The organism is Rhodococcus pseudokoreensis (genome assembly GCF_017068395.1).
Classification (GTDB): Bacteria; Actinomycetota; Actinomycetes; order Mycobacteriales; family Mycobacteriaceae; genus Rhodococcus_F; species Rhodococcus_F pseudokoreensis.
Genome location: NZ_CP070619.1, coordinates 4698234 through 4755492, shown reverse-complemented (window position 1 = coordinate 4755492; position 57259 = coordinate 4698234). Strand labels below are relative to the sequence as shown.

Annotated in this window: 49 protein-coding genes (2 of these 49 only partly in view); 19 read left to right on the top strand and 30 right to left on the bottom strand. The window is 66.4% G+C overall.

Features of this window, described 5'->3' with window-relative positions; all coding sequences use genetic code 11:
- Nucleotides 1-1845, top strand: the 3' portion of a protein-coding gene (locus JWS13_RS26855; RefSeq protein ID WP_206008372.1) for a helix-turn-helix domain-containing protein. It extends 27 nt beyond the left edge of the window; only the last 1845 of its 1872 coding nucleotides appear in the window; its start codon lies off the left edge, out of view; the stop codon is at nucleotides 1843-1845.
- A gap of 6 nt (nucleotides 1846-1851) precedes the next feature.
- Here JWS13_RS26855 and JWS13_RS26850 read toward each other — a convergent pair whose 3' ends face one another.
- Nucleotides 1852-2436, bottom strand: a complete 585-nt coding sequence (locus JWS13_RS26850) for a TetR/AcrR family transcriptional regulator (protein ID WP_206008371.1) — start codon at nucleotides 2434-2436, stop codon at nucleotides 1852-1854.
- Nucleotides 2437-2537: 101 nt separating this feature from the next.
- On the opposite strand from JWS13_RS26850, the gene JWS13_RS26845 reads away from it, so the two are divergent.
- Together JWS13_RS26845 and JWS13_RS26840 are read left to right on the top strand one after the other, a co-directional pair.
- Entirely contained in the window at nucleotides 2538-3680 is a 1143-nt protein-coding gene (locus JWS13_RS26845) for an acyl-CoA dehydrogenase family protein (RefSeq protein ID WP_206006959.1), read from the top strand.
- Between the two features lie 29 nt (nucleotides 3681-3709).
- Nucleotides 3710-4891, top strand: coding sequence for an acetyl-CoA C-acetyltransferase (locus JWS13_RS26840; RefSeq protein ID WP_206008370.1), 1182 nt, complete (start codon nucleotides 3710-3712; stop codon nucleotides 4889-4891).
- Between the two features lie 19 nt (nucleotides 4892-4910).
- Here the strand turns inward: JWS13_RS26840 and JWS13_RS26835 are convergent, their stop codons facing one another.
- Nucleotides 4911-6140 carry a PucR family transcriptional regulator gene (locus JWS13_RS26835; protein ID WP_206008369.1) on the bottom strand — a complete coding sequence of 410 codons (1230 nt, stop codon included), beginning with the start codon at nucleotides 6138-6140 and terminating at the stop codon, nucleotides 4911-4913.
- Nucleotides 6141-6365: 225 nt separating this feature from the next.
- Between JWS13_RS26835 and JWS13_RS26830 the strand changes: the two genes are divergently transcribed.
- Nucleotides 6366-7958: an AMP-binding protein gene (locus tag JWS13_RS26830; protein ID WP_206008368.1), complete on the top strand. Its 1593-nt coding sequence runs from the start codon at nucleotides 6366-6368 to the stop codon at nucleotides 7956-7958.
- Between the two features lie 172 nt (nucleotides 7959-8130).
- Here the strand turns inward: JWS13_RS26830 and JWS13_RS26825 are convergent, their stop codons facing one another.
- Nucleotides 8131-8766, bottom strand: a complete 636-nt coding sequence (locus JWS13_RS26825) for a TetR/AcrR family transcriptional regulator C-terminal domain-containing protein (protein WP_206008367.1) — start codon at nucleotides 8764-8766, stop codon at nucleotides 8131-8133.
- 79 nt (nucleotides 8767-8845) lie between these two features.
- Here JWS13_RS26825 and JWS13_RS26820 point away from each other — a divergent pair, with 79 nt between their 5' ends.
- The gene (locus JWS13_RS26820) at nucleotides 8846-9049 is read left to right on the top strand and encodes a DUF7489 domain-containing protein (protein WP_206008366.1); all 204 of its coding nucleotides are present in this window, start codon (nucleotides 8846-8848) and stop codon (nucleotides 9047-9049) included.
- A 138-nt stretch (nucleotides 9050-9187) separates the two neighbouring features.
- Here the strand turns inward: JWS13_RS26820 and JWS13_RS26815 are convergent, their stop codons facing one another.
- The 5 genes from JWS13_RS26815 to JWS13_RS26795 are packed head-to-tail and all read right to left on the bottom strand — an operon-like array spanning nucleotide 9188 to nucleotide 14889.
- Nucleotides 9188-10372: an acyl-CoA dehydrogenase family protein gene (locus JWS13_RS26815; protein WP_206008365.1), complete on the bottom strand. Its 1185-nt coding sequence runs from the start codon at nucleotides 10370-10372 to the stop codon at nucleotides 9188-9190.
- Nucleotides 10369-11202, bottom strand: a complete 834-nt coding sequence (gene phaZ, locus JWS13_RS26810; protein WP_206008364.1) for a poly(3-hydroxyalkanoate) depolymerase — start codon at nucleotides 11200-11202, stop codon at nucleotides 10369-10371. Before phaZ ends, JWS13_RS26815 begins: the two co-directional genes overlap by 4 nt.
- Nucleotides 11199-11651 carry a MaoC family dehydratase gene (locus JWS13_RS26805; protein WP_206008363.1) on the bottom strand — a complete coding sequence of 151 codons (453 nt, stop codon included), beginning with the start codon at nucleotides 11649-11651 and terminating at the stop codon, nucleotides 11199-11201. Before JWS13_RS26805 ends, phaZ begins: the two co-directional genes overlap by 4 nt.
- Before the next feature lie 20 nt (nucleotides 11652-11671).
- A complete protein-coding gene (locus JWS13_RS26800) occupies nucleotides 11672-13375 on the bottom strand; it encodes a PHA/PHB synthase family protein (RefSeq protein WP_206008362.1) in 1704 nt (567 codons plus the stop codon).
- A gap of 2 nt (nucleotides 13376-13377) precedes the next feature.
- Complete coding sequence (locus JWS13_RS26795) at nucleotides 13378-14889, bottom strand: long-chain-fatty-acid--CoA ligase (RefSeq protein ID WP_206008361.1); 1512 nt, start codon at nucleotides 14887-14889, stop codon at nucleotides 13378-13380.
- A gap of 145 nt (nucleotides 14890-15034) precedes the next feature.
- Here JWS13_RS26795 and JWS13_RS26790 point away from each other — a divergent pair, with 145 nt between their 5' ends.
- Nucleotides 15035-16216: a PucR family transcriptional regulator gene (locus JWS13_RS26790; protein WP_206008360.1), complete on the top strand. Its 1182-nt coding sequence runs from the start codon at nucleotides 15035-15037 to the stop codon at nucleotides 16214-16216.
- Between the two features lie 104 nt (nucleotides 16217-16320).
- Here the strand turns inward: JWS13_RS26790 and JWS13_RS26785 are convergent, their stop codons facing one another.
- The 6 genes from JWS13_RS26785 to JWS13_RS26760 all read right to left on the bottom strand — a co-directional run bounded on the left by JWS13_RS26785 (nucleotide 16321) and on the right by JWS13_RS26760 (nucleotide 23634).
- Nucleotides 16321-17097: an SDR family NAD(P)-dependent oxidoreductase gene (locus tag JWS13_RS26785; RefSeq protein WP_206008359.1), complete on the bottom strand. Its 777-nt coding sequence runs from the start codon at nucleotides 17095-17097 to the stop codon at nucleotides 16321-16323.
- A 111-nt stretch (nucleotides 17098-17208) separates the two neighbouring features.
- Entirely contained in the window at nucleotides 17209-18786 is a 1578-nt protein-coding gene (locus tag JWS13_RS26780; protein ID WP_206008358.1) for an APC family permease, read from the bottom strand.
- Nucleotides 18787-18832: 46 nt separating this feature from the next.
- Nucleotides 18833-20143, bottom strand: a complete 1311-nt coding sequence (locus JWS13_RS26775; RefSeq protein WP_206008357.1) for an MFS transporter — start codon at nucleotides 20141-20143, stop codon at nucleotides 18833-18835.
- Between the two features lie 119 nt (nucleotides 20144-20262).
- Nucleotides 20263-21015, bottom strand: a complete 753-nt coding sequence (locus JWS13_RS26770; protein WP_206008356.1) for an SDR family oxidoreductase — start codon at nucleotides 21013-21015, stop codon at nucleotides 20263-20265.
- Entirely contained in the window at nucleotides 21008-22684 is a 1677-nt protein-coding gene (locus tag JWS13_RS26765) for an NADH:flavin oxidoreductase (RefSeq protein ID WP_206008355.1), read from the bottom strand. The genes JWS13_RS26770 and JWS13_RS26765 overlap by 8 nt, the downstream gene beginning before the upstream one ends.
- Before the next feature lie 5 nt (nucleotides 22685-22689).
- Nucleotides 22690-23634 carry a dihydrodipicolinate synthase family protein gene (locus JWS13_RS26760; protein WP_259375275.1) on the bottom strand — a complete coding sequence of 315 codons (945 nt, stop codon included), beginning with the start codon at nucleotides 23632-23634 and terminating at the stop codon, nucleotides 22690-22692.
- 599 nt (nucleotides 23635-24233) lie between these two features.
- Between JWS13_RS26760 and JWS13_RS26755 the strand changes: the two genes are divergently transcribed.
- The 9 genes from JWS13_RS26755 (at nucleotide 24234) to JWS13_RS26715 (ending at nucleotide 34735) form a co-directional block, all read left to right on the top strand.
- Nucleotides 24234-25712, top strand: coding sequence for an aldehyde dehydrogenase family protein (locus JWS13_RS26755; RefSeq protein ID WP_206008353.1), 1479 nt, complete (start codon nucleotides 24234-24236; stop codon nucleotides 25710-25712).
- Between the two features lie 167 nt (nucleotides 25713-25879).
- Nucleotides 25880-27211, top strand: a complete 1332-nt coding sequence (locus JWS13_RS26750) for a flavin monoamine oxidase family protein (protein ID WP_206008352.1) — start codon at nucleotides 25880-25882, stop codon at nucleotides 27209-27211.
- A 197-nt stretch (nucleotides 27212-27408) separates the two neighbouring features.
- Nucleotides 27409-28944 carry an APC family permease gene (locus tag JWS13_RS26745; protein ID WP_206008351.1) on the top strand — a complete coding sequence of 512 codons (1536 nt, stop codon included), beginning with the start codon at nucleotides 27409-27411 and terminating at the stop codon, nucleotides 28942-28944.
- A 181-nt stretch (nucleotides 28945-29125) separates the two neighbouring features.
- Nucleotides 29126-30040 carry a LysR family transcriptional regulator gene (locus tag JWS13_RS26740; RefSeq protein ID WP_206008350.1) on the top strand — a complete coding sequence of 305 codons (915 nt, stop codon included), beginning with the start codon at nucleotides 29126-29128 and terminating at the stop codon, nucleotides 30038-30040.
- A gap of 181 nt (nucleotides 30041-30221) precedes the next feature.
- Nucleotides 30222-31370 carry a PucR family transcriptional regulator gene (locus tag JWS13_RS26735; protein ID WP_206008349.1) on the top strand — a complete coding sequence of 383 codons (1149 nt, stop codon included), beginning with the start codon at nucleotides 30222-30224 and terminating at the stop codon, nucleotides 31368-31370.
- Nucleotides 31367-32122, top strand: a complete 756-nt coding sequence (locus JWS13_RS26730; protein ID WP_206008348.1) for a VOC family protein — start codon at nucleotides 31367-31369, stop codon at nucleotides 32120-32122. Before JWS13_RS26735 ends, JWS13_RS26730 begins: the two co-directional genes overlap by 4 nt.
- 118 nt (nucleotides 32123-32240) lie before the next feature.
- On the top strand, nucleotides 32241-33443 hold the full coding sequence (locus JWS13_RS26725) for an aromatic ring-hydroxylating oxygenase subunit alpha (RefSeq protein WP_206008347.1): 1203 nt from the start codon (nucleotides 32241-32243) through the stop codon (nucleotides 33441-33443).
- The gene (locus JWS13_RS26720) at nucleotides 33433-34377 is read left to right on the top strand and encodes a PDR/VanB family oxidoreductase (RefSeq protein ID WP_206008346.1); all 945 of its coding nucleotides are present in this window, start codon (nucleotides 33433-33435) and stop codon (nucleotides 34375-34377) included. Before JWS13_RS26725 ends, JWS13_RS26720 begins: the two co-directional genes overlap by 11 nt.
- A gap of 76 nt (nucleotides 34378-34453) precedes the next feature.
- Nucleotides 34454-34735, top strand: a complete 282-nt coding sequence (locus JWS13_RS26715) for a DUF3263 domain-containing protein (protein WP_241032315.1) — start codon at nucleotides 34454-34456, stop codon at nucleotides 34733-34735.
- Nucleotides 34736-35684: 949 nt separating this feature from the next.
- Here the strand turns inward: JWS13_RS26715 and JWS13_RS26710 are convergent.
- The 9 genes from JWS13_RS26710 to JWS13_RS26670 form a co-directional block, all read right to left on the bottom strand.
- Nucleotides 35685-37040 carry a flavin monoamine oxidase family protein gene (locus tag JWS13_RS26710; RefSeq protein WP_206008345.1) on the bottom strand — a complete coding sequence of 452 codons (1356 nt, stop codon included), beginning with the start codon at nucleotides 37038-37040 and terminating at the stop codon, nucleotides 35685-35687.
- Nucleotides 37041-37099: 59 nt separating this feature from the next.
- Nucleotides 37100-37795 carry a transporter gene (locus JWS13_RS26705; RefSeq protein WP_206008344.1) on the bottom strand — a complete coding sequence of 232 codons (696 nt, stop codon included), beginning with the start codon at nucleotides 37793-37795 and terminating at the stop codon, nucleotides 37100-37102.
- A 48-nt stretch (nucleotides 37796-37843) separates the two neighbouring features.
- Nucleotides 37844-39142 carry an NAD(P)/FAD-dependent oxidoreductase gene (locus JWS13_RS26700; RefSeq protein ID WP_206008343.1) on the bottom strand — a complete coding sequence of 433 codons (1299 nt, stop codon included), beginning with the start codon at nucleotides 39140-39142 and terminating at the stop codon, nucleotides 37844-37846.
- Nucleotides 39143-39147: 5 nt separating this feature from the next.
- On the bottom strand, nucleotides 39148-39522 hold the full coding sequence (locus JWS13_RS26695; RefSeq protein WP_206008342.1) for a hotdog fold domain-containing protein: 375 nt from the start codon (nucleotides 39520-39522) through the stop codon (nucleotides 39148-39150).
- On the bottom strand, nucleotides 39519-41183 hold the full coding sequence (locus tag JWS13_RS26690; RefSeq protein ID WP_206008341.1) for a flavin-containing monooxygenase: 1665 nt from the start codon (nucleotides 41181-41183) through the stop codon (nucleotides 39519-39521). Before JWS13_RS26690 ends, JWS13_RS26695 begins: the two co-directional genes overlap by 4 nt.
- A gap of 107 nt (nucleotides 41184-41290) precedes the next feature.
- Nucleotides 41291-42748, bottom strand: coding sequence for an aldehyde dehydrogenase family protein (locus tag JWS13_RS26685; RefSeq protein WP_206008340.1), 1458 nt, complete (start codon nucleotides 42746-42748; stop codon nucleotides 41291-41293).
- Nucleotides 42749-42792: 44 nt separating this feature from the next.
- Nucleotides 42793-43890: a Zn-dependent alcohol dehydrogenase gene (locus JWS13_RS26680; RefSeq protein WP_206008339.1), complete on the bottom strand. Its 1098-nt coding sequence runs from the start codon at nucleotides 43888-43890 to the stop codon at nucleotides 42793-42795.
- Nucleotides 43891-43901: 11 nt separating this feature from the next.
- Nucleotides 43902-44681 (bottom strand): enoyl-CoA hydratase/isomerase family protein, encoded by a 780-nt coding sequence (locus tag JWS13_RS26675; protein WP_206008338.1) that lies wholly within the window; start codon nucleotides 44679-44681, stop codon nucleotides 43902-43904.
- Complete coding sequence (locus tag JWS13_RS26670) at nucleotides 44678-46315, bottom strand: class I adenylate-forming enzyme family protein (protein WP_241032314.1); 1638 nt, start codon at nucleotides 46313-46315, stop codon at nucleotides 44678-44680. The genes JWS13_RS26675 and JWS13_RS26670 overlap by 4 nt, the downstream gene beginning before the upstream one ends.
- 308 nt (nucleotides 46316-46623) lie before the next feature.
- Between JWS13_RS26670 and JWS13_RS26665 the strand changes: the two genes are divergently transcribed.
- On the top strand, nucleotides 46624-47304 hold the full coding sequence (locus tag JWS13_RS26665; protein WP_206008336.1) for a TetR/AcrR family transcriptional regulator: 681 nt from the start codon (nucleotides 46624-46626) through the stop codon (nucleotides 47302-47304).
- Between the two features lie 11 nt (nucleotides 47305-47315).
- On the opposite strand, the gene JWS13_RS26660 is transcribed toward JWS13_RS26665, so the two are convergent.
- Both JWS13_RS26660 and JWS13_RS26655 read right to left on the bottom strand, forming a co-directional pair.
- The gene (locus tag JWS13_RS26660) at nucleotides 47316-48785 is read right to left on the bottom strand and encodes an MFS transporter (protein ID WP_206008335.1); all 1470 of its coding nucleotides are present in this window, start codon (nucleotides 48783-48785) and stop codon (nucleotides 47316-47318) included.
- A gap of 17 nt (nucleotides 48786-48802) precedes the next feature.
- Nucleotides 48803-49702 carry a phytanoyl-CoA dioxygenase family protein gene (locus JWS13_RS26655; RefSeq protein ID WP_206008334.1) on the bottom strand — a complete coding sequence of 300 codons (900 nt, stop codon included), beginning with the start codon at nucleotides 49700-49702 and terminating at the stop codon, nucleotides 48803-48805.
- 245 nt (nucleotides 49703-49947) lie between these two features.
- On the opposite strand from JWS13_RS26655, the gene JWS13_RS26650 reads away from it, so the two are divergent.
- The gene (locus JWS13_RS26650) at nucleotides 49948-50628 is read left to right on the top strand and encodes a TetR/AcrR family transcriptional regulator (RefSeq protein WP_206008333.1); all 681 of its coding nucleotides are present in this window, start codon (nucleotides 49948-49950) and stop codon (nucleotides 50626-50628) included.
- 67 nt (nucleotides 50629-50695) lie between these two features.
- Here the strand turns inward: JWS13_RS26650 and JWS13_RS26645 are convergent, their stop codons facing one another.
- From JWS13_RS26645 to JWS13_RS26635, 3 genes are read right to left on the bottom strand one after another with little or no spacing between them, the layout of a single operon-like run.
- Nucleotides 50696-51469, bottom strand: coding sequence for a gamma-glutamyl-gamma-aminobutyrate hydrolase family protein (locus tag JWS13_RS26645; RefSeq protein ID WP_206008332.1), 774 nt, complete (start codon nucleotides 51467-51469; stop codon nucleotides 50696-50698).
- A complete protein-coding gene (locus JWS13_RS26640) occupies nucleotides 51466-52821 on the bottom strand; it encodes a glutamine synthetase family protein (protein WP_206008331.1) in 1356 nt (451 codons plus the stop codon). Before JWS13_RS26640 ends, JWS13_RS26645 begins: the two co-directional genes overlap by 4 nt.
- Nucleotides 52814-53479, bottom strand: a complete 666-nt coding sequence (locus JWS13_RS26635; protein WP_206008330.1) for a hypothetical protein — start codon at nucleotides 53477-53479, stop codon at nucleotides 52814-52816. The genes JWS13_RS26640 and JWS13_RS26635 overlap by 8 nt, the downstream gene beginning before the upstream one ends.
- Nucleotides 53480-53635: 156 nt before the next feature.
- Here JWS13_RS26635 and JWS13_RS26630 point away from each other — a divergent pair, with 156 nt between their 5' ends.
- Nucleotides 53636-54628 (top strand): alpha/beta hydrolase, encoded by a 993-nt coding sequence (locus tag JWS13_RS26630; RefSeq protein ID WP_206008329.1) that lies wholly within the window; start codon nucleotides 53636-53638, stop codon nucleotides 54626-54628.
- On the opposite strand, the gene JWS13_RS26625 is transcribed toward JWS13_RS26630, so the two are convergent.
- Together JWS13_RS26625 and JWS13_RS26620 are read right to left on the bottom strand one after the other, a co-directional pair.
- Complete coding sequence (locus JWS13_RS26625) at nucleotides 54594-55562, bottom strand: pseudouridine synthase (protein ID WP_206011734.1); 969 nt, start codon at nucleotides 55560-55562, stop codon at nucleotides 54594-54596. The genes JWS13_RS26630 and JWS13_RS26625 overlap by 35 nt on opposite strands.
- 50 nt (nucleotides 55563-55612) lie before the next feature.
- A complete protein-coding gene (locus tag JWS13_RS26620; protein WP_206008328.1) occupies nucleotides 55613-55882 on the bottom strand; it encodes a GlsB/YeaQ/YmgE family stress response membrane protein in 270 nt (89 codons plus the stop codon).
- A 101-nt stretch (nucleotides 55883-55983) separates the two neighbouring features.
- Here JWS13_RS26620 and JWS13_RS26615 point away from each other — a divergent pair, with 101 nt between their 5' ends.
- Nucleotides 55984-57259: the 5' portion of a GNAT family N-acetyltransferase gene (locus JWS13_RS26615; RefSeq protein ID WP_206008327.1), read on the top strand. Its footprint extends 491 nt past the window's final position; the window shows 1276 of its 1767 coding nt (coding positions 1-1276); the start codon lies at nucleotides 55984-55986; the stop codon falls past the right edge of the window.

Genomic DNA, 57259 nt, shown 5'->3' with positions numbered 1-57259 from the left:
CGCGGCTGGATGGAACTGCTGCTCGACGACGCACCCCTCGACGAACTCGAGACCCTCCGACGCACGCTGATCGACGACTCCGACCCGTCCGACCGGGCGACGGTCGAACGCGAAGCCAACGCCGCGCTGCGACTGCGCGCACAGCTCGACCAGCGCCGACAGCGCAGCAGGGAACTGGCGGCGCTCAACGACATCGCCGTCCGGCTGACGACGGTCCGCGACGACCGGGCACTGCTGCAGGAGGTCGTCGACCAGGCGCGGCAACTGCTCGGGGTGGATCTCGCCTACATGGGATCGGTCTACGACGAGGAATTCGTCATCGAGGTCACCAGCGGGGCGCTGACCCCGAATCTCGTCGGCATCCGGCTGTCACTGGACGAAGGACTCGTGGGCCTGATCGTCCGCCGGTCCGCGCCGGAGTGGACCCCCGACTATCAGAGCGAACCGGCGTTCCGGCACATCACGGGAGCCGACAGCGCGGCGCGGTCGGAGAACATGCGCGGCCTGCTCGGGGTCCCCCTCCGCGTCGCCGACCGCGTCATCGGTGCGTTGTTCGCGTGCAAGCGGCAGGAGCGGGCGTTCACCGAATCCGAGATCGCGCTGTTGTCGGCGCTGGCGGCACATGCGGCGATCGCGATCGAGAACGTGCGCTCGCTGGAACGCGACCGAGACACCGTCGCCCGGCTCGAAGCCGTGAACGCCGAATTATCGCAGCGCACCAACGAACTCGAACAGATTCTGCAGTGGGACCGGACGCTGACCCAGGTGGTGCTGCTCGGCGCGGGAGTGCAGCGCCTGGTGCAGGAGGTGGCGCAACTCTCCCGGCAACCGGCATATTTCGTGCTGGACGAATCCGCCCTGCCCGCGGAACTGTTGCCGCACACGGACGAGGTGGCGGCCGCGGTCCGCGAATTGCGCGCAGGCGGGAAGGACCACGTCGCACGACGCGGGGTGCTGGCGCAACGCGTCGCCGCGGCCGGGGAGATGCTCGGAGCTCTGCTGACTCTGGGCGCGGAGCAGCCGACCACGCGCCTGCTACTCGAACGGGCCGCACCGGCGATCGCCCTGTCGCTCGCCGAGGAACGCGCGGCCGGTGAGGCGACGCGTCGCGCGCGGGACGCGTTTCTCGTCGACCTGCTGACGCATCCGGCCGCCACCGAGCAGGACGAGCGCAGGCAACTGCGGCTGGCCGGGCTGAACCCCGGCACGACGTACTGCATCGCAGTGGCGACCGCCGCCGGGCGGGAGACGTCCATCCGCACCGCCCTCGAGGCCCTGCCGCTCCCGTCGGGAACCGTTGCGGCGGAACATGGCTCCCGGGCACTCGCCGTCGTCCCCGCCAAGGACTCCGCGTCCGTCCAGGCGGTGTTCACCTCCGGACCACTCGATGCGACCATCGGTATCGCCGAACCCGCGCGCGGCGCGAAGGCGCTCGCGCACGCCTACGTCGAAGCGCAGCAGACCGTCGACGTGCTCGACACCCTCGGACGCGCGGGGGACGTCTCCTCCGCGCGCGGTCTGGGCATCTACCGGATCCTGCTGAGCCACATGGCGCGTGAGCACCTCGACGAACTGACCGAGGCCCAGCTGGGACCGCTGATGACGGAGCAGTCCAAACGCGGAGTGCCGCTGCTGGAAACGCTGTCGGAGTATCTGGCGCACGGGCGTCACCACTCGGCGACGGCGTCGAGCCTCGGCGTGCACGTCAACACCCTGTACCAGCGCCTCGATGCGATCGATCGCCTCCTCGGCCCGGACTGGCGGGACCCCGACAAGGCTCTCGACCTGCAGGTGCTGATGCGGTTGCGGAGAACGGCGTACCTACTCGGCGCGCGAACTCGGTGACCCGGCTCAGGCGCTGATGCCGCCCGTGAGGATGGCGGCGAGTTCGGCGTAGGCGTGCGCGTCGTCGAGGCCGGTGCTGTCGCGGACCCCACGTTGCTGGATGCGGACCATCATGGTGGCGGCGAGGTCGGCGGCGAACGCGGCGTGCACGTCGCGGAAGTCGCCGGCGGCGACGCCCTCGGTGATCAACTCCTGAACGCGGCCGGCCGCGAATTGCGTGTTCCGTTCGTACACCTCCCGTGCCGGGGGGAAGGCGTCGAGGTCGGCCATGAACTGGTCGGACGCGGCCGCGAGGGCGTTGCCGACGGCCGACAGGTACGCGGTGATCCGCTCGCGGGCCCCGCCGATCTGTTCGATGCGCGACTCGACGTCCTCGGTCGCGCGGCGGAAGAAGTGCACCGTGGCGGCCCGGACCAGCTGCTCCTTGCTGCCGGCGAGGGTGTACAGCGTCGACTTCGAGCAGCGCAGCCGGTTCGCGATCTCGTCGAGCGTCAGGTGCGCGAACCCCTCGACCAGGAAGAGGTCGACGAGGGCGTCGAAGAGCTGGGTGCGCCGTCGGGTGGCGAAACCGGGTCGGGTGGGCTGCTCCATGACAGAAATAGTACTGGGAGGTGCCTTGCAGTACTATTTGGTAATCAGTACTCTGGGCCGTAATCCAGTACTGCTTTCCGTAGCCTTCTCGAGGAGACACCGTGGCCGTCGATCGTTTGCTGCCTACTGACGAAGCCCGTGACCTGATCCAGCTCACGCGCGACGTCGCCGACAAGGTCCTGACGCCGATCGTCGACGAGCACGAGAAGTCGGAGACCTACCCCGAAGGCGTGTTCGCCACCCTCGGCGAGGCCGGACTGCTGAGCCTGCCGTACCCCGAGGAGTGGGGCGGCGGCGCGCAGCCGTACGAGGTGTACCTGCAGGTGCTCGAGGAGATCGCCGCGCGCTGGGCCGCCGTCGCGGTGGCGGTCAGCGTCCACAGCCTCGCCTGCCACCCGCTGATGACATTCGGCACCGACGAGCAGAAGCAGCAGTGGCTCCCGGACATGCTCGGCGGCAACACCGTCGGCGCCTACAGCCTGTCCGAGCCGCAGGCCGGATCCGACGCCGCCGCCCTGGCCTGCAAGGCCGCCGCGACCGACGGCGGGTATGTCGTCAACGGCGCGAAGGCCTGGATCACGCACGGCGGCATCGCCGATTTCTACAACCTCTTCGCCCGCACCGGTGAGGGCTCGAAGGGGATCTCCTGCTTCCTGGTCCCGAAGGACACCGAGGGGCTGACGTTCGGCAAGCCCGAGGAGAAGATGGGCCTGCACGCCGTGCCGACCACGTCCGCGCACTACGACGACGCCTTCGTGCCCGTGGAACGGCGCATCGGCGCGGAGGGGCAGGGTCTGCAGATCGCGTTCAGCGCACTGGATTCCGGCCGGCTGGGCATCGCCGCCGTCGCCGTCGGCCTCGCGCAGGCGGCCCTCGACGAGGCCGTGGCCTACGCCCAGGAGCGGACCGCGTTCGGCAAGAAGATCATCGACCACCAGGGCCTCGGGTTCCTGCTCGCCGACATGGCCGCCGCCGTCGACTCGGCGCGTGCCACGTACATCGACGCCGCCCGCCGCCGCGACGCCGGTCTGCCGTACTCCCGCAACGCGTCCGTCGCCAAGCTCGTCGCCACCGACGCCGCCATGAAGGTCACCACCGACGCCGTGCAGGTCCTCGGCGGCTACGGCTACACCCGCGACTTCCGCGTCGAGCGGTACATGCGCGAGGCGAAGATCACCCAGATCTTCGAGGGCACCAACCAGATTCAGCGTCTGGTCATCAGCCGCACCCTCGCCGCGAACTGACGAACCCACCCCGAAAGGCCTTTCCGCACATGACCACCTCCGTGATCGTCGCCGGCGCCCGCACTCCGATCGGCCGGCTGCAGGGCTCACTCGCCGGATTCTCCGGCGCCGACCTCGGCGCCATCGCCATCGAGGGGGCGCTCGGCAAGGCCGGTGTCGCCCCGGACCGGGTCGAGTACGTCATCATGGGCCAGGTCCTCACCGCCGGTGCCGGGCAGATGCCCGCTCGTCAGGCGGCCGCGAAGGCCGGCATCCCGATGAGCACGCCGTCGCTCAACATCAACAAGGTGTGCCTGTCGGGGGTCGAATCGATCATCCTCGCCGACCAGTTCATCCGGTCCGGCGCGTTCGACGTGATCGTCGCCGGCGGCATGGAGTCGATGAGCCAGGCACCGCACCTGCTGCCCGGTTCACGCGGCGGGTTCAAATACGGCGACGTCACCCTCGTCGACCACATGGCCCTCGACGGATTGCACGACGCATTCACCGACCAGCCGATGGGACTGCTCACCGAGGCGGGCAACGACCGGGACGTCATCGCCCGCGAGGACCAGGACGCGTTCGCCGCCCGCTCGCACCAACTCGCCGCGAAGGCGTGGGACAGCGGGGTCTTCGACGACGAGGTCGTCCCCGTCGAGATCCCCGCACACAGGGGTGAGAGCACCTGGCTGCGCCGCGACGAAGGCATCCGGCCCGACACCACCGCCGAAACCCTGGCACGCCTGCGGGGTGCGTTCCGCGACGGCGGCACGGTGACCGCGGGCAACGCGTCGACCATCAACGACGGCGCCTGCGCCGTGGTGGTGATGAGCAAGGAGCGCGCCGAGGCGGAAGGTCTGACCTGGCTGGCCGAGATCGGCGAGCACGGGATGGTCGCCGGGCCGGATTCGGGACTGCAGCTCCAGCCGTCCGGGGCGATCGCGAAAGCCTGTGAGGCCGCCGGCATCTCACCGACCGCGTTGGATCTGATCGAGATCAACGAGGCGTTCGCCGCGGTCGGGATCGCGTCCACCCGCGAACTCGGCGTCGACCCCGAAACAGTCAACGTCAACGGCGGCGCCATCGCACTCGGGCACCCCATCGGAATGTCCGGCGCCCGGATCACCCTGCACCTCGCCCTCGAACTGCAGCGCCGCGGCGGCGGCACCGGCGCGGTCGCCCTCTGCGGCGGAGGCGGACAGGGCGACGCCCTGATCCTGCGCGTCCCCTGACCCTGCGCGGCCACACGACTCAGCGCGGCTCGGTCGACGCGATCCGCACCGCGAGAAGGAGATTGACGACGTCCTCCACCCGCCGAAGGTCCTTGCCGGTACGCTCGGCGATCCGACCCAGCCGGTAGTACATCGTGTTCACGTGAATCTGTAGCGCCGAGGCGGCCTCCTTGGCGTTCATGTCGTGGGCGACATACGCCGTCAGCGTCTCGATGTAGATCGAGCCCGCCGACAGGTCTTCGGCGATGAAGGCACGCAGCTGGGGCTCGACGAGTCGGCGCGCGGTCGGGTCCGCGCGCCGCACCAGATAGTCCAGCGGCGAGAGATCGTCGAAGATCTGGACCTCGCGCCGGCCTGCCAGGTGGTCGCAGGCGACCTGGGCCTCCAGCAACGCTTCGGCCGTCTGGTCGAACCCGAGGTGCGCCGAGCTGATACCGATCGACGCCGTGGTCCGGGTCGTCCCGAGGTCGGTAACTGCACGAGCGACCTTCTGCGACAGGGTGCCGGGGCTGAATCGTTCGACCGGGACGAGTCCGACGAGTTCCTGCCGCCACGGCACCAACATCCCCGACAGATGCCGGGAGAGCACCCTGCGTGCGTCGAGGATCGGATCCGCGTCGTCCGCCTCCGAGCTCGCCCGGCAGACGATGACGACGAACCCGGCGCCGTCCTCGAGACCGGACCGGCGCATCGCCTCCAGCCGGACCGGTACGGCGGGCACGTTTCCCGCGAGCAGATCCTCGAGACAGTCGAGTGCGATGCGTTCCTGGTCGGCCACGAGATATTGCTGCGCCTGCAGGTAGGTGGTCGCGGCGGCGGAGCAGCCCGCCTCGATCGTGCGCATCAGGTGCTCGACGAGACTCAGCGCAGTTTCCTGCTGGCCCTCCGTTGATCGGACGAAGTCGAGAACGTACGACCAGAGGACGATCTGCCCGATGCGGAACGCGTGAAGGAAGTCGATCAGGGAGATGCCGTGCGCAACGCGCTCCGAGGCATGCCCGGAGGTGAACGCGAAATCGTCGAGGCGCGGATTCCGCTGTTCGATGACGCTGGTCGTGAACACCCCGAAGACGCCGATGACGTGGGCGACTACATCGTCGTACAGTCCGGTGGCGCGGTAGGACGGCAGTTCCGCCCAGATCGCGTCGGTGGCGGCTCGCGCGATCTCCGGATGGTGGTCGTGCACCCACTTCGCGAGATCGATCGCCGCGTCGTCGAACGGCCGCGTCGCGCCGTGTGCTGTGGTCATCCCATCGACCTCCGATACTGTCCACACGCTGTGGCCAGGCTACAGCCCAGATTCGGACCTTTGACACATTCCCGCCCAGGAGACTGTGGGCCGACCACAAACATCTTCGGTGCCGCGCCACGATGAAGTGATGGCTGTCACGGCCTATGGTTGCCCGGACGACCCACGAGGCTCGCCGCCATTCGCGCGTGGGAGCCCGCCGCAATCTTCGAGGGAGTGACCCACGTGAGCTTCAAGAGCCCGTTTCCGGACGTCGAGATCCCGAACCTCAGTGTCTACGATTTCCTGTTCGGTCAGGTCGACCCGGCGGATCGGGAGCGGCCCGCGTTGATCGACGGCGCCTCCGGTACGGTCACCACCTACCAAACCCTGGTGACGCAGATCGGCGGGGTCGCCGGGGCGCTGGCGGCCCGCGGTCTCGCGGTCGGTGAGGTGGTGGCCCTGCACTCACCGAACGTGCCCGCGTTCGCCGCGGTGTTCCACGGCATCCTGCGCGCCGGCGGTGTCGCCACCACGATCAACGCCCTCTACACCGCCGAGGACATCGCCAAACAGCTCACCGACTCGCACGCGAAGTTCCTGTTCACCGTCTCCCCCCTGCTGCCCCAGGCCCGGGCCGCCGCCGCCACGGTCGGGATCCCGGACGAGAACGTGATCGTCCTCGACGGCGCCGACGGGCACCCGTCGCTGCGGGATCTGCTCACCGAGGCCCACCCGGCCCCGGAGGTGTCGTTCGACCCGGCCACCCACCTCGCGGTGCTGCCGTATTCGTCGGGGACCACCGGCCGCCCCAAGGGGGTGATGCTCACCCACCGCAACCTGGTCGCCAACGTCTGTCAGATCAACCCGCGGATGGGCATCGGCGCCGACGACAAACTCCTCGCCGTGTTGCCGTTCTTCCACATCTACGGGATGACGGTGCTGCTCAACGCCGCCCTCTACAACCGGGCCGCGCTGGTGACGATGCCGAAGTTCGACCTCGTCGAATTCCTGCGCATCGTCTCCGGACAGAAATGCACGTACGTGTTCATCGCCCCGCCGGTCGCGGTCGCGTTGGCCAAGCACCCGCTGGTCGACGACTACGACCTGTCGAGTGTGCATTCGATCTTCTCCGGCGCCGCCCCGCTGGATCAGGAACTGGGGAAGGCCGTCGCGACCCGGCTCGGGTGCCGGGTCCGGCAGGGCTACGGGATGTCGGAGATGAGCCCGGTCTCGCACGCGATCCCGTTCGACCGCGACGACATCGCCCTCGACTCGGTCGGCCCGACCATCGCGAACATGGAATGCAAACTCGTCGACCCCGCCACCGGCGAAGAGGTCGACTACCCCACCGAGGGGGTCAGCGCTCCGGGCGAGTTGTGGTGTGCGGGGCCGAACATCATGGCCGGATACCTCGGCAACGAGCAGGCCACCGCGGAAACCCTGGACGCGGACGGGTTCCTGCACACCGGGGACATCGCGACCGTCGACGCCGACGGGGTCGTCACGATCGTGGATCGGATGAAGGAGTTGATCAAGTACAAGGGCTATCAGGTGCCGCCCGCCGAACTGGAGGCGCTGCTGCTCACCCACCCGCAGATCGCCGACGCCGCCGTCATCGGTGTCCTCGACGACGAGGGTGAGGAGGTGCCGAAGGCGTTCGTCGTCGCCCAGCCCGGCGCCGACCTGGATGAGGCCGCGGTGATCGCGTTCGTCGCCGACCGGGTGTCCCCGCACAAGAAGGTCCGCAAGGTCGAGTTCATCGACCTCGTCCCCAAGTCCGCCGCAGGCAAAATCCTCCGCAAAGACCTCCGCACGCGGGAAACAGCGGGAAAGTAGACAGTCATCTGTAGCCAACGACGTTGAGTGCAGGTGCCGCCCAACCAGCAGCTCGGGCAGCACCTGCACCCCACCCCTCGCGTGATCGACTCGTGTGCCTGAGACGTCCGCGGCGTCATGTGACCACCATGACGGCGTAGACGCTACCAGAAAACAGGCCGAATGGTTTGTTTCATTCTTGCGGGGCAAACCGAGCACGTGGGCCGAGTCCACGCAGGAGGGCCGCGAGGCCGGTCTCGAACTCGTGGTCTTGACCCAGTGCGACGACTTGCCGTGCGATGTCGATGAGATGAGACGCCGCCGCGTCGGTCCGATCAGTGGCGATGACGATCTCACCCCCGTCGCGCGCCGTCTGCTGTTCGATCGCCGAGCCGATGGTGTACCGCGACACGGCAATCAGAGCCAGCGCGGCGTCCGTACCACTGAAGCCCGCATCCTCCAGAAGGGTTATCTGCTCGATCGCGTTGTCGAGGCTCGGACTTCGCGAGCCCGTCGACGCGATCAGTCGGGCGCCGTCGCGAACGCCGAGCATGGCACGGCGCAGACTCCGCGCGTTCCGGGCCACGAACTCGTCCCAGCGCTCACCGTCGACGGGAATTCGGTCGGTGTGCCAACGGCACAGGATCTCCTCCGCAACGGCGTCGAGCAACTCGGCTTTGCCGCCGAAGTAGTGGTAGAGGCCAGGCTGACGAACGCCGAGGCGAGTCGCGATCGCTCGGAGTGAGACGCTGTCGAGTCCGCGCTCCTGCATCAACTCGATCGCAGCCGACACGATCGAATCCCGGTCCGTGCGTCGCGGGTACGGCATGGACCTCAACGTATACCTTGAACAGCAAGATTATCAACGATAACCTTGGGAGTGGGTTCCACCGAGCGAAGGGAACAGCATGAAACGAGAAGGCATCTGGAGCGGCACCGTCGTGAAGAAGTCACGCGGGTTGCTGGACGGCTCCAACCTCTACCGAAGGGTCACCGTCCGCACCGACGACGACCGGACCGCGAAAGTCAGGGTCACCCGGACGCTGTGGAACGAACTCGCCGTCGGCGACCGCGTCGTGAAGGACGCGGGCCAGGAGCCTCACCGCGCTTGACTCGCGACGAAGACCCGTAACCTCACAGACTCGACGGCGTCTCCGACTTCCGACATCGCAGGCCCGCACCGGCCCGTCAGATGGATGCAAAGGTGCTTGCTCTGCACAGATGAGGGGCCGGTGTCGCGGGTGCGGGCGTCATACGAAGGCGCTCTGTCCGGTCAACGACCGTCCGACGATCAGGGTGTTCATTTCCCTGGTTCCCTCGTACGAGTAGATCGCTTCCGCATCGGCGACGAATCGGCCTACGTTGTGTTCCAAAAGTATTCCGTTGCCGCCCATCAGCTCCCGCGCCCAGCCGACGGTTTCACGCATGCGGACCGTACAAAATGCCTTGGCGAGCGATGAGTGTCGGTCTTCGGCGCGCCCCTGATCCTGCAACTGGGACAGCCGTGCACACAGGGCCAAGGACGAGGTGATGTTTCCGAGCATCCGCACCAGCAGGTCCTGCACGAGCTGGAAGCCGCCGATCGCCCGGCCGAACTGTTCACGGGCGCAGGCATATCTCAGCGCGTTCTCGTATGCGCCGCGCGCACATCCGACCGCCATCCAGGCCACGCCCGCGCGTGTCAGACGTAGCACCTCGGCGGTGTCCTTGAACGTGTTCGCGCCTTGTAGCCGGTTGTGCTCCGGAACCCGCACGTTGTCGAGCGTGATGAGCGCGTTCTGCACGATCCGCAGGGCGATCTTGTGCTCCTGCTTGTCCGCCGTGAATCCGGGCGAGGAATTCTCGACGACAAATCCCTTCACCTGGCCGTCGGCGACGTCCTTGGCCCAGATGACTGTGAGGTCGCCGAACGTCGCGTTGCCGATCCATTTCTTCTGCCCGTTCAGTACCCAGGTGTCGCCGTCGCGTTCGGCAGTCGTGGTGAGGCCGCCCGACGCACCGGAGCCGACGTCGGGTTCGGTCAGCCCGAAGGATCCGATCTGCTCGTACCGTGCCATCGAGGGGAGGAAGCGTTCGCGTTGTTCGTCCGAACCGCACAGGTAGATCGATCCCATCGCCAGGCCGCCGTGTACGCCGTTGAAGGTGGCTATCGAGGAATCCGTGCGAGCCAGCTCCATCGCAATCATCCCGTCGAGCAGATAGCTCCGTCCGGCACAGCCATTACCCTGGTAGGGCACGCCGGCGATGCCGAGTTTCCGGAGTCCGGGCACGATCTCGAACGGGAAGGTCCCGGCATTCCAATGTGTGTTGACGATCGGGTCGACCTCGGTGGTCATGAAATCGCGCACGGAGTGCAGCATTGCGCGCTCGGAGTCGGAGAGCATCTGTTCGAATGCATAGAAATCCGAGGTGTCGATGTTCGGACTGGGGCTCATGGGCTTACTCCTGGGTCGTGAAGGAAGGTTGTGATCACCGGCGCGAGTTCGGTGGCATTGGTGACCAGGTCGATGTGTCCGCCGGAGTGCAGATGGATGGTTGAATGTGGCAACAGCTGATTCATGATGCGGGCGTTGACGACGGGCACGATCGGGTCGTCGGTGCCCGCGACGAGGAGGGTCTGCTGCCTGATCGCGGGCAGCAGGGGCAGGCTCGTCCACACCGCTCCGGCGAGCAGTTGATGAAAGTAGCCGATCTTCGATCCGGCGTGCAGCTGCTGGAGGAAGAGCCCGGCGACGTCGTCGCCCTGCCGGCGCGCGGTGCCGCCGTACAGGTCGCCGGCGATCGAGGCCGCGTAGGCCGGGTCGCGGAATCTGCGCGGTGTCAGCATCTTGGCCAGCACCCGCGGGTTGCCGGGAACCATCACTGCGCCGGTGCCGGTCGCGGCCAAGATCAGTCGCCGGCACCGGCGCGGATTCTGGACGGCGAACTGCTGTGCCAGCGCCCCACCCCAGGACAACCCGAGCACGTCGACGACGCCGAGGTCGAGGTTGGTCAGCACCCGCCCCAGCGCCCAGGCCAGATAGGGAAACCCGTAGGGGGCAACGGACGCGGGGGATCCGCCGGTGCCTGGGACGTCGAACCGAACGACGGTGATCTCTGGATCCAGCTGTGCCACCAGCGGATCGAGCACCTCGTAGCTGGCCCCGATGCCGTTGCACAAAACCAGCGGCACACGTCGGGTGCCGGCGGATCCGGGCCGGATGCTGACGCGGATCCGCTGACCGGCGGTCGCGACGAATCTCTCGGCCTCGATGGCCGCGTTCATCGGTACAGCACCACGACATCGGCGATGCAGGCCGGGCGTTCGGTGCCGTCGACCTCGTAGGTCAGTCCGAACACCGCCTCGACGCCGGCGGGCTTGTGCTGGGCCGATGTGACGGTCACCGTTGCCCGAAGTTTGGCACCGACCGGCACCGGCGAGGGGAACCGTACCCTGTTGAGTCCGTAGTTCAGCGCGGCCTGCACGTTGTCGATGGTCAGGACATCGGCCAGCACTCGCGGGGCCAACGCGAGCGTCAGGTAGCCGTGCGCGATCGTCCCGTTGAACGGCCCCCGGGCGGCGCGCTCGGGGTCGGTGTGGATCCACTGGTGGTCGCCGGTCGCGTCGGCGAAAAGGTTCACCTGGTCCTGGCCGAGTTCGTACCACGCGGTGGTTCCGAGGGTCTGTCCGGTCAGGTCGAGCAAGTCCGCCGGGTTGGCGATATGTGTGGTCATCGGTCTTCTCTCGGGTGGTGTCAGTTCTGGTGCACGTAGGTGCCGGGCGCTGGGGCGAGGGGTGCATAGCCCGGCCCGCCGAGGGCGTGCGGGGCGTCGACTTCGGGGCCGCTGCGGTCGGCCAGCCAGCTGATGTAATCCGGCCACCACGAGTCGGTGGCCTGTTCGGCCGTCTGCACCCAGTCTTCGGCCGTGTCCTGATCGACTTGGCCGATCCGGAACGAGGCCCTGGGGTTGCCCGGCGGGTTGACCAGTGCCGCGATGTGGCCGCTCGACGAGAGGACGAACCGATTGTCCTTGCTCCCGAGCAGCCGGGCACTGCGGTAGCAGGCCTGCCAGGGTGAGATGTGATCGGCGACACCGCCGATGACGTACGAGTCCGCGGTGACCTTCGACAGGTCGACCGGGGTTCCCAGCATGCTCACCGCCCCGGGAGTGGTCAGCGCGTTGCGTAATCCCATCAGCACCAGGTCGCGGTGCAGCGCGGCCGCCATCCGGGTGGTGTCGGCATTCCAGAACAGCACGTCGAAGGCTGCAGGCGAGCGGCCCTGCACGTAGTTGTTCACCCAGTACCGCCACACCAGGTCGGTCGGCCGCAGCCACGCGAACACCTCGGCCATCGCCCGGCCGTCGAGGTATCCCTTGGACCTCGATGCTCGGATAGCGGCCTGCGCTGCGCGCTCACTCATTGCGGCCGAGGCGAAGCCCGCCCTGTTCTGGTCGAGTACCGTGACGGCGAGCGTGAGTCCGGCGATCCGATCACCCTCGCCGATCGCAGCGAGGTGGGCCGCGGTCATGGCGGCGAGGATGCCACCCGAGCAGGTCGCCAGTAGGTGCGCGCTGTCGGTCCCGGCGATCTTCTGCACCGCATCGAGCGCCTCGATGATCGCCCCGCCGTACGTATCGACGTCCCAGTCACGATGCCGGGCTTGGGGATTGCGCCACGAGATCGCGAAGACCTGCTGGCCCTGCTGCAGGAAATACTCGATCATGCTGCGACCGGGAGCGATGTCCATGATGTAGTACTTGTTGATTACCGGCGGGATCATCAGCAGCGGAATCGAGCGCACCTTCGGTGTCTGAGGCGCGTAGTGGATCAGTTCGAACGCCCGGGTCTGCAACACCACCGCCCCCTTGGTGGTGGCGACCGTCTCGCCGACGGTGAACGCGTCGGGCTCCACCATCGCCGGAGTCCTGGGCTGGGACAGCATGTCGCGGGCGAAGCCTTTCAGTCCGCGCACGGCGCTCAGTCCGCCGGTGTCGATCATTGCTTTCCAGCCGAGCGGGCTGATCAGGGGGTTGTTGGTCGGCGCCAACCCCTCGACGATGTTGTCGAGAACGAACCGCATCTTCTCCGCGTCGCGCCAATCCAACTGGGCATCGTCGAACAGCTTGTCGGCCGTGTCCGCCGCCGCCAGGTACGCCTGCATGGTTCGCTTGAGCAGGGGGTTGCCCTGCCACGCCGGATCGACGAAGCGTTTGTCACCCTTCGCGGGGGCGCGTTCGCAGGTCCCGACGGCAATCGTGCCCAGTTCGCGGGCCAGCGTGGTGCCGCGGTGAGCGAGTGTGCGCTGCCGTTTGGTGAGATTCACCGCGGAGCGGGCCCAGGCCCCGTTCGGGAGCATTCGGCCGATGAATCCTCGGGTGGAGCTGGTCAGCAGTAGGTCCAAAGGTGCGGCGAGCTCATCGGGGCTCGTGGTCGGGTTGGTGGTCGGGTTCGTCATGACTACTTGGCGCTTTCGGTGGTCGGAACGGTTACCTCGCGGCGGAGAATCTTGCCGGTCGCTCCCTTCGGGAGACTATCGACGATCCACACACGGCGCGGGTACTTGTAGGCGGCGACGCGTTGCTTCACGAAGTCGCGCAGTTCGGTGGGATCGACCCGTGCGCCGTCCTCGAGGACGACCGCAGCGCCGATCTCCTCGCCGAGTGAGTCGTGTGGAAGACCGATGACCGCAGCCTCGACCACCACCGGATGCTCGTAGAGCACCTCCTCGATCTCCCGCGGGTAGACGTTGAAACCACCGCGGATGATCAGGTCCTTCTTGCGGTCGACGATGTAGAAATATCCGTCTTCGTCGACCTTCCCGACGTCACCGGTCGAGAACCAGCCATCGGCCGAGAGTGCCGACGCCGTCGCTTCCGGCAGGTTCCAGTACCCCTTCATCACGTTGTGGCCCCGGATCTGGATCTCGCCGAGCTCGCCCTGCGGGACCTCGTGGCCCACCAGGTCTACGATCCGCATCTCGACACCCTCGACCGGGGTACCGATCGATCCGGGCTTGCGCTCGCGGTGCAGGTGGTTGAAGGACGCTACCGGGGAGGTCTCGGACAGCCCGTAACCCTCGAGAATCGTGGCATCGAACATCTTCTCGAAATCGGTGAGAACCTGAACCGGCAGGGAGGCGCCGCCGGAGACACAGACGCGGAGGGACGCCGTCGCCGAAGAAGGAAATCTCCTCGCCTCACCGAGCAGCGCCGAGTACATCGTCGGCACGCCCTCGAACACCGTGACTGCGTCGCGTTCGATCACCTCGAGGGCCGTGTGCGGGTCGAATCTGGGGATCAGTGTGAGCGTCGCCCCCGCCGACACCGAGGTGTTCAGCCCGCAGGTCAGCCCGAAGACGTGAAAGAGCGGCAGGCACCCCATCACCACGTCGTCGGGCCCCACTTCGATCAGGGTGTTCGCGGCGACGTCCTGGTTGCGGTCGAGACCGCCGTGGGTGAGCTCGGCCCCCTTCGGCTTGCCGGTCGTCCCCGACGTGTGCAGGACGACGGCGGTGTCTGTATCGGCGCGGTCGACCGGACTCACTTGTTCGGGCAGATCCGCCGTCAGCCTCACCAGATCGGCATCGTCGACCAGCCAGCATTTCGCTCCGGCTGCCGCGGCGGCCGCGGTGGCCTCTCCAGCGAAGGCCGGTGTCGCGAAAAGCGCTGTCGCACCCGTGTTGGAAAGGTAGAACTCGATCTCGCGGGACTTGAGCAACGGGTTCATGGGCACCGCGATGGCACCGCTGCGCAGAATGCCGTAGAAGGCCAGCGCGAACGCGGGAGTATTGGGCAGCATCAACCCGACCCGATCGCCAACCGCGATTTCTTCGCGGGCGAGGAAAGTGGCGACTCGCGCGGCCACCGCGTCGAACTCGGTGAACGTGAATTCCTGATCGTTGCAGCGAAGCGCCACCTTATCCGGGAATTTTCGCGCTGAGGCAACAAGATTCAAACTCAGATTGGACAAGAGGACCTCCGGTGACTGTTGGCGTTTTGCCGGTGATTCAAGGGTGACTCCCGGCTCCGCCTGAGTCGATGGCCCCGGGAACAACGTCAACGGGCCGCCGGTGTGTGCGCTCACAACGGGCGTCGATTCGGCCTATCGTGTCGGTATGGAGGGACGACCGGATCCACCCATCGTCGAAGTCGGCGACGCGATGCTGGCCCGTGCCGACGAGCTCGGTGCCGCGATGGCCGCGGTCATCCGTCGCGACATCGACTACTACCGGTCGAACACCCTCGTGAGCACCGAGGAGATCCAGCGCAGCTGCAGCGCGAACATGACCTTCGTCTTTCATGCGCTGGCCGGAGACACCGATATGGACGTCTCCGCGGCGGAAGCGACCGGGACCTCCCGGGCGCTGGCCGGCGTCCCGTTGCCGGCGGTGATGGCGGCGTACCGGGTCGGCTTCCGCTTCATGTGGGAGAACACGGTCGCCGAGGCGAGAAGTAGAGGGGTGCCGCTCGACGCGATCCTGAACGCTACCTCGCAGATCCTCGTCGCCCAGGACATGTTCACCCAGGCAATGACCGATGCGTACCGGCACCAACAAACGATTCAGGTCCTCAACCACGAGGAGGAACGTTCGGCGCTGGTGGAAGCGTTGTTGTTCCACCGCATCACCGACATACAGAGTCTGTGGGAGACAGCCGACCTCCTGCGGTTACCGACATCTGGCCCGTATGTCGTTGTGGCAGCGCAGGTTCCTGCCATCGGCAAACTCGGCGTCCCGGAAATTGCAAGCAAGCTCGACGTCCGCGACATCCGCTCAGCTTGGCGACTGCTACCCGACCTCCAGGTCGGCATCGTCTTCCTCCGCCGCCCGGACATCCTCCACGAACTGATCGAAGTCCTCGACACCGTTGCCACCTCGCGCGTCGGCATCAGCCCACAATTCGACGACCTCAGCGAGACCAGCGAAGCACTTCGACTCGCCCGGATAGCCACCGGTGAAAGACCGTCCGGCGACTCCTTGATCACGGTCTTCGACGGGTCTGCCCTCGCATTCGCCGCCGTCAGTGCACCCGAGGCCATGAAACGGATCGGGAAGTCCGTGCTCGGACCGATCGACGACCTGCCACCCGAGGAGCGCAAAATTCTGGTGGACACCTTCGCGGCGTGGCTCGATACCGGTGGTTCGGCGAACGAGACCGCTGCGAAGATCTACTGCCATCCGAACACCGTTCGGCACCGCCTCCACCGCATCGAGGAGTGGACCGGTAAATCGCTGTCGCGGCCACGAGATGTCGCCGAACTCTGCCTGGCATTCGAGATCGACCGACTACTGCCCTGAAAGCAGTGCCGGGCTTCTCGGGTGCTAGTCACCGACAAGGCCGCCAGTCACGGGATGGTGCATGACTCGGCATCCTGATCGCCAACGTCTTCGCTCCCGTTCTCTCAGAGCATTGGCTGGCGGGTCAGGGTGCCGCCATCGACCGTAATGGTCTGCCCCGTGATGTAACTAGCATCGTCGGAGACCAGAAAGGCCACCACCGACGCGATCTCCGACGGCGTACCCAGTCGGCGCATCGGTACGTACCGCGCGATGACCTCATCGGATAGGTCGGCGACGAGCGGATCGACCATCGGTGTTCGTATGCAGCCGGGCGCAACGCAGTTGACCCTGATGTTTTCATCGGCCCACTCGATGGCGCTGGTCTGAGTCAGAGATATCAGTCCGGCTTTCGAGGCGTTGTAGGGCGCAAAGTTGGCTTCGGCCGCCAGCCCGTTGACCGAGGCGATGTTGACGATCGATCCGCCGCCGGTGGACCGCATGGCACGCGCCGCCGCAGCAGAAGTGAGTGCCGCACCACGCAAGTTGTTGTGCAAAGTGGTGTCCCATCCCTGGGCTGTCATGTCGACCATCGCGATCGACTCATAGATGCCGGCATTATTGACGAGATAGTTGACCCCGCCGAACAGATCGAGGCACCGATCGACAATGCTGTTACCCACACCCGGATCCGCCAGATCCGCAGCCATTCCGGCAACTTGACCGCTGTGCTGACTCAGCTCCGCGGCCACCGCATTGACCTGGGCTGTATTGCGTGAGCAGATCAGCACACGGTAACCCCGTCGTGCAAATAGCTTTGCGCAGGCGTAACCGATCCCCTTGGTACCTCCGGTGATAATGGCGCGGTGGCCCACACCGGCTTCCGAGTTGTTCACAGTCACTTCTCTTTCCTCGCTCAGATGAAGTTGGCCGGACGGCCGGCACAGGCCGTGTCGTTGTTTCGTACACGCGGTGCGGTGCTTCTCGCGTGTGGGCCCGTTTGGTACGCCGGATCAGTCGTCGTGGTCGGTGAATGCCTTTACCGGCCGCACGCTCGGTGCCTGGCTCTGTCGAGTGTTGGACAGCCCAGCGTTATCGGCAACCTCGTCGTGGACGGTCCCCGCACCCATGGTCGCGCGCATCTCGAACTCGAGGGCGAGAGCGTCGGCACCCTGGGGCATGGCAGGAGCCGGGAGTCGCCAGAGCATTGGAAGCTTGTCTTGAACAACACGCCGATACGCGTAGAGCACGACCGAGAACAACAGGATACCCACTGCCAGAAGAGATTCCCGGGTGCCGCCGTAGCCCAGAAGCTTGGGATTGAGGACGCCGATCACGGTGATGAATACGTTGAACACCACCAGGACGGCCACGACCGGAATCCACGCGTTGCTCCGCCGGATCGGCCGTGGCCAGTTCGGGCGATCTTTGCGCAGCAGGATGAATGCCGCCAAACCCAGGATGATCGCCAGTAGGTAGCCGAGATTGCTCGCCAGCAGGATGCTCACCGGATGCCCCACCAGGACCATGACGGTGGCGTTGAGGAGCACGTCCAGGGTCAGGGATCGGCCAGGCACACCCCACCGGTTGACCCAGTCGAGTTGCTTGATGGTCATCCCTTCCTGGGCAAGGCCGAACAGCGCGCGGCCCCCGTCGGCGGTCGTGGAGATCATCCCCACCAGCAGCGAGAAGGCGATCACGAGGGTTCCGATCCAGGCCGCGCCACCGAACGCGTGGTCGAATGCCACGGCGACGTAGGTCACCGGGTTGTCGCGAATCGTTCCCTCACCAAGGCCACCGGCCAGGGCCAGCGGCACCACGACGAACAGGACGATCATGAACAGCGAAATGCGCGACATGGCCTTGGAAGTGTCGCGGGATGTGTCCTTGTATTCGGGTGCGAACGAAGCAACGATCTCGCCTGTGTACACCGCCCACGCAGTTACGTAGAGCACGACGACCACGGTTTTCCAGTCTCCGTTGACCGACCACGACAGGTTGGCCGTCGACCAATGGATCGAGGGGCTGACCAGGCATGCCACCGACACCACGGCTAGACCTGCGATCACGAGCAGGCCGAGCACCTTGTTGACCGTGGCACCGAATTTCAAGCCGAAGTAATTGAATGCCCAGGCAAACAGCATGGCACCGAGGGCGAAGACGTGCTCGAGCCCGAGGTGATTGCCGAGGACATCGATGTCGAGTGTGTTTCCTTGAAACCAGGTCGCCTCGATCAATTCTCCGAAGACCACCGAAGCCATGGAGATTGTCAGAGACCAACCGATCCAGTAGCCGAACGCGGCGATAGCTCCGATCGGGGCGAAGTACTTTTTCCAGCCCTCGATTGCATAGCGCGCTACGCCCCCGGAGTCGAGCGGAAACATTGATGCCATCTCCGCGAACACCCGACACTGGAGATAGCTGACAACTGCACCAACGAACCAGACCGTGATTGCAACCCAGGCGCCGACGACCCCCAGAAGATAGCCGAATGTCACGAACAACCCAGTAGGTAGGGCAAGCGCAAGGGCCATGCCGTCGCGCCAGGTCAGTGTCTTGGCGAGTCTATGTTGGTCGACGCTGTCGCTCATCGTGGTGCTCCTCGTAGTTGGTCGGTGCATGCTGGCGACTTGGTGTTCACTCTCCGGCGAAGGTGCCGCTGCGGCGGCGGGCCGCCACGTAGAGGACCACGCTGATGACCGACAGAACTGCGGTGTAGACAGGGAACGCCCACAACAGGTTACGGCTCTGCAGCCACACGATCAGGTAGGACGCGGTGCCACCGAAGGCGGCGACGGCGATGCCGTAGCCGAGCCCGGTGCCGGTTGCCCGGCAGTACTTCGGCATCAGCGACGTGGATACAACGTTGTAGAGCGTCATGTTCGCCGCCAGCAGTACGCCGCCCAGCAGCAGGACCACCGTGAAGGTGCTCAGACCGTCGCCGGCGTACAACAACATCAGGAAGATGCCGGGGACGACCGCGAGGCGGGTGACCACGAATGCCCGGGACAGCCGCACCCGGTCGGCGATGCGGCCGGTGATGATCGATCCGACCAGCATGATCACGCCGAGAACGCTGGTGACGGCGAAGATCGTGGTCGGGTTCTCGCCGTAGATGCCGCGGGCCAGGCTGGGCAGACCGACGTTCCACGCGTAGTTGTAGGCCTGCGCGGCACCGACGACGAAGATGATCGCGGCCAGCCCGAGCCAGTGCCGCCGGACGCCCTCCCAGGTGCCCGACGTGCGTTCGGTCTTCTCCTCCTCCGACAATGTCTCGGGCAGAGCACGCCGCAGGTAGAGGACGAAGAAGCTCATCGCGGCGCCGACCAGCATCGGGACCCGCCAGCCCCACGTCGACATGGCGTCGCCGCCGATGATGTAGCTGGTCGCGAAGCTGACCAGGGAGGCGAGCACAATGCCGAAGTTCTGGAAGAAGCTGATGTAACCGGCCGCCCTGCCCTCGTGTCCGGCCGGCATCAATTCCACGGCGTACGCCGTGGACAGCGGTGCCTCGATGCCGGTGGACAGGCCCTGTAGCAGCCGACATGCCAGCAGCAGGATCCCGGCCCAGACGCCGATCGCGTCGTAGGACGGCAGCAACGCGATGCCGAGGGTGGTGGCCGCCATGATGCCGACCGACCAGAGCATCACCCGGCGACGGCCGATGCGGTCCGCGACATTGCCGAGCAGGACTCCGCCCAGCGGCCGGACACAGAACCCGACCGCGAATACGGCCAGCGCGTCGAGGGTGGACGACACCGGGTCCTGCGACGGAAAGAACTGCGGCCCGATGAACGCGGCGAGGAGGCCGAAAATCATCCAGTCGTACCACTCGAGGGTGTTACCGAGGCCGAGGCCGAGCATCGCCCTGCGGGTGGACGGCGGGGAGGCGTTTCCGCGTTGCGTCGCCGACTCGGCGGTCGCCGTGGGGTCCTGGGTGCCGGTCATGACGAATTCTCCGGGGATGTCGGGAGGACCCGTTATGGGTGCCTCGGTGGAGCGCTGCGCGGACGGTTGGTGACGCCAATCGCTGTGTAAGGCTTAAAGTAATTGCGCACCTGCATACTTCAGATCGATTGCGCGCCGTCGACGACCAACGTCACGCCCCGCATGAACTCGGCCGCCGGTGAGGCCAGGAAGCCGACCGCCTGTGCGATGTCGTTTGGCGTCGCCAGCCTGCCTGCCGGGATGCCGGATCGATAGGACGCCAGGTCGCCGACGACCTGTCGGTCCTTCGGGACACCGAGCTCCTCCCATTGACGGCGCTGCATCTCGGTGTCACAGGAACCGGGAGCGACAGCGTTGACGCGGATTCCGTCAGCTGCGAGCTCGAGCGCGAGGCATTCGACCATCATTTTGGTGGCGGCCTTGGTGGCGCAGTAGGCGCCGAGGTCGAGGCGGGGCTTGTGCGCACAGTTCGAGGTGATCGCGATAAGTGATCCACTCCCTTCGGCGCGCATCTGGGAGATGTGGGGGCGGAAGGTGTTGAGCACCCCCAAGGTGTTGACCTGAAAGTGGTTGACGAGATTGTCGACCGGGTCGCTCGCCAACCGGCCGGATACGCACCTTCCTGCATTGGCGACCACCGTGGTGGGCGGACCGCCCAATGCAGCTGTCAACGCCACGGCGGTCTGCTCCATAGCCGCGGCGTCGCTCACGTCGCACTCGGCGAAAGCGACTCGGTCCTTCAGTCGCGCCGAGGGCGCCTGCCGGTCGATTACGGCGACAGCGGCTCCATCTGACAGGAGTTTCTCGACAATGGCCTCGCCGATGCCTTGACTGCCGCCGGTGACGATGCATCGCATCGGATGATTAGTCATCACTGTTTTCCTTCCACGCTTGGGTGTATGCATCGCGCACGGCAGCGGCCAACTCGCCCGGCTGTGCCGCGTCGCCGATCTTGATGGTGCGAGCCCCCGGAATGCGGGTCGGCTCAGTCCTCCGGGGGTTGCGCAGGTCGTAGAGCAATATGTGGTGGAGCCGGTCGCTCTTCATCAGCCGCTTCGGCAGGGGAACGCGGGACAGGACTCGGATGAGGGTGCGGACGAGGGGACCGAGGTTGCCCACGTAATTGGCACCCCTGGCGTCAGCGACGACGTCGACGTTGGTACGCCATTCGGGCGGTGGTTCCCGCTCCCCTTCCGGGGCGATGTGAACACCTGCCTCGACGGCCTCTCTCCACAGTCCGTCGAAGTAGCGGTGCATCCGCTGTCGATCCGGTCGGTAGCCGTTGAAGGTGGGTGCTGCCGCCGCCTTCCAGGTGCGGTCCCGCGCGATGATGTACACCTCGTGTCCCGCTCGAGCCGATTCCAGTGCGTAGGTCAGGCCGGCCGGGCCGGCACCGAACACGAGTCGGCGCTCCGCAACGGTTCGAGCGGCGGGCCGGTCGGTGGTCGTCACGGTGGGGTTCACCGCGCAGGCCAGCTGTTGACCCGAGCGCATGGTCCGCACACAGTGATTGCACGCCAGGCACTCTCGCACTTGCTGGTGTTGCTGCGTTTTGCGCGCCCAGTGCGGATCGGCGATCTGGCCGCGCCCCACTGCGACGAAATCCGCCCACCCCCGTGCGAGAGCGTCCTCCGCCACAGCCGGGGCGTTCACCCGCCCAACCGCGATGACGGGCAGCCGCGTCCGTGCCTTGACCGCCCGGGCCGCGTCGAGGAATACGCCGTCCTCGTACGGCATCGGCGGAATCATGATCTCGGGATCGGCTGACTTGTAGTGCCCGCCGGTCACCGAGACAGCGGAGACGCCGGCGTCCTCGAGGTAGGGAAGGAACGCGAGCGAGTCGTCCACGGTTTGTCCGGCGGAGTAGTAGTCCTGACCGCTGAGGCGATAGCTCAGGGGAATTCCGACAGCTTCAACGATGCGGCGCACCAGTGACGCGAGGAAGTCGTACCGGGCAGCGGCGTCGGGCAGCACCTGGTTCTCATCGGCGCTGATCAGCTGCGCCAGAAGGTATCCGTGGGCTCCGTGGAGCTCGATCATGTCGAACCCCGCATCCTCCGCCCGTCTGGCGGCGTCGACGTGATCCACCACGAGCTGCTCCAGCGAATCCGCGTCGAAGAGCTCGGGAAAGTTCACGAAGCGTGCCGTCTCGAATACCGGAACCGGCCCCGCAGTAGAGGCCAGGGGGCGACCACCGAGTTCCGTCGGGAGCGCCCTCGCTCCGCCGTGACCCAGTTGGATGCCGGCCCGAGCCCCCTGCTCGTGAATGGCCGCGACGAGGGAGCGCAACCCAGGTATGTACTCGTCCGAGTCGATGCCCAGCTCGCGCCCTCTGTGCCGACCACGACGCTGCGGCGAGGCCATCTCCACGATCACAAGACCACAGCCACCCCTGGCCCGTTCCTGGTAGTAACTCACAAGCTTCGGCGTGACCTCTCCGGAGGGGGTGGCCAGGCGAGTGGTCATGCTGGGCAACACGACCCGGTTGCGCATCTCGACGCCGCCGATCGCGCTCGGACTGAAGAGGTGGACGTAGGACATGAGCGTTACACGAGTCCGGCGGCGACGCAGGCGGCCTCGAGAGTGGCGAGCTCAGTGTCGTCGACCTCCACCAAGGGGCGCCGCACATACGTGGCGTCGCTCGGGATTCGACCCAGGATGCCCAGGGCCGCCTTCATCCGATTGTGCTGGTCGAAGAAGGGATCGGCGTAGCAGGCAACGGCGAGGGGGTAGATGCGATCCCAGGCCTTTCGCGCCCCGGTCAGGTCGCCGGCCTGCATAGCGGCAAGGAGTTCACTCTGCAGATCCGCGACGATACTGCCGTGACCGCTCAGCACCCCGTCGCTGCCCACCAGAAGGGATGCAAAGAGGGCGCGGCTGAAGCTGCTCAAGACCGAGACGTGGGGCGCGTCGGCCTTGATCGCCCGCCATGTGTCCTCGTACTCGACGATGTCGTAGGACCATTCCTTGATGGCCGCCACGGTCGGGATGGTCTGACATATTTCCAGGGTGGTCTCGAGCGGCAGCGTGAGAGGGTTGCCGACCGGATACTTGAAGATGATCAGGGGCACGTCCACGGCCTCAGCGACCGCTTCGTAGTGGGAGCGCTGCGATTCCGAGCGCTGCTGCGACCCTCCGGCGAAGACTCCCGAGGGGAACACCAAGAGCGCCTTCGCTCCAGAGTCGACCGAACGTCGAGCCTCCGCAGCGGCCCGGGCACTGCCGTCGTCGTAGACGCCGGCGACCACGCCGACGGATTCGGGAACCACGGAGACGGCGTGCTCGATCATGCGTTGGCGTTCCTCGGTGGTCAGGGTCGCGACCTCCGAGGCGTGGGCGGTGGTGGTGATCCACTCAACTCCAGGTATTGCGGCAAGCCACCGGAGGTGGGAGGTGAGTGCGTCCCAGTGAATTGCTCCTCCCCTCGACATTGGAGTGAGGTGGGCTGGAATGAGACCACGAACTGACGAGACCGAGTCGCTCTGGACCATGATGTCCCCTTTCTGATGCGGTTAGAAGAAAGGTAGGAACGAGCGTGGTGGGCAAACAAGGGACAGTCCTGCACGCCGATATGCATTTATGCAGAAATTGCAGGTCAGATGAATACCTGGTCCCGGGCTTCCGCGTTTGCGGTCAGAGGCACGTAGGGCCTGCTCTTCGATCTCCAGATCGGCGCGAGAGCCTTCTGCGCCCGGAATGAGGCGATTTGTCCAGTGACGCTGAGTTATTCGCGATATCTCGAACTCGGCGTCATTCGTCGCGCGGGACGGGCCCCATCTCGTGGAAGTCCTGTCTTCTGCCGTTGCGCCGCACTGGATCTCCCACTACTGCGAGTTCTGGACCTGAAGCGGATATCGCCCACCTGAGCGACCGCGCGCCACCGAATGTGGGCATGCACAGACAGTTCATCCTTGACTGTGCACACGCATATGTTGCCACCTGAAATTAGTGATTAAGTTCATTGTCACTCGATCCAGCCGGACGGATCACCTTGCCCATCGGAACGGTCGGCCAGCGCTCACGCCGCGTCCGACATGGCGAGGTGTGACCGACGATGCCCCCGAAATTCCCCCACGATGGAGACAACGACATGACCACCGCCCCCTCTCCCGCACCCCCTCAGCTGCACACTTCGGTTGCCAGGGTCGATCTGTCGGATCAGACCTTCAAGCAGCTGATCGATGGGCAACTCGTCGAAGGGGCAATTGGTCAGCCGGTCCGCGACCCGGCAACTGGCGAGGTGATCGCGACGGCGCCGGTCGCGGATGAGAAGCAGGCCGATGATGCATACCGGGCTGCGGCCCGCGCCTTCGGAGAGTGGCAGAACACCGCGGTCGAGGAGCGGTCACGCATCCTGCACCAGCTCGCGCAGCGCATCGAGGCGCGGCGGGAGGAGATCTCGCGAATCATCACATTGGAAACAGGCAAGCCGGCCGCCTCGGCCGATGGTGACGTCGACTCGGCCCTCATCTGGATGCGCCACATCGCCGACCTGCGCCTCGACCCCGAGGTGGTGCGTGATGACGAGGGCTCGCGAATCGAGGTCCACCGCAAGCCCATCGGCGTCGTGCTCGGGATCATCCCGTGGAACTTCCCCTTTTTCCAGACCATCTACAAGGTGGCGCCGGCATTGCTCGCAGGCAACACGATCGTGATCAAACCCGCACCAACCACACCGCTCAACGCGATGCTGATCGGTGAAATGCTCCAGGATCTGGTTCCGGCCGGAGTGGTCAACGTGGTGGGCGACGGCGGCGACCTGGGCCCGTATCTGACCGCCCACAAGAAGGTCGACAAGATCTCCTTCACCGGTTCCACCGTCGCAGGCCGCAAGGTGATGGCCAGCAGCGCGGAGACTCTCAAACGAGTCGTCTTGGAGCTGGGTGGGAATGACGGAGCCGTCGTGCTCGACGACGCAGACGTACCGAAGGTCGCCAAAGGAATCTTCGAGTGGGCATTCTGGAACTCCGGTCAGGTTTGCATCAACATCAAGCGGATCTTCGTGCACTCGTCGCAATACGACGAGTTCTGCGATGAGTTCGCCAGGTTGGCCACCGACGCCAAGGTCGGCCACGGTCTCGACCCGGACACCGAATACGGTCCGGTGCAGAACCCCAAGCAGTTGGAGGCTGCCAAGAAGGCACTCGAGATCGCAGCGCGTGATGGAAAGATCATCGCCGGCGGCGACGTGTTCGATACCCCCGGCTACTTCGTGCAGCTCACCGTCGTCCGCGACATCGATCACGCCAGTCCACTGGTCGCCGAGGAAACCTTCGCGCCTGTCCGCGCCATCTTGAAGTACGACGACCTCGACGAGGCGATCGAGCAGGTCAATGGGACCGAATATGGCCTGGGCAATTCGGTGTGGGGCACCGACGTGGAGCGCGCCAGTAGGGTCGCGCAGCGCCTCGAGAGCGGCACCGTCTGGGTGAATACGCATTGTGCCGTCCTGCCTGAGGTTCCCTTCGGCGGACGCAAGCAGTCGGGTCTCGGCGTTGAGTTCGGGATGGAAGGGCTCCTGGAATTCACCGACACCAGCGTCCTTCACATCGTCAAGAAGAGCGACTGAAGCTCGGCAAAAGAGGGATCGGAAAGAGGAGCGCTTATTCGAGGCCGAGCGACCGTGGAGACAATCGGAGGACAGTAGACCCCAATTCCGGGACTTTACTTCGTTCCGAAGGTGACCAAATAAAATTGTCACCGATAAATAATTCTTGACTATCACTGGATGAGGACATGGGAAACAATCAGTTGTGTGATGTTGTGATCATCGGAGCCGGCTTCGCCGGCATTACCGCTTCTCGGGAACTCAGTCGCCGGGGGTACGACGTGGTAGTGCTCGAAGGCAGGGATCGCATTGGCGGCAGAACCTGGTACAAGGACGACGCTCTGCCGGGGCACTCATTGGAGTTGGGAGGTACGTGGGTTCATTGGTTCCAGCCACATGCGTTCGCGGAAATCTCGCGCTACAACCTCGAGCTTGTCGAAACCATCGGAGTGTCCGCGCCTGAGATCGCAGCCACGGTGACCGGAGGCCGGCGGAAGAGCGTTCCCTATGAGGAGGCCTCGGCGGCTATCGAGTCCCTCATGGAGATGGTCGTTCAGGACGCTCGGGAGGTTCTCGAGCGACCGTTCGAGCCCTTCTACCATCAGGATGCGCTAGAGGTCGTCGACAAGTTGTCGATCCAAGATCGGATCGACGGACTTGACCTGACTCCAGAAGAGAAAGACCTGGCCAATGGCTTGTGGACCGCCATGGGCTCCGCTCCCTGTGGAGACGTCGGTCTGGTTGCAGCGCTGCGGTGGTATGCGCTGAGCGGATTCGATATCAACGCAGTATTCGATACGGTTGGGCGCTACAAACTCAAAAACGGAACACGCTCTCTGATCCAGGCCATAGCCGACGATTCCTCGGCCGAAATTCGGCTGAGCACCCCCGTTGCCGCGGTGGAACAATCGGATGACGGTGTGGTCGTGACCACCCGGCAAGGGGATACTCTGCGGGCTGAGTACGTGGTCGTCGCGGCGCCATTGAATACGTTCGGTGCCATTGATTTCAGTCCCGCACTATCCGCCGCAAAACAAGCGGGGATTTCTGAGGGCCAGCCCGGCCGTGGTTCGAAAGCGTGGGTGCACGTTCGAGGGGACTTGCCCAAGCCGTTCTTCGCTGTTGCTCCGGAGAATCATTTGATCAACTATGTCGTCACGGACAAAATCCTCGATGACGGTCAGTTGCTGATCGCTTTCGGCCCCGAAGGGGCTGATCTGAACGCTGGTGACGTTGACCAAGTCAGTGCAGAACTCCACAAGCTATTCGGGGATCTGGAAGTCGTCGCCACCACTGGACACGACTGGGCAAGTGACGAGTTTTCGCGGGGCACCTGGTGCATGTTCAGACCGGGCCAGACAACGAGGTTGCTCGCGGAGCTGCAGAAGTCCGAAGGCAGGGTCTTCTTCGCTGGTTCTGATCTCGCCAATGGATGGAACGGGTTCATCGATGGCGCGATCGAATCCGGAATCCGGGCCGATCGAGAGATTCATGCACGGATCTCCGGGAATCCCAGCTGAGCCCTGTCACAGGTTGCACTCCCTTCTCGCAACGCGGATGCACGCGAATTCCGGGGTGAAGACCTAGACATGCAGGGCCGGGGCGCTCGCGGCGCCTTGGCGTCCCGGCCTTGCGTCCATACAGATGACCAGATGGTGCCGATCCCGACGATCGCGTCGACCTAGCTCGGGGGGACAATAGAAACGAAGGACGAGACATGACCGAAAACAGCATGGGCGATCGAAGACTCGCCAAGAAGCTCACCTGGCGCGATGGCATGGCCATGGCGCTGACCCTGCCAGTTGGGTTGTTCGTGACATTCGGCTATCTACTCGGCGTAGTCGGTGCGTGGACCGCAATTACGATCTGGTTCATCGGAGCGGTGATCAGCTTCCTGCAATGCCAAGTCTTTGCGGAGATGGCGGCAATGTTCCCCCGCGATTCAGGAGGGGTCGCACGTTACGCAATCGAGGGCTGGAAGAAATACTTCGCCCCTCTTGGAGCCATCGCCGCGTTCGGCTACTGGCTCGGTTGGTCACTGTCCATCTCGATGGCCTCGGTGGTCTTCGGAGAATTGATCGAGGCGACCTGGTTTCAGGACAACACTGTCGCCTTCAGCATCTTCGGCAATCACCTCGGGCTGGAGCACGTCTTCGCCCTCGGTGCCATGCTGTTCGCCTGGGCATTCAATTACTTCGGCTTGAAGTTCGGTGCCACGGTCAACAAGGTGCTCGGATTGCTGGTCGTCGCAGGTCTAGCCGTAATAACGGTGGCGTGCCTGGTCAGCCCGTCGATCCATTGGTCGACGGCCAACCTGTCGTGGTCGGTGGCCGGCGACTGGCGCACAGTCGCCGTCGTGTTCTACGTGACCGCGTGGACGATCTACGCGGGCGAGATCGTTGCGTCTTTCGCACCCGAGTACAAGGACACCGCCCGCGATACTTCCAAGGCCATGTCGCGAATTTCGCTGTTCATGATCGTGCTGTTCGTCGTCGTCCCGACCGCCCTTGCGGGTGGTCTGGGCGAGGGCGTTGTCCGGGACAACCCGGTGAACTATGTCGCTGTGGCATTCGACCACGCGTTCGGTGGCGCGGCCTGGATCGGAACGATCGTGATTGCGTCGGCCCTGCTGATCTCCATAATCTCCACCACCGCCGACGGGGGCCGCGCGCTGTTCGGCCTTGCCCAGGAAGGGATGACCATCAAGCAACTCGACTGGGTCAACCGGTGGGGTGTGCCTGGCCGATCCCTGACCCTGGACGTGCTCCTCAACGCCACCGTCATGGTCCTGGTGGGGCATCCGGTGAGCATCCTGCTGGCGAGCAATCTCGGCTACCTACTGGCGATCATCCTGGGTTTGGCGGCATTCATTCTGCTGCGCAAAGATCGCCCGAACTGGCCACGGCCGATTCGGCGGAGCAACGCGTGGATTCCGGTCGTGGCCGTCCTGGTGGTGTTCAACATATTCATCACCGTGATCGGCGTCCTCAATCCCGAACTTCTGGGCTACGGAGGCACCCGGGAGTCCTTGGTCGCGGTGGCCGTCCTGCTGTTCTCGGTCGTGCTTTATGCCTATCGGCGTGTTGTTCAAGACAAACTTCCAATGCTCTGGCGACTCCCCGCTCCGGCCATGCCCGAGGGCGCGGACGCTCTCGCCCTCGAGCACGAGATGAAGCAGATGCATTCCTCGCCTACCCGCTCGACGAACCGTGACCCGATGACGCCAACCGAACTCGAGGCGGAACGTCTGTGAGGATCCTGCGCGGACGGTGACCGACCAACAGGTTCACCGCCGATACCGCGCTGGTCACGATTCCAGCCTCGGAGTCGGGCGCGAGGCCACCAGCAGCTCGTAGATGACGGTGCCCTCGCCATCGGGGTAGGCCCCGGTGACGAGAGCACGCATCGAAGTGAAACCAGCATTGAGGGACCGGATGAGAGTGGATGCGGAAGACGTGAAGTACTTCCACGTCGTGGCCGAGGCCAAGACCCTGGTCCGCGCCAGCCAGGAGCTGGGGGTTGACTACACGACCGTCAGCCGCCGAATCGGTCGGCTGGAAAAAGCGCTCGGCACCCGACTGTTCAGCCGGAGTGGGACTGGCTGGAAGCTGACACCCACAGGCGAAGGTCTCCTGCCGGCAGCACGCATGGTTTCCCTGGGTGTCGATGTGTTCGCGGACGGCGACCCGATCGTGTCGACTCCGGAGGAGTGGACCATCCTCGCTCCGGACGGGTTCGCCGCGGCCGTCCTGGCACCGCGCTGCGGACGCTTGATCGCCGAGAGCGGGGTCATCCTGCGTATCGTGACGGCAGATTCCCTGGCGAGCCGGGACGGGGTGTCCTTCGACGCGGCGGTGGTCCGCACCAAACCCACATCTACCCGGGTCAAAGTCCAAGAACTCGTTGCCTACGAGATCGGGCTCTACGCCACCCAGGACTACCTGCACACACACCCCACGATCGGACAGATCGAGGATCTGCAACAGCACGTCCTGTGCTGGTACCCGGAGGACCCTCTTGCAGCCGTGCCCGACTTCGCGGCTCTCAGACCGATGCTGCCCAACATCATTCGGCTACAATCCAACAATCTCTTGGTGCACGAGGAAGCAGCATTGGCCGGTGTGGGGATTGCCGTCATGCCCACCTACATCGCACGTAGACGCCCCTCTCTGGTCCGAGTCCTCCCCGAGGACGTCACGTATACCGGGCGCTATTGGACAGCCCTGCCGGCCGCTCAGCTCCGTTGGGAAATCACCCGGAAGGTCCTGCAATTCCTTCGCGATGCCGTCGTCGATGCCGGTCTCGCCCCGTGCCCGGAAGAACAGCCACGTCGAGCGAACCAGAAGTAGACACCGTTATGCGCGACGCTGAGCCAATTGTGCAGGGGACTGCAGGCTCCACCACCCCGGATCCCGTGAACAGGCTCTCGGGTTGGGCGAACATCGGCAGTTCGTGGAGCGATTTTCCTTCCGGATCCGCGGCGACATCGACTCATGTAACGCACGTCGCTCAGTGCGTAGGATGCACGCTATGACGTCGGCCGACCCCGAACTCGCCGACCACCGGATGCTGGCCGACACACTGACCGCCGAACGGCCACTGCATGCACTGGTGAACGCGCTACACGGGATCTCGGCCGCGCCGGTGGCCGTGATCGACCTACGTGGTGGCGTATTGGTCAGCGTGCCTGCGCGGACCGAGTGGCCGGCCGAAGAACTGGTCGCTGCCTCACCTTCGACCGGGGACGCGGTCGCCGACTGCGTGCTCCGGCCGGTGGAGCTGGAAGGCGAGCCGGTCGCCGTGCTGTGCGCGCGTGGACAGGACGTGCCCCCTGCGCTGTTCTCGTTCGCCGCGACGCTGGCCGGTATCGAACTGTCGCGCCGTCACGCCGTCTTGAGCGGACGTCGGGAGCTACTCGGCCAGATCCTGGAAGACGTCATCGCCGGTCAGTCCAGCGAACAGGAGACCGCACGGCGGCTCGGCGAGCACGGCCTGGACGCCGGGAAAGCGCATGAGGTCGTCGTCGGGTCCGTGGCCTGTCCGCCTCGGCGGCTCCGCTCCTACCCGTGGAACCTGCACACTCTGCTGAGCCAGCAACACGACCCGCACCTGCGGGCAATCGTGCACGACCGCGTCGTCCTGGTCGTCCCCGAGGGAGCCGGACTGTTCGTGGCGCGGCTGTGCCACGAACACCTTTCCAGCCTGGGCTCGGATGCCCGTGTGGGGGTCAGCAAAGCGCGCGTCGGAGTACGTGGACTGCGGTTGGGCTACTTCGAGGCGCGCAACGCCCTCGCCGAGGGCTACGGTGTGCATGTGCACCGGATCCAGGACCTGGCTACAGCGCTGCTTATCGCAGGCATCGAAGCCGGTCTGCCACTGCGTGATCTGGCGGCCGAGGCACTGGCCCCGCTCCTCGACTACGACCAGAAGCATGGCACCGCTCTGGTGAACACACTCCGCCGTTACCTGGCCGAGGACGGAGCACCGGCGGCAACCGCCACGGCACTGTTCGTGCACCGCAACACCTTACGCAACCGGCTCCGACTGATCGAGGAGCTCACCGGCCGTGACATCGATTCGCCGAGCAGTCGCACCCACTTCTGGCTGGCCACGACCTGCTGGGAGCTAGGCTCCACCGCAGATCTGTCGTCACTTCTCGACGGGCGGGGACCACAATGACCAGCAGTGTCGGGATCACCTCGGACACCGTACTTTTCGTGGGCGGCGACACACCTGGCGGCCGGGCGTTCTACGCCCTCGCCATGGACCACGGGCGTGGCAGTGACAGCCCTGGGCAGCGCATCTCGTTCGTATCGGCCGGTGATGTTCCCGTACCACCGCAGGGGTGTTGGGTGCCCTGCTTCGGTACCGACGACCACGTGGCCGCCGGTAGCCGGGCGCTCGACCTGGGGGCACGTCCAGCCGGCACCGTGCCCGTCGACGGCCTGGACCAGCCCGTGTACGCCGCGCCCGACGGGGCGCTGTTCGGGCTGACCGACGTTCCCGGTTCCCGACCGCACAGTCAGCGGCTTGGAGACGTGGCCTTCGTCGACTTGTACACGCCACTGGCCGAAGAGGCAGCGGCCTACTACGCCCAGACGCTGTCCTGCCACTTGATCGACGAGCCTGCGCCCAGCCCGGGCAACTACCGCCTGCTGGTGTCCGCGGATCGACCCGTGGCCGGTGTTGTGGACATGTTGGACGTCCTGCCTTCTGCCGTTCCGCCACACTGGATCCCGTTCCTACGAGTCCTCGATCTGGAAGCGGAGGTCGCACGTCTGAGCGACCTCGGTGCGCGAGTCCGGGTGCCGGCCACCGACTCTGCAATGGGCCCGTTCGCCGTGCTCGTCGACCCGTTCGGGGTCGCCTTCGGGCTGCAGACCCCGGTGTCCGACGATCTCCTGAGGAAATACGCCGCCATCCGGAGATGACTGTGACCGCGCACAGAGCGTGCGGCGCGAACTGTGCACGAGAATATGTTGGCGGCCCGAAATAGTGATTAAGTTCATTGTCATCCATTCCAGCTCCCCCAATGATGGAGACGATGACATGACCACCGCCCTCCCACCTGCACCCCTCACCGCTGATGCGCTGGATTGCGTACTCCAGGAACAACTCTCCGACGCGCGAACACTTCCGGCGGACGCCTATCTTTCCCCCGAGGTCCTCGACTGGGAGCGCAAGCACCTCTTGGAGGCTGCGTGGGTCTGCGTAGGGCGCAGCAGCGACGTCGGCAAGCCCGGCGACCAGCGCGCCGTGCGAGTCGGGACCCAGGGCATCCTGCTGACCCGCGACGGATCCGGCGCTCTCCACGCCTTCTACAACGCGTGCCGGCACCGGGGGCACGAACTGTTGGCGGTGGACTCGTGCACCAACAAGCGTCTGGTGCAGTGCCCCTACCACTCGTGGGTCTACGAACTGGACGGCGAACTCCGCTCCGCGACGCGGTTCACCGGCACGGACAACTTCGCCACGGACGAGTGGCCCCTCATCGGGCTGCGCGCAGTCGAGTGGTTCGGCTGGATCTTCGTCAACGCCTCCGACGATGCCCCCGACTTCGGCAAGTGGGTCGGCAATCTGACCGATGTCGTCGCCCCCTGGGATCCCACGGAGATGGTCGTAGGCGAGTCTCACAGCTATACGCTCCAGACCAACTGGAAATTGGTGATCGAGAATTACCTCGAGTGCTACCACTGCCCTTCGATCCATCCTGAGCTCTGCCGGGTCAGCCCGCCGGAGACCGCAATGGGTTTGCGACACACCGGCATGTGGCTGGGTGGACCATTGGAACTGCGCGATGACGCGGAAACCATGAGCCTCGACGGCCGCAGCGGCGGGGAACGCATCGCCGGGATCAGCGACGAGCAGGCCCGCCGGACGATCTACTTCATGCTTGCACCCAACCTGCTACTGACCCTGCAGCCGGACTACGTAATGACCCACCGCCTGGTGCCGCTGTCTCCCGGTGAAACGTTCGTGGAGTGCTCCTGGCTCTTCCCACGGGAGGTGGCCGAACGCCCCGGCTTCGACCCCTCGTACGCCGCAGGGTTCTGGGACATCACCAACCGGCAGGACTTCGCAGCCTGCGAGTCCGTGTACCAGGGGCTGTTGGGCAACGGCTACCGGCCCGGGCCATTCGACGCACGCGAGGACGGCGTCCGCGCCTTCCAGGCCCAGCTTGCTTCCGCATACCTCACCGGGCGTTGGGACATCGCACAAACCATCACCTTCGGCGGCCGTGATGACCAGTGACGCCCAGTTTTCGCTCGAGGTCACCGCCGTCGCATCCCTGGCATCGGGTGTGCGGCAGGTGCGCTTGGAGCGTCACGAACGAACCGTGCTGCCCGAGTGGGAGCCCGGCGCGCACATCGACGTGGTGCTGCCGAACGGAGTTGTGCGCCAGTATTCGCTGTGCGGCGACCCTCAGGATCTGTCGGCCTACGAGATCGCGGTGCTGCGCGCGCCGCAGAGCCGCGGGGGCTCCGAATACGTGCACACCCGCCTACGCGTCGGCGACGTCATCCCAGTGCGCGGACCGAGGAACAACTTCGCCTTCGCTGCCAGACATCGGGCTCTGTTCATCGCCGGCGGAATCGGGATCACACCGATTCTCGCCATGATCAGACGAGCTGAGCGCGACGGCAGCGATTGGAAACTCGTCTACGGCGGTAGATCCCGTGACTCGATGGCGTTCGCCAGCGAACTCGAGCGCTACGGAGAACGGGTGCAGCTGGTGCCGGAGGACGAGTTCGGGCTGGTGAACCTGCCCGGGCTGCTCGGCACACCGCTGCCGGACACCGAGGTCTATTGCTGCGGCCCGACCGGCCTGCTCGACGCCGTGCAGTCGCTGTGCAAGCCGTGGCCCGCCGGATCGCTCCACCTGGAACGGTTCTCGGGCACAGTCACCGACCGCCCGAACGACGCATTCACCGTGGTCGCCGAACGCAGTGGCGTGACCTGCTCGGTGGCGCCGAGCCAGTCGATCGTGGACGCACTCGCCGACGTCGGAATCATCGTCCCAACCTCCTGCGGAGAGGGCCTGTGCGGCACCTGCGAGACCAAGGTCCTCGACGGGGTGCCCGACCACCGCGACCTGCTGCTCGGCGACGACGAGCGGGAGGCGGGCACGTCGATGATGATCTGTGTGTCCCGCGCCAAAGGCGAACGGCTGATCCTCGACCTGTAGCGAGGTTGGGCGCGTTGGTTCGGTCGGCTACGCGAGGCACTCCCATCTTGTCGGAACTGGAAAGAACGGAGACGACGTGACCGACGACGAACTCACCATGCTCGACTTCGCCGTCAAATGGGCACCTTTCGGAGGAGGAGATGACCACATCCTCCCCGAGTTCGGCGTCGTCCCCACCGAGTTCTACCAGCGACTGCAAGCGTTCCTCGCCTATTACCCCGGCGTGAACGACAGCGTACGACGCCGGCTAGCCGAGTTGTGCACCCTCAAACTCCGCGCAGCACCTTCGCCGGCGCGAACACTCTGGCATCTCAGTAGGTCGCAACCTCACCATATACATCCCGATCGAGACTCCTGATGGTTCGCGCCGACCTCCTGAGCACTCGCGTGTGCTGGTGGCTAACCGACAGCCGGAACTTGGCAAACTGCAGCGAAACCATTTGGAATTACAGCAACGACAACACCTTCCCGATACACAGAGGCGAAGCCGATGAAAGCCGACGACACCCCCACCACGGAACTCAGCATCCCTATTGCCGAACAAGTCCGGACGTACCGAAACGAACGTCGGCGACGACGCCGTGGTCGAACGGCCCCCTCGAAGAACGAACACCGAACCAGTGAGAACGAACTCATCATCGATCTCGCACGACGATGGCGACCCTACGGCGGTCCCCCCGCCGAGGAGATTTTCCAACTCTTCGGCATCGGCAGACCTCAGTTCATCGAACTGCTCTGGAACGCAGTCCGAATGGTGGACCGAAACGGATCACTAACAGTGGAACTCGCGGCCGCGTACTCGCTCCACCACCCACAGCGGTAAGTCGGAATCGGACGATGAGTACCGCCGAGTCATCCTCTTCAACACCACCACCTGGCAGGTGAACCTCGACCCACTCCGCACCGACTCCGTCTGCGCCAGACTCTGTCCGGGGGGGGAATACCCGAATCACCGCATCGGGCCGGGACTGGGGACTCGTGCTCTACGCCGTTCGTTCGTACGTCCGGCTACCGCCGGGCCCCGCAATGGACCACTTCATCGCCGACCACTCTGTCCGCACTTCACAGGGCCGTCGCTATCGTCGGCCCCGATGTGGAGGCGAGCGTGGCCGCGCGAGAGCCCGTCACCTTGCCGAACAGGCCTGCTCGTGTGAACTCGCAGCAGGTCGTCACCAGTCGTCGAGCGGTGAGTTGGGAATCGTGGCGCGGAGCCGGATCGTCGGGCGGGACCCACCGCCATGTGCGCGCCCGGGCCCGGTTGCGGGTCCGACGCGGAACCGACCTCTCCCCGGCGATGCCGCGCGTGTCTACCGCTGCCGGCTCAGGCTCGCCAGTACGGCCTTCGCCGCGCGCTCGCCCGATGTGGCTGCGTCGGCGAGCGACGGCATGTCGAGCTGGTAGTCGCCGGCGAGGTGGATGGTTCCGAGCGGATCACGCAACGTCGGAAGCGAGTTCCTCCGCCCGGGCGCCCAGAAGGGCACGACCCGACGGTGCTTCCGCACGATGCCCTCGCCCAGCTTCCCGTCGAGCTCGGGAAACACTGCAAGCAGGTCCTTCTCGAATCGCGACACGATCTCCTCATCGGACAGGTCGAACAACGCGTCGGCCTGAGCGCCGCCGGCGAAACAGGCCAGTGCTCCGCCCGGTTTACGATCGTCGCCGTTCCGCATCGCCGCGGCGTGGTTGAACATCGCCTGGAACGACAGCTGCGGCGTCGAGACACCGAAGAAGTCGTCCCAGCGCTGCGGCCCGGCTTCGTCGGTGAAGAATCCGACGATCACGTACCGGCCGTAGGTGATGTCGTTGAAAGCGTTCCGGTGCTGCTGTGGGAGGTCCGGGATGATCCGCTCGGCTATATCGGCGGGTACGGTCACGATCGCGCGCTTCGCCCGCAGCCGCACCGGCCGGTCACCGTCGAGATAGTCGACGACGACGCCGTCGCCGTCCTGCCGCACCGATTGCACCGCCGAGTTCAGCCGGATCCGGTCACCGAGATCCTCCGCCAGCACGTCGGTCAACGTCTGGTTGCCACCCACCGGCAGCGAGAAGTTCGGGATCTTCTCCGGGTCGGCCAACGCGAGGCCGACCGAGGTGACGAACTGGGTGGCGGCCGTCTCCTCCACCTCGCATCCCATCCACTGCGCGGACCACGACCGGACGACGGCGGCCGCCAGTTCCGACCGGACACCCTTCAGCAGGTACGACGCCAGCTTGGTGTCGAGCTTGGCGCGAACCCGTTGCGCGAGAAGGCTCTGCGACTCCAGGAACGGCATGACCGCGAGGATGCGCGCACCGACGATGGCCATGCCGATGCGGTCCATCATGGTCATCCGCGTGCGGAACATGAGCGCGACGGGATTCGAGGTGTCGACCACCCCGCCGTTCAGGTACAGCGCGACGCTTTTGCCTGCGAGCGAGCCCATCTCGATGCCGTGCCGGTCGAGAGCATCGATGAGTGTGCCTGTGCCCTCGGTGAACTGAGTGCCGACGTTGACCCAGTAGTCGCCCCGCCGGACGGTCTCGACTCGTCCGCCGACACGATCGGCGGATTCGAGCACGACTACGTCGGTCTCGGGCGACAGCGTGGTCGCCGCCGTCAAACCCGCCATTCCGGCGCCGACGACGACCACCTCGGTCGTCTCTTCCTGGACGTGCGTTGTCATTTCGGTTCCTGACTCTCGAGAACGATGGGCTTCGGTGCTGCGGTGGGTCACGGCGCGGCTCAGGCCGTGACCGAAGCGCCGCCGCTGACCGCCTGGGCGTCGACGCGCTTGTTGTGAGCGTCGAACGCCCGGTAGGCGCGGAAGTACGCGAACATCTGCAGGCCCCACGTGGACAGCGCGAAGATGTAGAAGATCGTGTGCTCCGCGTCGTCGCCCGGGATGTGGACGAAGTCGTACGTCGACGCGATGACGAATCCGCAGGCGGTGGCGACGGCGGCCCACACAGCGTGTCCGCGCTCGCCGATACCCCACAGGCGTGTGACGAAGTAGATCAGGAAAATCGTGGTGAGCACGTTGACCACGATGTAGAAGATCTTGCCGGGAACGCCGATCTGCTCGGCGAACTGGCTGAGGAGGAATCCCACCACGGCCGCGAGGGCGAACGCGCCGATGTCCACCGCCACGGACGGCTTGTACCGGTGAGTGACCTTCATCAGTCCGAGGACCAGGATCAGCGTGATCCCGACGGACCGGGAGAAGGCATCCAGGAAGTAGGCGAACGTGTACATCGGGCTGTCGTGACCGGCCTTGATGAGACCGTAGATCAGGAAGTTCGAACCCGACGTCGCGACGATCATCCACTCGATGCCGAGCAGGTAGTTCTTGTAGTTCCGGATGAACTTGATCCCGTAGGTGAATCCGACGGCGATCATCCAGATGTCCGCGACCGCGAAGAGCAGTTCTCGGATGGACATGTTTTTCTCCTTGGATGTGACATCAGCCGACCGGACGGGCGGCGATGGCTATTTCGTGAGGGCGGCCAGGCGGTCGGAGGCGCGGTCGGCGATCCAGCCTGCATGCAGCACGGGGCCGCTGACGAGGCTGCGCCGGAAGCGCTTGCGGCCGCGCCAGATCGCCGCAAGGTCGTCGTGCAGCGGCGCGTCGCAGATGCGGTCCGCGAGCAGGTGGCCCACGTACTGTGCCTGGGCGAAGCCGTGGCCGTTGCAGGCGAGCGAGTAGAGCACGTTGTCGGAGGCCTCGCCGGCGACAGGGAGCCACGTGGAACTCATGCCGATCCAGCCGCCCCACGCCTTCTGCGGCTCGATGTCGCGCAGGCCGGGGAAGCGGTCGTGGAATCCGCGGACGAGGTCGTCGGCGACGTTGCGGGCGGGGGTGCGGTCGGGCAGTGGGTTGCGGCCGGTCTGAACGCGGCGGGTCCCGAACACGATGGTGCCGCGCGGGGTGACGCGGTAGCTCTCGAGGATCATGTGCAACGTGACCATCGGCGCGCGGCTGGTCCAGCCGATCTCGTCGAGCCGTTCGGGTGCGACGGGTTCGGTCTCGACCAGCGAGGTCCACACCGGGGTGGCGAGGTTCTTCGGCGCGATCGGCAGGCCCGCGCTGTAGGCGTTGGTGGTCAGCAGCGCCTTGCGGGCGCGGACACGTCCCTCCGGGGTTTCGACGGTGACCCCGCCGCCGGTGTCCGTGACGTCGTGGGCGGGGGTGTGCTCGTAGACGCGCACGCCGGACGCGATCGTCGCGGCCCGCAGGCCGAGGACGAATTCACCCGGGTTGAGGGTGCCGCCGACGCCCTCGCGCATTCCGCCGAGGAAGCCGTGCGGAAGGCCCGCCTCGGGGCCCTCGATGAATTCGGCCGACGATCCGGCGTCGGCCAGGACCTTCGCGTTGCGGCGCGCGTGCCGCAGCTGGCCCTTGGACACGGCGGCCATCACGATGCCCTCCGACTGATAGCCGCAGTCGATTCCGCGACGGCTGATGGCGCCCTCGGCGAAGTGCACCGCGTTCTCGGCGTACCGGTACAGGTTGCGTAACCGCTCGGGTTTGAGCAACAGTCCGAGCAGCTCCGGATCGGCGGCGATCGAATTCGTGATGTATCCGGCGTTGCGGGAGCTGGCGCCCCAGCCGAGGGTCTTCGCCTCGAGGAGTACCACGTCGACACCCTTGTCGGCGAGGCGGAGTGCGGCCGACATGCCGCCCCCGCCGCCGCCGATCACGACCACGTCGCAGTCGATGTCACCGGTCAGGGGCGGTTCGACGGTGGTGGGCGGTGCGGCCCAGCCGGTCTCGTGAATCAGCTTCATCGTCACTACTCCGTCGCGTCTGCAGGGATGACCGCGGTGCCGCGAGCGCGCACCGCGACCAGCGGATGCTCCAGGACCTGCGATCGGCCCATGTCGCCGGAGGCTCGGCAGATCACACGGAGCTCGAAATCGACGGTGCGGCTGCGGTTGCCTTTCTTTACGAGCTTGGCCTCGGCCTCGACGACATCGCCGCCTCGGACTGCGGCGAGGAACTCGACGGACGAGTAGCCGGCGAACAGGCCCTCGTGACCGTCCAACTCGATCGATAGGTTCGTGCCGACGTCTCCGAAGAGCTTCAGGGCGTAGGCGCCGTCGACCAGATTGCCCGCGTAGTGCGCGTCGGAGAAGGCGACGTAGCGCCGGTGGACTGCAGTACTCACGAGATCTCCCGGTGGATGGGGCCGAGCCGGCGGGACTTCGTTTCGCCGTCGATCTCGACGCCGGGGTAGCCGCGCTTGGCGATCTCGGTGCACATCCGGCGGTACTTGCCGACACCGCCCAGGTAGCCCATGAAGGTATTGGGCTTGCCCTCGATGTTGGAGCCGCGGTACCAGGAGTCGGTGGTGGCGTACAGGGTGGCGGCGACGGTCTCCTCGGTGATGTCGACCCAGTCGTTCTGGCCCTCGACGGTGGCCTCCACCAGCGTCGCGCCGGCGTCGAGGGCGTGCTCGATGAGGTCGGCGATCCAGTCCACACTCTGCTCGATGGACATCACCACGTTGCTGGCGAGTGCGGGGCTCTGTGGGCCCGCCACCATGAAGAAGTTGGGGAAGTCTGCGGTCATGATCCCGAGGTAGGTGCGGACACCGTCGTGCCAGGCCTCCTGCAGCTTCGCGCCGGACGCGCCGGTGAGACCCAGCCCGTACAGCGGGCCGGTGAAGGCGTCGAAGCCGATGGCGAGTACGACGGCATCCGCCTCGTACGTGCCCTTCGAGGTGACGATCGCGTTCGCGGTCATCGTCTCGATCGGCTCGTCGCGCAGCGACACCAGCGACACGTTGGGCCGGTTGTAGGTCTCGTAGTAGTCCGTTCCGAAGCAGCTGCGTTTGGCGCCCAGCGGGTGGTATTTGGGCACCAGCAGTTCGGCGGTGGCCGGATCCTCGACGATCTCGCGAATCTTGTCGTGGATGAATTCCGAGGCGGTCCGGTTCGCCTCGACGTCGGTGATCAGGTCCGTGAATTCGGCGCCGACGCCGTTGAAACCACTGAGCTCGTAGGCCGCCTCGTAGCGCCGCTGACGCTCCTCGGCCGATACGTCGAAGGCCTTGTCGGCCACGGGGCGCTCGGGGATGCCGCCGAGCGAGTGCCGGCATTCCTCGCGGATCGCCTGGTAGTCGACCTTGATGGATTCGACCTGCTCCGGGGAGAGTTCGGTGTTGCGGGCAGGCATCACGTAGTTCGGGGTGCGCTGGAACACCGTGACGTGCTCCGCGACCTCCGCGATCAGTGGGATGGCCTGCACGCCCGACGATCCGGTGCCGATCACGGCGACGCGCTTGCCTGCGAGGTCGTCGAGCGAGATGTTCCACCGGCTGGTGGACACCTGCAGTCCGGCGAAGTTCCCGAGGCCCGGCACGTCGAAGTCCTTGGGGGTGGACAGGCCGCCCGCACCCGAGATCAGGTAGCGGCTGCGGCGCGTCTCGCCGTTGTCCAGCCGCACCTCCCACAGCCGGTCGGCCGCGTTCCACGTCGCGCCGACCACGCGGGTATCGAAGGTGAAGTGCTTGCGCAGGTCGAAGCGGTCGGCGACATGTTCGATGTAGCTGAGGATTTCGGCCTGCGGCGCGAACCGCTGGCTCCACGTCCATTCCTGCTGGAGCGCCTCGTCGAACGAGTAGGAGTAGTAGATGCTCTCGACGTCGCAGCGGGCGCCGGGATAGGTGTTCCAGAACCAGGTGCCGCCGACGCTGGGGCCGGCCTCGAAGCCCGCGAAGGTCCACCCGGCGTTCGTGAGCCGGTGCGAGAGGTAGAGGCCGGTGAAGCCGGCACCGACGCCGATGACATCGACGATCCCGCTGGCTGAGGTGGAGGTGGAGTTCATGCTGCCGCTTTCGTTGAGTTAGTCAAACGACTGGGTCAAGTGACTTAGTTGAGTAGACCAGTGGTGCCGGTCACAGTCAAGGGGTGACGCGAAAGTAGTCGCGATCGCTACAGGGGAAGGTCGGGAGAATCGACGCCGACCACGCGATCTCCGCAGAACACCCGGACGGACTCACCGGGGGCGTGACCGCCGATTCCGGAGGCACCCCAGAAGCTTTGTGCCGAACCGTCGGCGAGATCGGCGACCTTGGCACCGTTCACCCGCACCTCACCCGACCGCACCCGGGATCCGACCTCGATGGCGCGGTCCAGGTCGCCACCGAACACGTACGCGTCGAGACCCGACGGGTTCGCGTTGGCGACGCGCACGGCGTCCTCGTCGGACTCCACGGCGTGCAGGCTGACGAGCGGCCCGAACAGTTCGGCGGTCGCGACCGACGCGTCGACTCCCGAAGCGACGGTGGGGGAAAGGAAGAACCCGTCGAGTGCGGGAAGCGCTGCCGGCTGATGGATCGTCCCGCCGTGGCCCCGCAGCCCTTCGATCCGGCTCTGCAGCGTGGCGAAATGCGAGGCGTTCGAGATCGGGCCCAGCTGCGTCTTCTCGTCGAGTGAGTGCCCGATGTCGATGCGGGAGATGCGATCGAGCAGCGCCTCCAGGAGCGGCGCGACGAGACTCCTGTGCGCCAGCACCTTTCCGGGGCCTTCACACCACTGACCGTTGAGCTTGGTCATCCCGTCGAGGATTCCGTCGGCTGCCACGTCGATGTCGGCGTCGTCCAGCACGAGGGCCGGGTTGTTGCCGCCGAGCTCGAGCTGGAGCACCTTGAAGTCCTCCGCGGCCGCGCGGGCGATCGCGCGGCCGGCGTTCGGGCCGCCCGTGAACGAGACGATCTTCACGCGGTGATCGCCGGTGATCGCCGCGCCCACGTCGCCCGCGCCGTGGACGAGCTGCAGCGCACCGTCGGGAAGCCCGGCCTTGACGAAGCATTCGACGATGATCTGGGCGCTGCTCGGCGCATGCTCGGACGGTTTGAGGATGACGGGGCAACCGGCGGCGAGCGCACTCACCATCTTCGCGGCGGGGATGAAACTCGGGCCGTTCCACGGGGTGAGGATCGCGGCGGGGCCCCACGGGACCTTGTACAGCCGCACGTCGCGGCCACCGGCCTCCAGCGCCGTGCGACGCGGGACGGCGCGCAGATCCGCGGCCGACGAGCGGATCCGGTGCGGAAGGAACTGCGCGACCATCCGGGCCTTCGCGATCGGGACGCCGCTGGTGAGGGCATCGGTCCGGGCGATGTCCTCGATCCGGGCCTCGACGATGTCGGCCGCACGCTCGATGACCGCCGCGCGTTCCTCGCTCGCCGCGTCGTCCCAGCGTTCGAAGCCGTACGACCGCTCGGCGTGCCGCAGTGCGCGCTCCACGTCGTCCGGGCCGGTGGTGACGGCGCGGTGGACCGGTTGGCCCGTGTTGGGGTCGAGATTCCACGCGTCCGGGATCGTCCGGCACTCGGACCACTCGTCGGCGATGTAGTTGATCGGCTGGGGCAGTTCAGGGTTCGACATCCGCGTCTTCCTTCGGTGCGTCGGTGTGGATGGGATCGGTGTGATCACACGGTGAGGTCGGCGACGATGCGGGTCACCTCGCCCGACTTCATCGCCTCGAAGCCCTTGTCGATCTCGCGGAACGGGATCACGTCGCTGACCATCTCGTCGAGCAGCAGGCTGCCCTGCAGGTACAGACGCGCGAACTGGGTGATGTCCTCGTGTGCCTGGCCCGAGCCCATGTACGAGCCGATGAGGCGCTTCTCGCCGAAGAAGAAGTCCGACGCGGGAACGGTGAGGTCGGTGCCGTCCGGTGCGATGCCCACCAGGCAGGCGGTACCCCTGGCACGCAGGACCGACAGCGCGGTGGCCGCGGTACGCGCGGAGCCGACGGCCTCGAACGAGTAGTCCACCCCGTCTCCGAGCATTCTCTGGATCTCGGTGGGGACGTCGGCAGCGCCGTTCACGACGTGCGTGGCACCGTACGTGCGCGCGGCCGCGAGCCGGGCGTCGTCGAGATCCACGGCGACGATCGCCGAGGCACCGGCGAGCCGCGCGCCCTGGATGATGGCCGACCCGACACCGCCGCAGCCGATCACCGCCACGGTGGCGCCGGGGCGAACCTGTGCGCCGCGGAAGACGGCACCGACGCCGGTGATGATGCAGCACGAGAGGAGGCACCCGACGTGCAGCCCCACCTCGTCGGGCACCTTCACCAGCGAGTTCTCCCGCATCAGGGTGTGGCGGGAGAACGCGCCGATGTCGCCGAGCCGCTCCACGACCCGGCCTCCCGGCAGCTGGAACGCGGGGCGGGGCCGCTGCCGGATCTGCGAGGCGCGCTGGCACTGCGTCGAGTGCCCGGCCTGGCAGTTGCGGCACAACCCGCACGAGGGCGTGAGGGCGCCGACGACACGGTCGCCGGGACTGAACGAGGTGACCGCGGAGCCGACCGACTCGACGATGCCCGCCACCTCGTGCCCGACCACCACCGGCAGGTCGGCGTGCACAGTACCGGTCATGTAGTGCAGGTCGCTGTGACACAGGCCCACGTTGGAGACCGCGACGCGGACCTCGTTGGGCTCCGGGTCGTCGACCTGGATCTCGGTGAATTCCAGCGGCTCGTTCACCGCGGTGAGAAGTGCTGCTTCGGTGGTGATCACCATTGTCTCCGATCTCAATTGCTCGTCAGGGGCGCCGTCGGCGCCGCGTTCTTCGATGCCCAGAAGCCCTCGATGCCCTCGGTGAAGGCACCCGACTCCCACGACTGGCGGGCGGCGTCGTCCTCGCGGGCGAACGCGGCCTCGACGTCTTCGGGCCGCGGCCGCAGCAGGCCCAGGTGCAGTGCAGTGGTACGGGGATCGGAGTTCCACTGCCGGATCACCTCGACCGCACGGTCCACCAGCGTCTGCGGGGCCACGATCTCGTCGAGCAGCCCGATCCGCAGGGCCTCGTCCGCGCCGATCCGGTTGGAGCCGAGAATGATTCGCATCGCGTGGTTCCGGACCAGGCGGCCCATGAGGAGGCTCGAGGCGTTCGAGATGATGATCCCGCGGTGGTTCTCCGGCTGGAAGTACTCGGCGGCGGGGGTGCCGATCCGCGAGTCGCAGCACAGCGTGATCTCCGAGGCGCCGCCGACCGCGATCCCGTTCACCGCCGCGATCACGGGGACCTCCGTCTCCAGAATCGCCCGGGTGATGTCGTGGAACGTCGCGAAGGCCTCGTGAATCTCGTCGTAACTGGTCGGCACTGACTGCAGGTCCTCACCGGCGGAGAAAGCCCGCCCCGCACCCGTGAGCACGATTCCGCGGACGACGTCCCCCGTCCCGAACCGGCGGATCGTCTGCGCGAGCCTCACCCGCGTGGCCACGTCCATCACGTTCAGCTTCGCGGGGCGGTTCAGCGTGAGCACGGCGACGTCGCGGTCGATGTGCACGTCCAGGTAGTTCTCGGTCATGTGTGGCTCCTGTCGTTGCCGCTGCCGGCGGTGCGCAGCGGCTGCAGGTCGTGGGTGATGCCCGGATGTTCGGCGGCGCGCGCCTTCAGCGCCGGCTTCGACACACGCTCGGACGGGGTGCGCGGGAAATCGGCGACGAACTCGACGTAACGCGGAACCTTGAAGCGCGCCAACTGGGTTCGCGCGCCGTCGACGATTCGCTCTGCGGCCGGGCGGCATTCCTCGACGCCAGGGGCCAGCTGCACGAAGGCCTTGACCTCCTCGCCGAACAGCTCGTCCGGGACGCCGACCACCGCTGCCGCGACGACGGTGTCGTCGCGCTCGAGGACGCGTTCGACCTCGGCGCTCGCGATGTTCTCGCCGCCGCGGCGAACCATGTCCTTGATCCGGCCCACCAGGCGGTAGCTGTCCGCCTCGCGGACCGCGACATCGCCGGTGTGGAGCCAGCCGTCGCGCAGGACCTGCGCGGTGTCTTCGGGCCGGTTCCAGTAGCCCAGCATCATCGGGCTGCCCGACGTGATCAGCTCGCCGGATTCTCCCTCGGCAACCTCTGCGCCCTGCGGATCGACCACCCGGACCTGCTTCGTCGGAACCGGCTGCCCCAGCCGCCCGCTGCCGACGTCGGCCGCGCGCTCGGGGAGGCTGACCAGGTCGACGCCGCTTTCGGTCATCCCGAAGATCTCCCGCCACGGCGCACCCCAACGCTGTTCGAGCCCTGCGTGCAGCGCGACGGGGATTGCCGAGCACAGCACGAGGCGCAGGTCGTTGTCCCGGTCCTGCGGGCTCGGCGCCTGCTTGAACAGCAGCGTGGGCATCGAGCCGAGCACGTAGCAGAATGTGGCCCGGTGCCTGCGGACGTCCGCCATGAAACCCGAGGCGGAGAACCGGGGCAGGACCACCAGCGGCGCGCCGATCGTGAGGCACAGCGAGGTGTTCCACTGCGGGTCCATGTACGAGAACGGCTGCGAGGTGAGTGCCACGTCGTCGGCCCCGAGGCCCGCCGCGCTCGCGCAGACCCACCCCAGCCGAACCCAGTAGTCGTGGGTCAGCATGCACGCCTTCGGGAATCCGGTTGTTCCCGACGTGTATTGGAGGTTCGCGAGCGTCGCACCGGAGATGGCGACCCCCGGCCTGTCCGCCGGATACTGTCCGAGTTCGTCGCACGAGGCGGCCTCGACGATCCGGATTTCGCCCAGATCGCCGTTCGTGGCGCGCACCTCGTCGACGAGCGGGGTGTGACCGGTGTCGGTGACCATCACCCGGGCGCCGGAATCCCGCAGCACGAATTCGAGGTCTGCGCGCTGATACGACGAATTGATCGGCACCGCGACGCCGCCGGCCTTGAGGATCGCGAGCCAGGCGATCGGCCACTGCACCACGTTGGGCAGCATGATCGCGACCCGGTCGCCTTCGCGGACCCCGTCCTCGGAGACGAGTCGCTGCGCCAGGCGTGACGTCCAGTCGTCGATCTCGCCGAACGTCCACGACCCTTCCGCGAAGCGGAGGAACTCGCGGTCGGGATACCGGAGGGCCTGGACCGCCAGCAGGCCGATGAGGGTGTCGATCGGCGGGTCCACAGCCATGCGATCGAGCGCGATCGCGCGTTCCTGGTGAACCGATTGGACTCCGGTCATGGTCATCCTCTATGTCGGGTGCAGTGCGGCGTTGAAGCGGGTGCGGCTCGCGATCTCAGGTCGTGACGGCGCATTCGCGGTGAGCTCGTGGCTCGTGCCCTCCGATCGCCGATGGCGCCGGACTGTGGGCTCAGTCATAGACTAGAAGAACATGGTCAATTGATCAAGGCACATGACTATGAAAGGGTGCGAACCGTGGATCCGAAGGGCCTGTTCTCGACGATGCGACGGCCCGTTTGCCCTTTCTGCTGGTAGCGTGCAGAACTGACTTGATCATCCGTTCAGGTTCGATTCGACAGGAGAAACGCATGGCCCGCATTCCCGCCGCAGAACGTCGCACCGAACTGGTGGCCGCGGCCGTGCGCATGATCGCCGCCCACGGGGTGGACGGCGCGACCACACGCCGCATCGCGCAGGACGCGAACGCTCCGCTGGCCACGCTGCACTACTGCTTTGCCACGAAAGAGGTGCTGTTCGCGGCGGTGTTCGAACACGTCACTGCACAGTATCGAGAGGTGTTGGCGCGCAACGACGTCCAAAGCGACGTCGAGACCACCGCGCGCGCCCTGTTGCGCGGCGTGATGGAGTGGTACCTGGCGAATCCGGACTTCGGCGCGGCGATCGTCGAGCTGATCAGCTGGGCCCAGCGTCAGGAGGGCAAGCAGGCCGAGATGGTGTACAACGAGGCATTCGCGACCATGCGGGCGATCCTCGAGGCCGCCGCGACCGATGCAGGCCAGTCGGTCGACCCGAAAACGATCGACGAACTGACCTACATCGTGTCCACGTTGTCCGACGGTTTCGCGCTCAACTGGCTGGTGTTCACCGACCGTGCAGCCGCCGAGTCGCAGATCGAACTCGTCCTCGGAGTGCTCGACGCGTGGATGGCCGCCAACCTCGGCGACGTGCCCAGGCCGGTGGCTCCGGCCGCGAAGGCGTCACCCGAAGAGGCCCTGCGTTCACTGGTGTCCTGGGTGAGCGTGGACTGACGCACCCTGTTTCAGGACACGGCACTTTCGACGCGTCGACCGGACCGAGCGCGTGAGATCAGCACGGTCACCACGATGAGCAGGGCGAGGACTCCCGACAGCCAGTAGCCGGTGCCGTAGAGGCCCTTTGCCGCGACCTCGAGGCCGGTGCCGACCACCGGAACCAGGGAGGCGCTGAGGTCGCCGCTGACGAGTGCCGTGCCGAAGGCGAAACCCACGGCCATGAACGTGCCGGCGACACCGGCCGCCATCCCGGCCTTCTCTTCGGGCACCGCCATCTGCACCATCGTGAAGCCGGCTGCATAGCCGATTCTGGTCCCGAGACCCATGACGGCAGCGCCCACGAGGTGCTGCCACTGCTGGTCGTGCGCCAGGGCGAGCCAGACCAGCCCCGATGCGCTGGTGAGCGCTCCGATGACGAAGACGGGGACACCACGGCCGTTGAGCAAGGCGCGGTCGAGCACGGTTCCGCGGATCAGGAACGCCGCCGCGAAGGGTGCCATGAGCCAGCCCGTCTGCAGCGCGCTGAGCCCGAGGCCGTAGGAGTCTTCCGGACGAAGATCCGCGGGAGTGATCTGGGCGTACGTGCTGAGCAGCAGCAGAAAGGCCGAGTTCACCGCTGCGAACAAGGCGATGCACAAGCACGACGCGGTGACCAGAGGCGTCTTCATCATTGCGACGTCGAATACCGCCGCGGTCGACCGGCGCTCGACGCGCACCCATGCGATGCCACCGATGATGCCGGCCACCAACGGAACAAGTGCCGCGACGCCCCACACGAGTCCTTGCGTCAAAGTCAGCAGGATCGCCGCGACCCACGCGATCATCCACACCGTGCCGAGAACAGCGATGCGGCCGTTACGCTCGGCGGGCGGGGCATGCGGGATCGTGACATGGCACGCAATGGTCGTGGCCGCGCACACTGCGGTCAGGATGACGAAGAAGCTTCGCAGCGACAGGCTCTCGACGATGAAGCCGCCGCCGATCATGCCCACGACGATGCCGACACCGGTGGCGACGACGAGAACCGCGACACCCACCGTGATGCCGTCCTCGCCGAGGTTGCGACGCAGGAAACCGAGCGGAAGCAACTGCGCCGCACCACCGAAGCCCATGAGAATGCAGCCGACGAGGAGGGTCGGATAGGAGTCGCCGACAGCCGGTATGAGCGCGCCGACCGCGAGGAATGCGGACGCCGCCACGGAGGCGTTTCGGTCGCCGTACAGATCCGCGAGGCGCGGCAGCAGGATGAAACCCGCTCCCCCGCCGAGAGTCAGCGCTGTGTACAGCCACGTCGTCTCGGCCACTGTGGCAAGGCCGTACTGCGCCTGGATGATCGGCAGCAGCGGCGGCAGGATGAAGATGACGGCGTTGGTCAGGACGATCAGCAGCGTGCCGACTCCGATCAGCACTCCCTTGTTCGGCGCACGGCGAGCAGGCGCCTCACCGGCGAGTCCGGCTTGCTGGTGGATCTCTGTCATCAGTTTCTCCGATTCGTTCAGACGCGGGCGGGGAGCGCGGCGCCGATAGCGGTGTACTCGTCACAACCGAGCAGGTCCATGGGGTCGGACATCTGGCCCCCGACCTCGACCCAGCCGACGTAGTGTTCCGAGGAAAAGTCGAGTGCTCGCTGGATCTCCTCCGGGAACGACCGAATCTGATCGAGGGTGTAGGTGAGGAAGGGGTTCTCCTCCGGGCGCAGGAATGCGAGGTCGTAGCCCATCGACAGGCCGAAGCGGTACTCGTCCGACGTGGTGTTCTGGCCACCACCGTGATAGGTGGAGCCGATCCAGATCAGCGCCGACCCGGCCTTCATCTCCGTCGGGATCGCCTCCTCGAGGCGCGGTGCGCGCTCGTCGTCCCACAGGTGCGAGCCCGGGATCACGAGGGTGCCGCCGTTCTCGGCGGTGAAGTCGCTGACCGCCACCATGATCTGCACCCGCGCTTCGCGCTGATACGTGGGGTGCCGCCACAACCAGACCGAGTCGTCACGATGAAGCGGCTGCGAACCCTGCCCCGGGCCGATCTTGATGGCCATCGTCGCGCCTACGTGCATGCCTGCCGGGTTCGGCATCGACTCTTCACCGAAGAAGACGTTGATCGGCTTGTTGAGAATGCGCTCGGCGACGCCTCGGTACAACGGGTTCAGCGCGACCGTCGCCATGTGCTCGGTCCGCGCGAACAAGCCGCTTGCGCGCTTGGTTCTGTTGCCGGCGAACAGCTCGTCGTGGCCGGTGTCGACCCGGTCGAGCACGGGGCCCAAGTCGGTCTCGAGTCCCTCGATGGTGGCTTCGTCGAAGAGCCCTTCGATGATCACGCCGCCGTCTCGCATGATCACCTCGACCGCGGCTTCTGTGGTGACGTCGGGAGTCAGACGTGTGAGTTCGTTCGTCGTCATGAGGGGTCTGTTCCTTCGAAATTGGGCTGGTCGCATTGGAGGGGCGCCGGAGTCGGCGATGTGATCCGGCTCATACCGTAAGCCAAGTCAGTCATATGATCAAGATGTTTGACTCAGAGATTTCGGAGGTTTACCTGCAGTTGGGGACGGCTTTTCTCGGCGATAGGGCCGTTCCCCACTCATCTGACTGCTAACGTGAGACTCGACATGATCATCTGATCAGTTCTGTCTCGACAGGAGATCGCATGGCTCGCATTCCCGCCGCCGAACGTCGCGCCGAACTGGTGGCAGCAGCCGTGCGCGTGATTGCCGCCCACGGAGTGGACGGCGCCACCACTCGCCGGATCGCGGAAGAGGCGAACGCTCCACTGGCCACGCTGCACTACTGCTTCTCCTCCAAGGAGGTGCTGTTCGCAGCTGTCTTCGAGCACGTCACCGCACAGTATCGAGAGGTGTTGACACGCAACGACGTCCACGGCAACGTGGCGTCCACGGCGCGTGCCCTGCTGCGTGGCGGGATGGAGTGGTACCTGGCGAGTCCGGACTTCGGCGCGGCGATCGTCGAGCTGATCAGCTGGGGCCAGCGTCAGGAGAGCCGGCAGGCCGAGATGGTGTACAACGAGGCACTCGCGACCATGCGAGCGATCCTCGACGCCGCCGCGACCGCTGCGGGCCAGTCGGTCGGCCCGGAAACGATCGACGAACTGACCTACCTGGTGTCCACGTTGTCCGACGGATTCGCGCTCAACTGGCTGGTATTCACCGACCGCACAACGGCTGAGCTGCAGATCGAGCTCGTCCTCGGAATACTCGACGCATGGATGGCCGCCAACCTCGGCGCTGCTTCCGTGCCGGCGCGCCGAGTTTCGACGGTCCCTCCCGCGGTAACCCTGCGCTCGCTCGCGTCCTGGGTGAGCGTGGACTGATGCCGGGCTGACACGAAAGACAACTGTCGGCCGCCACTTTCGGTGACGGCCGACAGTCTTTCCGGGGTTAGATCCGCTGGTTTCCTTCGGCGACGATCCAGCTCAGTGCCGGATCGTCGCGTTCCATCCACTCGGGATGCCACTGGACACCGAGCACCGCGGCCCCCGGCAACTCGACCGCTTCGACGACGCCGTCGGCCGCGCGCCCCGTGACCACCAGGCCGGTACCGCAGCGGTCGACCGCCTGGTGGTGCCACGAATTGGTCACCGCACCGGCGCCGAACAGCCGTTCCGCGATCGAGCCGGGCTCGAACGTCACCTTGTGGTCGTCGGCGCCGTCGGTGAGCGGGGGCGACACCGACAGGTGCTCGACGGAACCGGGCGGAAGGTCCGCGATCAGCGTGCCGCCCAGAGCGATGTTGAGGACCTGCAGGCCGCGGCACACCCCGAGCACCGGAATCTGCCGGGCGAGTGCGGCACGCACGAGCGCGATCTCGTACTCGTCCCGGTCGGGGTCGTGGACCATCGGATCATCCCGCGGATCCACGTCCCGGACCACCGACGGATCGCCACCCCAGTACGCGGGATGAACATCCTGGCCTCCGGTGATGACCACGCCCGCCAGCCAGTGGCAGAGTGCCTCCGGGTCGGCATCGTACGGCAGGTTGACCGGAATCCCACCGGCCCTGGCGATCCGGTCCGAGAAGTCGGACATGAAGGCGTCGGCGAACAGGTGTCCGTAACGCTTGTCGAGTCCATCGACCAGCCCCAGCCGGAACCGCCGGCCGGTGATGCCGATCATCGGCCGGATGGTGCCGGGCGTCGCGTTCTCCGCGCTCACGGGAACTCGAAGTATCGCGTCGACTCCCATTCGGACAGCTCGGCGCACGGATCGCCACCCGCGGTGTGGAACTGCATCCACTCCCACCGGCGGGTGCCCACCCAGTAGTCGACGAACTCGTCCCCGAGTTGTTCGCGCAGAATCGGATCCGCCTCGAGAGCGGCGGCCGCCTTGGTGATGGTGTTCGGCAACCGCTCGAGATCGGGCGCACACCACGCCATGTCGCTGACCGGCTCGGGCGGCTCGATCGCGCCGTCGAGGCCTGCGATCACCCCGGCGAGAATGGCCGCGACCGCGAGGTACAGATTCGCGTCGGCCCCGGGAACCCGGTACTCGAGGCGGGAGTACGCCGGGTGCCCGCACACCGCACGCACCGCGGTGGTCTTGTTGCTGATGCCCCACGTGACCGTCGTCGGCGGGCCGCTCAGGTCGACCAGGCGGCGGTACGAGGTGATCTGCGGCAGCACGATCGACGTCGCGCCCTGAATGGTCGCGAGGAGTCCGCCGATCGCGTGCCGCATCGTCGGTGAGGGCCCGTCCTCCGCGTAGAACGCGTTGACCCCGTCGCGCTGCAGGGACAGGTTGACGTGCGAGGCCTGACCGTATCCGGCTGTCGGCTTGGCCATGAAGGTCACGGTGTGACCGAGTTCGAAGGCCACCTCGCGCATCACCTGCCGGGCGCGAGCCCAGGCATCGCACACCGAGATCGGGTCACCGGGAACCAGATTGAGTTCGACCTGCCCTGCCGCGTCCTCGTCGCTCCACGCCTCCCACTCGATGCCGATCTCTTCGAGGCGACGGGCGACCGCCGACATGTAGTCGACCCAGTCCTTCGATTTCGCGAGGTGGTACGCGGTTCCGGCGGAACCGCCGAGCGGGGTCAGGTCGCGGTATCCCTTGGCGCGGGCCTCGTGAATGGACTCCTGGAACAGGGTCGCCTCGATCTCGACCGCCACGGTGGCCGTGAAACCACGCGTTGCCAGTCGGTCGACCAGCTTTCGGGCCAGGTTGCGAGGACACGTCCCGACCGGGGTGCCGTCCGTCTGCCAGTAGTCACCGATCACGGACTGCAGGCCGGGCTCCCACTGCATCAGCGTCGACATGTCGGGCCGGAACTGGACGTCGGCCAGGTGCCCACGCCAGTCGGGGTAGGCGAAACCGAAGGTCGGATCATTGCCCAGGTCGAGGCCGAACAGGAGATCGGCGAACGCGAACCCCGACTCCGCGCTCGCGGCGAACTTCTTGGGCGCCACGTTCTTTCCGAGGAACGAGCCATCGTGATTGGTGGCCTCGAGCCGGACCGTGTGGACGGCGGCATCACGATCCGTTGCGGTGGCGGTGATTTCAGACATCGTATCGAACCTTCCAGGATGCGGCGACGAGCACCGACAGCTGAGAGAGCGTGCCGCGCACGCCGATCAGACCGGTGGACAGGGCGGCGATCAGATCGTCGGCGCCCGAGAAGATGCCGGCCAGCAGTTCCGGGGGGCCGGCGATCACGTAGTGCGTCTCGCCCTCGCCGACGACCAGTTGGTCCAATCCGTCGGGGCCGTCCGCGACCGCGACGAGCACGTCCGGGATCCCCGGTACCGACCGGGCCGCGGCCCAGAACGTCTCCGCGGCGACCTGCCAGTCCGGCAGCGGCGGCGACAGCAGTGCCAGCGACGTTGCGGCGAGGTCGCCCTCGCCTGCGGGCTCGCCGACCGGGGCCAGCCGCGCGTTCAGGTCGACGGTCAGGGTGACATCGGGCGAGATGAACACACCGCTCGACACCGCGACGACACCGTTCGAGATGCTGATCGTCGCAGCCTGCGGGGTGTCGTGGGAGCGGACCGCGACAATGCCTTCCACCCCCGCCACGACGGCATCCGCACGGTGCGCGCGGACGGAGTCGGCGATCGTGCGGCCGATCAGCCGGACGATCGGACTCGCATCGTCCTCGATCCGAATGTCGACCCCGTCGACCGCGTCGGCCTCGCATGTCGCGTGGCCGATCGTCGTTTCGGTCATCCTTCAGTCCTTTCGATTCGACGAGATCATGTGCGCGGTACACCGTCAGCAGCGGATCCCTGTGGAATGCGACCATTGTGGTCAAGCGTCTTGGTCACGTGACTATGATAGTGAGGCACAGATCACTTGTTGTCAATGACTTGCGAGGTTTCCGAGATGAACGACGACGCCCCCACCTGGTGGAATCTGCTCGACGGCGATGCACAGGCCGCGGCCCGGATGATCGCTCACGCCCTGCCCAAACCGATCCGGGAGCTGGGACCGGAGCAGGCCCGGGCGCTCCTGAACACGACTCCACCTGCCGAGCCGATCACGCCGCTCGACCACGTCGAACAATTGAGCGTTCCGACCCGCGCAGGTGCGATCCGGGCTCGCCTGTACCGCGCAGACAGTGCCGCTCCGGACGGCGACAGGCCTGCCCTCGTCTATCTGCACGGCGGCGGTTTCGTCCTGGGAACCCTGGACGGAGCCGACGAGCTGTGCCGCGCGATCGCCGCCGGATCCGGATGGACGGTCGTGTCCCTGGACTACCGGCTGGCTCCCGAGAACCCCTACCCGGCAGCACTGGAAGACTGCCTCGACGCCTACGCGTGGCTGACCCGGACGGCACCGGAGCTCGGTATCGATCCGGGACGGATCGCGATCGGTGGCGACTCCGCCGGGGGCAATCTCGCCGCCTCCCTCTGCCTGCACCGACGCGACGAGCGCAGCCCCCTCCCCGTGACTCAGGTACTCGCCTACCCTGCCGTCGACGGGACATTCACGACGCCGTCGTGGTCGGAATTCGCCGATGCGCCGCTACTGAGCACCGCGGACGCGCGCTGGTGCTGGGACCACTACGTCGGCCCGGGACACCGGGCGGACGACCACCTCGCGGCACCCATGCGCGCCGAATCGCTACGCGGTCTTCCGCCTGCGCTGATTCTGACCGCGGAGGTCGACCCGATCCGGGACGACGCCGAGGCATATGCGGCACGGCTGCGGCGCGACGGCGTCCCCGTCTCGCTGACCCGGTATGCCGGCGTCTTCCACGGCTTCGTCACCGAGATCGGTGCGTTCACGCAGGCGAAGCAGGCGATCGACGAGGTGTGCCTGCACCTGCGCGAGGTCGCCCTTACGCGGGCGCCTCGCTCAACGTCCGGCGGGTGACGAACCGCCGCGGCATCCCCGACAGCGGATCGGTGAATTCGAGTTCCCGCGCGAGCAATTGGAGCGGGAGGGAATGATCGTCCGGCGCCTCGGGCAGCAGGTCGGGGTACAGACGATCGCCCAGAATCCCGGCGCCGAGCGCCGCCAGATGCACCCGCAACTGGTGCATTCGTCCGGTGTGCGGACGCAGGATCGTGTGCAGCACAGCACGTCCGGAGGAGCTCACACCGCCGCCACACACCTCGACCACCGTCTCGGCGTTGGGTTCGCGGGAGTCGTCGACGACGACCCGGAACTCGCCGCGCCGCGACGCGATGTGGTTGCGGTAGACGACGGGAACGGCACGCTCGGCAAGCACCGGCGCATCCGGGTCCCACCCTGGCGGTTGCATCGACACCGCCTCGTAGACCTTCACTACCCGCCGTTTCTCGAACAGCGACTGGTATGCGCCGCGCGTCGCGGAACGGGCCGAGAACATCACCAGGCCGGCGGTCGCGCGGTCGAGTCGATGGATCGGCGTCAGGTCCGGATTGTCGAGGCGAGTCCGCAACCGGACGAGCGCGGACTCGCGCAGGTATCGCCCGCCCGGAGTGGTCGGGAGGAAGTGCGGCTTGTCGATCACGACGAGGTCGTCGTCGACGTGCAGGATCTCCAGGTGAAACGGCACCGGGTCCTCCACCGGCAGATCGCGGTAGTACCAGACGAACCGGTGCGAGCCCAGCGCCGTGCCGCGACCGATCGGACGACCGTCGGTGCCCACGATCCCTCCGGCGTCGAATCGCCGGTGCAGGTCGCCCGCGTCCAGATGGTCGAACCGCGCGACGACGTACTCGGCGATCGTCGCCCACGGCCCGGACGCCGGGACACGCAGCCGCGTCGGTCCGACCCCGTCCTTGACGGGCAGCGGTGAGGGCATTGGCACGCGCACCATCATCCCACCGGCCGGTTCGGCCGCGTCGCGGGCAGCGGCGAACGCCGTGGTTGTCAGTCGGCCCCTGCCGCGGCCCGCGCCTTCCACCACAACCAGACGGCCGTCACGATGATCGCCCCGGCGAGGGAGCCGATGATGCCGCTGGGACGCAAGTTGAGGCCGTCCCCCGCGAGGAGGCTGATGAGCAGTCCGCCCGCGAACGAGCCGCCGATGCCTGCGACGAATGCCAGCGTCCAATCGATTCCGGACCTGGACCTACCCAGGATGAGTTGGGCGGCGGCACCGACGAGCACTCCGAACAGGATCATCCCGATGATCAACATGGCGGGAGTATAGGGCGCAATTCCCACTCATGCCGTGGTACTCGCGGCCCGGCGGGCGAGATCGGCCGCGCGGTCGCTGGGGAAGCGCATAGGATACCGCCATGCGGCTGACCAACGTCGCGCACCTGCGCCTGCCGTTCGGTCGGCTGCTGGGCTACGACGTGACCGTGGGCCGGCCGGGCCGGCCGCTGCCCGTGTCCTTCGACCAGCGACGCCACGTCGGTGCCGGCGACCGAGCCGGGTCCTGGATGGCGTTGTCCTTCACACTCTCCGCGCCGGTACCGTCCGACGCGCTCGCGGCCGCCTGGCTGGCGGTCATCGCGCGGCACGGCACGCTGCGGTCGATCTTCTCGCCCGGCGAGGACGGCGAGCCGCGGCTGCACGAGGTCGAAATCTTCCCCGGTGACTGGGTCGAGCACCCGATCGCCCCCGGACAGGCCGTCAACGATGCGCTCCGTGACGTGCTCGACCACGCCTGCCCGCCGTACAGTCGTCCGTCGCATCGGCTGTGCGTGCTCGAGACCGCGGCGGGACCGACCGTGGTGGTCGCCGCCGACCACTCACACGTCGACATGTGGTCGATGTTGGTGATCGCACGCGACCTGCTCACCGCGTTGGCGGCGGTGCAGGACGGCCGGGCGCCGTCGTTGCCGCCCGCGCCCGCCTTCGCCGAGCACACCCGCGCCCTGCGGGACCGCCCGTCGGCACCCGCCGAGGTGCACCACCGCTGGGCGGAGGTGCTGGCGGCCAGCGGTGACGTGATGCCACGGTTCCCGCTGTCGCTGGGCGCGGCGACGCTGCAGCACGAGCGGGTGGAGGTGCGCGACGTGCTCGACGTCGACGATAGCGCCGCGTTCTCGGCGCAGGCCCGCGACGACGGCGTCTCGACTCTGGCACTCGTGGTGGCCGCGATGACCGACGTGACGCGCGAGTTGGCCGGCACCCCGCTGCGGGCGGTGTTCCCGGTGCACAGCCGGTACGACGCCACCTGGAACGACTCCGTCGGGTGGTTCATCACCAACTCGGTGCTGGAATCGACCGACCCCGACCCCCGGGCCAGCGCAGAGGCGGTCAAGGAGGCCGTACGGATGGGGTCCTGGCCGCTGGAGGACGTACTTCGCCCGTGGGGCGGGATGCCCGAGGCCCCCGGGATGTTCGCGATCTCGTGGCTGGACCTGCGCCGGTTGCCGGTCCGCGTCGACGCCACCGGGCTGGAGGCGCAGTACGTCGGCGCGACGATCCGGACCGACGGCGTGATGCTCTGGTTCATCCTCGACGAGGCCGGGTTGCACCTGCGCTGTCGCTACCCCGACACCCCCGAGGCCCGGCAGCATGTCGGTACCTGGCTGGACACACTCGTCGCCCACTTGCAGTCGC

What these genes read in the sequence shown, in the direction of transcription:
- JWS13_RS26655 (WP_206008334.1), bottom strand. Translation starts at nt 49,702, where the DNA reads ATGACGACGAACGAACTCACACGTCTGACTCCCGACGTCACCACAGAA.
- JWS13_RS26740 (WP_206008350.1), top strand. Translation starts at nt 29,126, where the DNA reads ATGAGAGTGGATGCGGAAGACGTGAAGTACTTCCACGTCGTGGCCGAG.
- JWS13_RS26780 (WP_206008358.1), bottom strand. Translation starts at nt 18,786, where the DNA reads ATGAGCGACAGCGTCGACCAACATAGACTCGCCAAGACACTGACCTGG.
- JWS13_RS26625 (WP_206011734.1), bottom strand. Translation starts at nt 55,562, where the DNA reads ATGATGGTGCGCGTGCCAATGCCCTCACCGCTGCCCGTCAAGGACGGG.
- JWS13_RS26805 (WP_206008363.1), bottom strand. Translation starts at nt 11,651, where the DNA reads ATGACCACACATATCGCCAACCCGGCGGACTTGCTCGACCTGACCGGA.
- JWS13_RS26650 (WP_206008333.1), top strand. Translation starts at nt 49,948, where the DNA reads ATGGCTCGCATTCCCGCCGCCGAACGTCGCGCCGAACTGGTGGCAGCA.
- JWS13_RS26770 (WP_206008356.1), bottom strand. Translation starts at nt 21,015, where the DNA reads ATGACTAATCATCCGATGCGATGCATCGTCACCGGCGGCAGTCAAGGC.
- JWS13_RS26640 (WP_206008331.1), bottom strand. Translation starts at nt 52,821, where the DNA reads ATGTCTGAAATCACCGCCACCGCAACGGATCGTGATGCCGCCGTCCAC.
- JWS13_RS26705 (WP_206008344.1), bottom strand. Translation starts at nt 37,795, where the DNA reads ATGTCCATCCGAGAACTGCTCTTCGCGGTCGCGGACATCTGGATGATC.
- JWS13_RS26750 (WP_206008352.1), top strand. Translation starts at nt 25,880, where the DNA reads ATGGGAAACAATCAGTTGTGTGATGTTGTGATCATCGGAGCCGGCTTC.
- JWS13_RS26760 (WP_259375275.1), bottom strand. Translation starts at nt 23,634, where the DNA reads ATGGTCCAGAGCGACTCGGTCTCGTCAGTTCGTGGTCTCATTCCAGCC.
- JWS13_RS26765 (WP_206008355.1), bottom strand. Translation starts at nt 22,684, where the DNA reads ATGTCCTACGTCCACCTCTTCAGTCCGAGCGCGATCGGCGGCGTCGAG.
- JWS13_RS26660 (WP_206008335.1), bottom strand. Translation starts at nt 48,785, where the DNA reads ATGACAGAGATCCACCAGCAAGCCGGACTCGCCGGTGAGGCGCCTGCT.
- JWS13_RS26630 (WP_206008329.1), top strand. Translation starts at nt 53,636, where the DNA reads ATGAACGACGACGCCCCCACCTGGTGGAATCTGCTCGACGGCGATGCA.
- JWS13_RS26800 (WP_206008362.1), bottom strand. Translation starts at nt 13,375, where the DNA reads ATGACGAACCCGACCACCAACCCGACCACGAGCCCCGATGAGCTCGCC.
- JWS13_RS26835 (WP_206008369.1), bottom strand. Translation starts at nt 6,140, where the DNA reads ATGACCACAGCACACGGCGCGACGCGGCCGTTCGACGACGCGGCGATC.
- JWS13_RS26620 (WP_206008328.1), bottom strand. Translation starts at nt 55,882, where the DNA reads ATGTTGATCATCGGGATGATCCTGTTCGGAGTGCTCGTCGGTGCCGCC.
- phaZ (WP_206008364.1), bottom strand. Translation starts at nt 11,202, where the DNA reads ATGAACGCGGCCATCGAGGCCGAGAGATTCGTCGCGACCGCCGGTCAG.
- JWS13_RS26675 (WP_206008338.1), bottom strand. Translation starts at nt 44,681, where the DNA reads ATGACCGAGAACTACCTGGACGTGCACATCGACCGCGACGTCGCCGTG.
- JWS13_RS26840 (WP_206008370.1), top strand. Translation starts at nt 3,710, where the DNA reads ATGACCACCTCCGTGATCGTCGCCGGCGCCCGCACTCCGATCGGCCGG.
- JWS13_RS26725 (WP_206008347.1), top strand. Translation starts at nt 32,241, where the DNA reads ATGACCACCGCCCTCCCACCTGCACCCCTCACCGCTGATGCGCTGGAT.
- JWS13_RS26710 (WP_206008345.1), bottom strand. Translation starts at nt 37,040, where the DNA reads ATGACAACGCACGTCCAGGAAGAGACGACCGAGGTGGTCGTCGTCGGC.
- JWS13_RS26730 (WP_206008348.1), top strand. Translation starts at nt 31,367, where the DNA reads ATGACCAGCAGTGTCGGGATCACCTCGGACACCGTACTTTTCGTGGGC.
- JWS13_RS26680 (WP_206008339.1), bottom strand. Translation starts at nt 43,890, where the DNA reads ATGGTGATCACCACCGAAGCAGCACTTCTCACCGCGGTGAACGAGCCG.
- JWS13_RS26665 (WP_206008336.1), top strand. Translation starts at nt 46,624, where the DNA reads ATGGCCCGCATTCCCGCCGCAGAACGTCGCACCGAACTGGTGGCCGCG.
- JWS13_RS26670 (WP_241032314.1), bottom strand. Translation starts at nt 46,315, where the DNA reads ATGACCGGAGTCCAATCGGTTCACCAGGAACGCGCGATCGCGCTCGAT.
- JWS13_RS26850 (WP_206008371.1), bottom strand. Translation starts at nt 2,436, where the DNA reads ATGGAGCAGCCCACCCGACCCGGTTTCGCCACCCGACGGCGCACCCAG.
- JWS13_RS26825 (WP_206008367.1), bottom strand. Translation starts at nt 8,766, where the DNA reads ATGCCGTACCCGCGACGCACGGACCGGGATTCGATCGTGTCGGCTGCG.
- JWS13_RS26775 (WP_206008357.1), bottom strand. Translation starts at nt 20,143, where the DNA reads ATGACCGGCACCCAGGACCCCACGGCGACCGCCGAGTCGGCGACGCAA.
- JWS13_RS26735 (WP_206008349.1), top strand. Translation starts at nt 30,222, where the DNA reads ATGACGTCGGCCGACCCCGAACTCGCCGACCACCGGATGCTGGCCGAC.
- JWS13_RS26685 (WP_206008340.1), bottom strand. Translation starts at nt 42,748, where the DNA reads ATGTCGAACCCTGAACTGCCCCAGCCGATCAACTACATCGCCGACGAG.
- JWS13_RS26755 (WP_206008353.1), top strand. Translation starts at nt 24,234, where the DNA reads ATGACCACCGCCCCCTCTCCCGCACCCCCTCAGCTGCACACTTCGGTT.
- JWS13_RS26815 (WP_206008365.1), bottom strand. Translation starts at nt 10,372, where the DNA reads ATGAGCCCCAGTCCGAACATCGACACCTCGGATTTCTATGCATTCGAA.
- JWS13_RS26745 (WP_206008351.1), top strand. Translation starts at nt 27,409, where the DNA reads ATGACCGAAAACAGCATGGGCGATCGAAGACTCGCCAAGAAGCTCACC.
- JWS13_RS26790 (WP_206008360.1), top strand. Translation starts at nt 15,035, where the DNA reads ATGGAGGGACGACCGGATCCACCCATCGTCGAAGTCGGCGACGCGATG.
- JWS13_RS26635 (WP_206008330.1), bottom strand. Translation starts at nt 53,479, where the DNA reads ATGACCGAAACGACGATCGGCCACGCGACATGCGAGGCCGACGCGGTC.
- JWS13_RS26820 (WP_206008366.1), top strand. Translation starts at nt 8,846, where the DNA reads ATGAAACGAGAAGGCATCTGGAGCGGCACCGTCGTGAAGAAGTCACGC.
- JWS13_RS26700 (WP_206008343.1), bottom strand. Translation starts at nt 39,142, where the DNA reads ATGAAGCTGATTCACGAGACCGGCTGGGCCGCACCGCCCACCACCGTC.
- JWS13_RS26690 (WP_206008341.1), bottom strand. Translation starts at nt 41,183, where the DNA reads ATGAACTCCACCTCCACCTCAGCCAGCGGGATCGTCGATGTCATCGGC.
- JWS13_RS26720 (WP_206008346.1), top strand. Translation starts at nt 33,433, where the DNA reads ATGACCAGTGACGCCCAGTTTTCGCTCGAGGTCACCGCCGTCGCATCC.